Origin of the sequence: Thalassotalea eurytherma, assembly GCF_030161415.1 — a bacterium.
Classification (GTDB): domain Bacteria; phylum Pseudomonadota; class Gammaproteobacteria; order Enterobacterales; family Alteromonadaceae; genus Thalassotalea_G; species Thalassotalea_G eurytherma.
In genome coordinates, this window is the sequence record NZ_BSSU01000001.1 from 1 (window position 1) to 57,671 (window position 57,671).

Here is a 57,671-nt window from a genome sequence, read left to right on the forward strand (position 1 = left end):
CGTTTAGTTTCACTATCGTTAACTAAACTTATCAAAACCGACCTTATGTCTCCTTGATGCGGTCTAACAAGTATTTCCTACACTTACTCTCTTTAGGTTACCCCGAAGAAGTGGAGCGCATTTTAGAGTTTTTACGGCTTGCGTCAACACTTATTTGTAAATAAATGACTGTTCGGCTATTTATCCGACAAAATGTTCCTTATTCCACCGGTTTGACGATATTTTCTCTTGTTTAGTGCCAAGAACATATCATGCGCTCTACCCTATAAGCTTTTTAAGGTAGTATTAATGAAAGTAAAGTTTGAATAATCAGAGGAAATATGGAAAGTAACATTCGTTCTTATAAAGGTATCGCTCCCAAAATCGGTAATTCTACTTATATTGATAGTAGTGCTGTCGTTATTGGTGACATCACTATTGGCGATGACGTTGGTGTTTGGCCCTTGGTGGCTATGCGTGGTGATGTTAACCATATTGTGATTGGCAATAGAACCAATGTTCAAGACGGTACGGTGTTACACGTTACCCATAAAAACAAAGCAAACCCAGACGGTTACCCATTGATTATTGGTAATGATGTGACCATTGGCCATAAATGTATGCTGCATGGTTGTACATTAGGAGACCGAATATTAGTTGGTATGGGTGCGATTATTATGGACGGTGCCATTGTACAAGACGATGTGCTTATTGGTGCCGGAACGCTAGTGCCACCGAATAAACTACTTGAAAGTGGTTTTCTATATGTTGGCAACCCAATGAAAAAAGCTCGCCCACTCAAGCCAGAAGAACAAGCCTTTTTATTAAAATCTGCCGATAATTACGTGAATATGAAAAACGATTATTTAGGACTGTAGGTTTTGGATTAAAGCGTAAGTTCTATAATACTATTATTATCTGGCTCGTTATCTTCGAGCCAGTCTTCTACCGCCATTTCAATATCAAACTTCAAAGCATCACTATACGCAGACTGTTTGGTTGTCACGACAATATCAATACGCTGCCCGCTCAATAACCCCGATAAACGCCAATATTTGCCATCGTACGACAAGTCATCATTTAACAGTATTGCTTGGTTCATAATGACATTTGCTCTCTTAATTGGCTAATAACGCCATCAGTGCTTGGTTTTACACCTCGCCAAATATAAAAGCTTTGAGCCGCTTGCTCAACTAACATGCCTAACCCATCGATTAACTGTTTACTCCCTGAGTTTTTCGCAAAAGTTAGAAATGGCGTTAACGCTTTACCATAAGTCATGTCATAACAAATCGTCTGTTCATGGAAAATATTAGATGGGATATTTAGGCTTTGCCCGTTTAAGCCAGCAGAAGTAGCATTTATGACAATATCGGCTTGGATGTCAGCCAGTTCTTCAAGTCGACATGCGCTAACTTGATCAGGATAGAGTTCAGCAATACTTTGCGCTTTCTCAACGGATCTATTTGCGATGGTAAGTTTAGCTGGTTGCTCTGCTAGCATAGCACTTACAACACCTTTAGAAGCGCCGCCAGCACCAAGTAGCACGATTGATTTACCCGACAACTCAACATTATGGTTGATGAGGTCATTGACCAAACCGACGCCGTCAGTATTATCACCGTATATAGCGCCATCTTTGAATATAAGCGTATTTACTGCGCCTGCTTTTGCTGCAAACTCGCTAAGCTCATCACACAATTCAAAAGCTTGCTCTTTAAAAGGCGCTGTAACATTAATGCCTTTTACACCTGATGAGATAAAGTTTTCGATTGCTCCCTTAAAGTCATCAACAGCAATGAGTTCTTTACTATACATCATATTCTGCTGCGTTTCTTGTGCGAACAGCCCATGAATAACAGGTGATTTTGATTGTGCAATGGGGTTACCAACGACTAAGTACTTATCCATATATTTAAGTGAGCATAAAGACTAAAGCACCAAGCTTAATGAATATCGCAGACAAAAAAAAGCAGCAATAACAAATGCTGCTTTTCTTCATTATATTTTTAAGGTCTTACTTAAAACTTATAACCAACTTGTAATGAATAAACCATAGGGTCAATGTCTACATCAACATAACCTGGTACCGTGCCACCTAATGCTTGAAATTTTGCCGTCGTATCGATGTCGATGTAACGAGCTGAAGCATTAATAGACCAGTTTTCATTGAAGTAGTAATCAACACCAATCTGTGCACTTAAACCCCATGAATTGGTTAAGTTTAAATCACTTAAGTTTAGTGGAGAATCTGGACCTTCCATCGCCGGGTTAAAGTCGTCTTCAAAGAAGAAGGTATAGTTAATACCTGCACCAACATAAGGCTTAAAGTTTGAATTTGTATCGAAGTAATACAATGCACTTACTGTTGGTGGTAAATGTTTTGTTTCACCTAAGTTTGTTTTTGTACCATCACCTAAATTTACGGTAATGTCATGTGAAAATGGCGTAGCTGCTAATACTTCAACCGCCCAGTTTGAATCTAGGAAGTAAACAAAGTTTAAACTTACTTGTGTATCATCTTCTACAGACGCCATTAAGTTACCTAAACCGATATCAACTGGCGCGCCACCTGCTAAGATTGTGAATTCAGCGCTGTCAGGTTGAACGTTAACTAAACCACCACGTAAAACCATATCGCCAGCTTGGTAACCACCAGCAAAAGCTGATAAAGAAAGTGAAGATAAAACTGCTACTGCTAATAGATTCTTTTTCATGAGAGTGCTTCCTAATAAGTAATTGCGTGTATTGTAATGACTAATTCAGGTACAAAACTTGATTTACCTCAAAAAAGAAAATGTTAAAAACATGTCAAAGTGTAAACAGCGCTAAAGCATGATCTACATCAACAAAAACCAGTGAACTTTTTTAAGAATCGCTTGAAAGCACGCTAATAGCTTGAATTAACGGTGAACTTTTCACCAAGCTTTTCGTTTCAAACACCTCAAAATTAAAAAACGCCCACATCTTCTCAGATATGAGCGTTACACTTAGCAATATTACTTACAAAGCTATTTTAAAGTGTTATTCGCTTAACCATGCTTGTGGTACGAGATAGCTTTGTAATTTAGCTTCTTCACTGTCTGCCTGCGCTTGGTAGTTATATTCCCATCGAGCAAGTGGCGGCATAGACATGAGAATAGACTCTGTTCTGCCACCTGATTGCAAGCCAAATAAGGTGCCTCTATCAAAAACTAAATTAAACTCTACATACCTACCACGACGATATAGTTGAAATTGTCGTTGCTGCTCGCTATATGGCGTTGATTTACGCTTATTAATAATTGGTACATAAGCATCGATAAAACCTTCACCTACCGCTTTTATATAATCAAAGCTACGGTCAAATCCCCACTCATTTAGATCGTCAAAGAATAGCCCTCCAACACCACGTGTTTCGTTTCGGTGTTTTAAGAAAAAGTATTCATCACACCATTTTTTATGTTCGTTATAAACATTTTCACCAAAAGGCATTGCTAAGTCTTTTGCTGTTTGATGCCAGTGCTTCACGTCATCGTCAAAAGGATAAAAAGGTGTGAGATCAAATCCACCGCCAAACCACCAAACGGGTGCTTCGCCCTCTTTTTCAGCAATGAAGAAACGTACATTGGCATGCGATGTTGGAATGTATGGGTTTTTAGGGTGAATAACTAACGAAACACCGCATGCTTGCCATGTTCTACCTGCAAGTTCAGGTCGGTGTGCCGTCGCTGATGGTGGTAATTTATCACCAGAAACATATGAAAAATTAACGCCACCTTGTTCTATAACATCCCCATCGGTTAGCACGCGAGTTCGGCCACCACCGCCAGCTTCACGTTGCCAGTTGTCTTCGGCAAACCTACCACTACCATCTGCAACTTCAAGCGCCTGACAAATTTTATCTTGCAGTGACTTTAAATAATCAATCACTATGTTTATGTCTACTTGGCTCATGTTCTAAAAACGTCTCCCGTTAAACCATCGATAATTTTAGATGGCTGTGTAAATCCTAAAGTATCGCCTTTAATGATAAAATCAATATGCTCGCCTAATGTCTGCTCAACGTGTTGCCAAGTTCTCGCGGGCTCTTGCCCTGTTAAATTAGCACTGGTAGAAACTATTGGTCCATCAACCGCTTTACATAGAGCGACAACGTCAGGCTGGCTAGTCACGCGAACAGCGATAGATGTAAATTGCCCAGTAAGCATATTCGACACTCCTGGTCGAGCGGGTAAGACTTGTGTAATACCATCAGGCCAACGTGACAATACGCTAAAGCGTTTATCTTGAGGGATTTTGTTGTCATCGACAAAAGGTAGCAACTGAGAATAGTTAGCCGCTAATAGGATGAGTCCTTTTTCTACTGGGCGCTGCTTCAATGCTAATAACTTCTCAACAGCGGCAGGGTTCGTAGGATCACAACCTAAGCCAAAAACAGCTTCCGTTGGATAGGCAATAATACCGCCTTCTAGATATGCTTGGACTGCACTTTCCATCATTAAGGTTTACATCATCTTTTTGCTGAAAAGTGCTAATTATATCCCTTTGTGATCCTATCTCCAGAAAATTAACAATTTTTATTCTTGGTTAACTCGCTTGCGCAGGTAAATTCCTGACCTTTTCTCTTAAAATAAACTTTTGTACTTTACCGGTAGAAGTTTTTGGTAACGCTGAAAAAATAATTGTTTTAGGACACTTAAAATGCGCTATATGTTGACGACAAAACGCAATGATCTCTTCTGACGTCGCCTGCTCTCCAGGCTTCAAGGTCACAAAAGCACAAGGTGTCTCACCCCACTTTTCATCCTCTTTTGCAACCACTGCAGCTTCAAGTATTTTAGGATGATTAAATAATAAGCCCTCAACCTCAACCGACGATATATTCTCGCCACCCGAAATAATAATGTCTTTAGAGCGATCACGTATTTCAATATAACCATCGGGGTGTTTAACCGCTAAATCACCCGAATGAAACCACCCATGTTTAAACGCTTCTTCTGTTGCCGTTGGGTTTTTCAAATAACCTTTCATCGTCGTATTACCGCGAAACATAATTTCACCGATGGTTTGCGCATCGTTTGGAACCGGCTTCATGGTTTCTGGGGCAAGCACATCGACATGTTCTTGTGTCGGATATTTAACGCCTTGTCTTGCCTTTAATGCGGCACGTTCATCTTCATCTTTATCTGCCCATTCAGGCTTCCACTGACTAACGACACAAGGACCATAAACCTCTGTTAGCCCATAAGATTGCGTAATATCAAATCCTAAAGATTCCATGCCTTTAATTACTGCTGCTGGTGGTGGCGCACCGGCTGTCATTGCTTTAATATTTTTAGGAATATTGAGTTTCAATTCCGCAGGAGCATTTAGAATCATATTCAACACAATGGGCGCACCACAAAAATGTGTAACACCATTATTGATGAAAGACTCAACAATCGCTTGTGGCTCGACATGACGCAAACAAACATGTGTTCCTCCAGCTGCGGTAATTGTCCATGGAAAACACCAACCATTGCAGTGAAACATTGGCAATGTCCACAAATACACAGCGTGCTCACCTAGAGGCCAAATTAATGTGTTTCCAATGGCATTTAGATAAGCACCTCGATGACTATAAACTACCCCCTTCGGGTTACCTGTTGTGCCTGATGTATAGTTCAATGACAGCGCCTGCCATTCATCAGTAATAAATGTATCGGTATAGTGTGGATTACCCTCGGCGAGTAGTAGTTCATAGCTAACACTGCCAATCGTTTGACCACAACCAAGATCATCAATATCGATAACCAGCGGGTTACGACTCGATAATGACAAAGCTTGCTGCATAACCTCTGAATATTCTGTATCAACAAACAAAACATCACATTCACCATGATCGAGAATAAACGCTAACGCAGGTGCATCAAGTCGCGTATTTAATGCATTTAATACAGCACCTGTCATTGGCACAGCAAAATGTGCTTCTAAAAACGCAGGAATATTGGCAGCCATAACCGACACGGTATTGCCTTCTTTTACGCCTCGAGCAATAAGCGCAGATGCTAGACGGTTCACATTTTCAACGTATGTTTGATAACTGATGTGATTGTTACCATGAATGATTGCGGTACGCTCAGGAAAAACTTGCGCTGTTCGTTGTAAAAAATTAACGGGTGATAATGGCGTATGGTTGGCGTAAACCTGATCCAAACCTTGTTGATAGATATTATTCATCACTTCCACCTTGACTAAAAAATCGACACCCTTTGATTCTATTGTCACGCGAATAAATAGCTATAGTGCTTTGGTCTAATATGGATACTGTTATCTCAAGGTCAATGAGCTGTTGAAGTTTCGTTCAGAAAGAAAGATAGGTATAATAACCGCCAATTCATTCTGCCCTCTTGCAGTTTATTTAAAATTAATAAAAAGGCATCTATATCATGACAGTTGGTATCATCATGGGGTCTAAGTCGGATTGGCCGACAATGACACACGCAGCGCAAATGTTAGATTCACTTGGTGTGAAATACGAAACAAAAGTTGTATCAGCACACAGAACGCCACACTTACTTGCTGATTATGCAGAATCAGCGAAAGATCGTGGTATTAAAGTGATTATCGCGGGTGCCGGTGGTGCAGCCCACCTACCAGGCATGGCAGCTGCTTTTACTAGCTTACCTGTTTTAGGTGTACCAGTGCAGTCTAAAGCATTAAGTGGTCAAGATTCATTACTTTCTATCGTGCAAATGCCAAAAGGTATTGCCGTAGGTACATTAGCGATAGGGAATGCCGGCGCAGCAAATGCTGGTTTGTTAGCGGCACAAATTTTAGCAACGCATGATGAAACCATTATGGCTAATGTTGAGAAGTTCCGCGCTGAACAAACACAAACTATTTTAGATAATCCTGATCCTGCTGAATAACACTATGAAAAAAGTTCTTGTATTAGGTGCTGGCCAACTGGCTCGCATGATGGCACTAGCAAGTAAGCCTTTAAATATCGACGTTAGAGCCTATGATGTTGGTTCTGATAAAGTCGTCGATCCATTAGTCAACAGTTTAGTTTACGGTGACTTGAACGACGGCATTGAATTTTCTGACGTGATTACCGCAGAATTCGAACATATCAGCCACGATGTGTTAGCCACTTGTGAAGCATCAGGAAAACTATTCCCATCTAGTCAGGCGATAAAAACCGGTGGCGATCGTCGCCTAGAAAAGGCATTGCTAGAAGCTGCTGACGTAGCCAATGCTCCTCATAAAATAATCCATACTAAAGCTGATTTTGATGAAGCTTTAGCGTCATTATCTTTACCGCTTATTTTAAAAAGTGCTCTTGCTGGATATGACGGTAAAGGCCAATGGCGTTTAAAAGACCTTAACGACAGCGATGCTATCTGGGCAGATATTCAGTCATTCTTTGACGGTGCACAGGGTGCTGAACGACAAGGCGTTATTGCAGAGCAAATGATTCCATTTGATCGTGAGGTTTCACTGGTTGGTGTGCGCAATAAGCAAGGTGATACTTTCGCTTACCCGCTGACTGAAAATCATCACAGTAATGGGGTGTTAAGCGTTTCATTAGCTGTTAATGAAAAACAAGAATTGCAAGCACAAGCATCAGAAGCATTTGATAGAATCGCAGGTGCGCTTAATTACGTTGGCGTATTAGCAATTGAGTTTTTCCAAGTGGGTGACAAATTGCTTGTTAACGAAATTGCGCCGCGTGTCCACAACTCAGGTCATTGGACTCAGCAAGGAAGTGATACTTGTCAGTTTGAGAACCACATTAGAGCAGTGGCCGATTTACCATTGGGCTCAACACATCTCATTCGTCCTTCGGCGATGATTAATATATTAGGTCCAGATCACGTAGACGATGCCGTCTTTAACGTGCCATCAGTTGCTATGCATTGGTATGGCAAAACAAAACGCCCTGGTCGAAAAATGGGACACATCAATGTTTGTGGTGATACTAAACCACAACTGTTAGAGCGACTAAATGAGTTAGCTAACCTATTACCTGAAAACGATTTTCCTGAAGTAGCCCAATACATTAGGCAACTTAAGTAAAAATCACATCACATAAAAAGGGCCAGAGTAAAAACCTTACTCTGGCCCTTTTTATTTTTGTTCAATTTATTGTATTTGAAAATGACCGCATTTTTTATTGGCACATTGGAGCTTTTCACCACTTGCCATGTTTCGCTTCACAAGCAAACTAAATCCACACTCTTCACAAACGCCAGCAACAGGCTGAAAATTAACGACAAACTTGCATTTGGGATAGCCATCACACGCATAGAATGTTTTACCGTAACGACTTTGCTTTTCATGTAACTGCCCTTTTTTACAACTCGGACAGTCGACTAACTGACTTTTGTCTTCTTCTGCGCCAGCATTGGGGTCTTCAATATGGTGACAAACAGGAAAATTACTACAGCCGATAAACATGCCATATCGGCCTTGTTTAACCGCTAGTTCATGCCCGCATTCAGGGCAACTAGAACCCGATAAGATCTTATCTTCAACTTTTTGGTGTTCAACAATTGGGCGCGTATATTGACAGGTAGGATAAGAAACGCAGCCCCAAAAAGCACCGCTTTTTGAATGTTTAATCGCAAGCTCAGAACCACATTCTGGACACACTTCATATGCCTTTTCTAAGGCATGCTCATGACGTTCAAATAATGAATCATCGTGTTCAGACATAATTAACCAAATCTTGTTTGCATAAAGTTAGATAGGCTAATTATGTCATAAATCACCAGTAAATGAATATGTCTTAATGTAATGGCCCTTCAGGCACTTCATCAAAAATCAAATCTTCTAATTGAGAATATGCTGATTCTTGACCCGGCACATTAAACAGCACCATTAAGATAACCCATTTTAAATCATCTAAGGCGAACTCTTTTGTATCAAGCTCCATGACACGATCAACAACCAATTCTCGCGTCGTAAAATCAAGTACATTGATTTGTTCGAGAAATAGTAGAAAACCACGACACTCAGTATCTAATCGCTGCATTTCTTCAGCGGTATAAACACGAACAGAATGATTACTAATTTTAGTTAGGCAAGGATAGGCTTCGGTATCTTGCAGAGCCGCAAGCTTCTCAAGCCATTTTAACGCTTTGTAGATCTCATCTTGGTGAAAACCAGCGCCCGTTAACTCATCTGTTAACGTGTCATTATCAACCATCACTTCCGATTCGGAATGAATATAGTTTTCAAAAAGGTACATTAGAATGTCAAACATCACTACCCCCTAGTTAACTTCAAGTAGCCTCCTGGTACAGCTGCTACCAGACCTCTAAGCTCAAGAACTGTAAGTCGACTTGTCACTTCCTCTATGGGAAGTTGCGTTCGAGAAACAACAACATCAATTGGTGTTATTTCATCTCCCACACTAGCTAACAATGAATCGATTAACAAGCCTCGATCGTTGGTTTTTTCACATTCATTTTTACCACTGTCATTTTCCGGCATTTTTAGTGCTGAAAAACTAAGTGCCACTTCATTAGTAATATCGGCAACCTCACTAACAAGTTTAGCACCTTGTTTAATTAGCGTATGACAACCTTCACTCATCTCATTGCGAATACTACCTGGAATCGCAAATACATCACGATTTTGTTCAAGTGCCATGCGCGCGGTAATCAATGAACCGCTCTTGTTTTTGGCTTCAATAACCAAAACGCCAAGCGACATACCACTTATAATACGGTTGCGACGAGGAAAATGGCCTTGTTTCGCTACAGTTTTTGGTAAAAACTCACTGATAATAAGACCGCCTTTTTCAAGAATCTTATTCACTAATTGACGATGTCTTGCAGGGTAGACTAGATCAATCCCTGTCGCCACTACCGCAATCGTTCTGCCAGTGCTAGATAAAGCACCTTGGTGAGCAGCAGCATCAATACCTAACGCTAAGCCACTAGTTACCGTTATGTTATTCGCCGCCAATGACCGAGCAAAGCTATTTGCAATCTCTTTTCCTGTCATTGAGCAAGATCTACTGCCAACAATTGCAATCTGTTCGCTCGTCAACAGGCGAGTGTTTCCTTTGGCAAACAATACAAACGGTGGATCATGAATCTCTTTAAGCAACGGGGGATAGCGATCATCGTCAAAATGAATAATATCGGCTTGTGCAGCATGCGCATTGGCAAGCACCTGTTCGATAAACAACCAGTTTGGATGATGTATTGCAGCTTTTTGTTTATCGGTAAGTGGCAACGCTGAGAGCGCCATTGGCTTTTCAAATAATGAGAAAAGCCCAAACTCTTCAACAAGGGCTAGTTTCTTTCGATGGCTAAGTCGCGGTATTAACTTTACCGCGAGCCAATAATGGGTTGGTGATTTTGGCATCTCTCCTCCATAAGAGCACGCCTTTAGTACATCCTAATCTAAGGTGCTGTCACTATATCCTTTAGTTTAATCGGCTTTGTCGAATTTAGTATCAACGCCATTGCCGTTTTTTCGTAGGTTTTAAATACCATCATGTTACCGAAGGTTTCCATCGGCATATCATAATCAGATTGAGATTTATTAGCCATACGATGCCAACGTGATGCATCATTCTTGTAAACAGGCCCTTGTTTTGTCTCTACAACACCAGGGCTTACACGGCCAATGGTAAAGACATCCCCTAATTTAACACCTTGGCTCTCGCCCAAATCGATCATGACAACTTCAAGTTTACCGAACTCACGGATACCAGAAGCAGAGTGAACGATATTGCCGATAAGATCTTTATTGGCAGCTTGCATCGTGTAATAAGAAGGTAACTGCTGATCTTCGTATACCGGCATCACCACATCGCCTGAGCGAACTTCTCGTTTAACACTGTCTAAATACAAGGTAGCTGGCATATTATTTTCGATATCACCTTCGCGAAGGGTTTTTCCTGTACCAACAAGTACAGCGTGATTACCTAAGACTTCCTGTGTATCAGGATCAATAATCTCTTCACCTTTTTGATATATCGCGTAGGCCTGTCCTAATGTAAGGTTGCCTTTAATATATAAATAAAAACCATCAACACTTGATTTATACCCTTCATCACTCCCTAAAACATACGGTAAATCTGCTAATGCTTCGTCTTCAAATACACTGGCATACTGGATATAGGGTTCGATGACATTTAACGGGAGTGTTTCTACTGGATTGAGATCTTTGAGTTGGGTACGAACTTTAGGTGACCATTTTAATTCAGGTTTACCTTTTACCAACATTGGTTGGCCTTGTTCATCAAAGACAAGTCGAAGTTCGTCACCTGGATAAATAAGGTGCGGGTTATTAATTTCAGGGTTCAAACGCCATAGTTTTGGCCATAACCAAGGCTGATTTAGGAAAATACCTGAGATATCCCACAGCGTATCACCTTTTTTAACGACGTAAGTTTTTGGTGCATTTTCTTTTAGCGTCAGCTGATCTGCCATAGACAACATAGGTAAAAGAAAGCTAATTGTTGTTAATATTATTTTTTTTAACATGCTACCCTGCCTGTTATTCAATAACCACTATGATTAATTTCATTTAATGGCTAAAATTGAAACATAACATTCTATATAGAATATCGCTAATTATTTTGAACAATTATGGCTATTTTAAACGTACTTAGATTCCCAGACGAAAGATTAAGAACCAAAGCAGCAGATGTTGCTGAGGTAAATGAAGAAATCCAAAAAATTGTCGACGACATGATCGAAACCATGTACGACGAAAAAGGGGTTGGCTTAGCCGCCACGCAAGTTAACATTCATCAGCGCATTGTTGTAATGGATGTCTCTGACGATGCAGACAATCCTATCGTATTAATCAACCCAGAAATCATTAAGAAAAGTGAAGAAACATTTATTAATGAAGAAGGTTGTTTATCGGTACCAGGTTGCTACGCAAAGGTTACTCGACATGAACTCGTTACAGTAAAAGCCCTCGACCGCAATGGCAAAGAATTTACGCTCGATGGTGACGAACTGCTAAGTATCTGCATTCAACATGAATTAGACCATTTAGCTGGTGTGTTGTTCGTTGATTACTTATCACCTTTAAAGCGCAAGCGCATTCAAACCAAGCTTGAAAAAGAAGCTCGACTTGCAAAAGCTTAAGCATACAAAGCCTAGGATACTCTCTTGTCAAAACCGTTAAATATTATATTTGCTGGCACACCTGATTTTGCTGCCCAGCATTTACAAGCGCTTATTAATTCACATCACAATATTGTTGCTGTTTACTGTCCGCCAGATAAACCAGCAGGTAGAGGTAAAAAACTAACAGCCTGTGCGACCAAGCAACTAGCACTGGCAAATAACTTAGTTGTTGAACAGCCTGTTAATTTCAAAGCAACTGAAGATCAAGAAACACTTGCTAACTACAATGCAGACGTAATGGTTGTGGTTGCTTATGGTTTGCTATTACCTGAAGTTATTCTTAATGCACCAAAACTTGGTTGCATTAATGTTCATGGCTCACTATTACCTAAATGGCGCGGTGCTGCGCCCATTCAACGATCTTTAGAAGCTGGTGATGGACAAACAGGCGTCACAATTATGCAAATGGATAAAGGCCTAGATACAGGCGACATGATATTAAAAGCAACGTGTGACATCACGCCTTCCGATACCAGCGCCAGCCTTTATGAAAAACTAGCTGCATTAGGACCTGAAGCGTTAATTGACACGTTATCACTAATGGCAACGGGTGAGCATACTGCAGAAAAACAAGATGACAGCCTAGCCAACTATGCTGCAAAGCTTGATAAAGCAGAAGCTGAGTTAGACTGGTCTTTGTCTGCTAACGTATTAGATAGAAAAGTAAGGGCCTACATTCCTTGGCCTGTCGCTCAATTTACCTTTATCGATGAAAAGCAAAACCCACAACGCATTCGTATTTGGCAAGCTACCCCGCTGCAGCTCGCTCACGGTAAAGCGCCCGGGACAATTTTAACGGCTGATAAGAAAGGCATTGTTGTCGCAACTGGCGATGGCGCACTTTCATTAACATCATTACAAATACCTGGCAAAAAGCCACTCAGTGTCGCTGATATATTAAATGCTCGTGGTCATTGGTTTACTCCAAACACACCAATAACAGGTCAAATTAATGAGTAAAAATGTTCGCGCGTTAGCCGCTAAATGCATTTTTAACGTGGTAGATAAGGGCAGAAGTTTATCTGATGAACTTCCCCATGCTCAAGCACAAGCAGATGACAAAGACAGCGCCCTACTCCAAGAAATTTGCTTTGGTGTCGTTAGGTTTCTACCTGAATTAGAATATTGTGTTCGCGATTTAGTCGATAAGCCACTTAAAGGTAAGCAACGTGTTGCTCACTTTCTCTTATTAGTCGGCGTTTATCAATTAAAATACATGCGCATACCAGATCATGCCGCATTAAATGAAACAGTTTCTGCTGCTAAGCCTCTTAAACAATTTCATTTAAAAGGCATGATTAACGCCGTATTGCGAAATTACTTAAGGCAAAAGCCAGAACAAAGTACTCAACTGCCTGAGCCAGTTGAATATAACCATCCAAGCTGGTTCATTAAAAAATTGAAACTTGCCTACCCTGACAAGTGGCAAACCGTGCTTAATGCCAACCAGCAAAAACCCCCAATGTGGTTGCGAGTAAATCATCAACATTATAGCGTTGAGCAATATAGTCATTTACTCAACGAAGCAAACATAGCTCATCAGGTTATCACAGTCGCAGAGCCTACTATTTTATTAGACAGTGCAGTCGATGTAGCAAAATTGCCCGCGTTTGATAACGGCGCTGTGTCAGTGCAAGATGGTGCGGCCCAGCAAGCCGCTTGGCTGTTGGATGCAAAAGCTGGCGACCATGTACTTGATTGTTGTGCTGCCCCCGGCGGAAAAACCTGTCATGTGCTAGAGCTAGAGCCTTCAATTACGATGACTGCTATTGATATTGAAGACAAACGCTTATCACGCGTAGAAGAAAACTTATCTCGCTTAAACCTCTCTGCAACATTGGTCAGCGCTGATGCAACAGCAGCTGACTGGTGGGATAAAAAGCTGTTCGATCGAATTTTACTTGATGCACCTTGTTCAGCCACCGGTGTTATTAGACGACATCCAGATATAAAATGGCTGAGAAAAGCAGAAGATATTGATGCCCTTGCACAAATTCAGCAACAAATTTTACAAAACATATGGCAGATGCTAAAACCAGGTGGTACCTTGCTATATGCAACATGTAGTGTATTACCCGATGAAAACAAAGCACAAATTGAACAGTTTTTATCAAAAACACCTGATGCAAGTTTGCAGGCCATCACCTTAAATGCGGATGATATTGGCTGGCAAATATTGCCTGACGAACAAAGTATGGATGGCTTTTACTACGCCAAACTAACAAAAAACAACTGATATTAAGCTAATTATAGATATAGCAATAGTATCTATCGGTGCAGTAGCGGAACACTGAATGAAAATAATAATTATAGGTGCAGGTCAAGTGGGCGGTACACTCGCTGAAAAGCTAGTGGGTGAACAAAACGACATCACGCTAATTGATATAAACCAAGAAAAGCTGAGAGAGCTCCAAGATAAGCTCGACCTGCAAGTCATAGCAGGCGCTGGTAGTCACCCCGAAGTGCTGATGCAAGCCGGTGCAGAAGATGCCGATATGCTGATAGCGGTAACAAGTGATGACGCAACGAACATGATTGCCTGCCAAATTAGTTACTCTTTATATGGCACTACGAAGAAAATTGCTCGTATCCGCTCTGAGCAAATTCTAAAATATCGTGATGAGCTATTCCATAATCAACATATTCCTATCGACCATATTATTGCACCGGAGCAGCTCGTAACGAGAGATATTGCGCGGCTCATCGATTACCCTGGCGCATTACAAGTGTTAGAGTTTGCTGGCGGTAAGGTAAGCTTAGTAGCCGTTAAAGCGTATTATGGTGGTTTGTTAGTTGGTCATGCCCTATCAACGTTACGCGAACATATTCCTAATGTAGATACACGTGTTGCCGCTATTTACCGACGCGGTAAACCCATTCGACCGCTTGGTACCACTGTTATTGAAGCTGATGATGAAGTGTTTTTCATCGCTGCCACTAAACACATTCGCGCAGTTATGAATGAACTACAGAAGCTAGAAGCCGCTTATAAACGTGTGATGATAGCTGGTGGCGGTAATATTGGTGCAGGTTTAGCGAGCATTCTAGAAAAGAATCATCAAGTAAAGCTTATTGAGCGCAATATTGATAGAGCAAACCAATTAGCGTCTGAACTTAAAAATACGGTAGTATTTACCGGTGACTCTTCTGATCAAGAATTACTTGTTGAAGAGCATATCGATCAGTTTGATGTATTTATCGCCGTTACCAATGATGACGAAGCAAACATAATGTCGTCGTTATTAGCAAAACATTTAGGCGTGCGTAAAACCATGGTGCTTATTCAACGAGATGCTTACGTCGATCTTGTTCACGGTAGTAATATCGATATTGCCATATCACCACAACATGCCACTATTTCTGCGTTACTAACGCGTATTCGTAAAGGCTCTATCGACAACGTTTACTCATTACGCGGAGGTGCTGCTGAAGCGATTGAGATCGTAGCAAAAGGTGATGAAAGCGCCTCTAAGGTTGTAGGCCGAACAATTAAGTCTTTGAAACTGCCACCGGGTACATCTATTGGTGCCATTGTGCGTGGAGATGAAGTATTAATTGCCCATTCAAATACGGTTATTCAAGAGGAAGACCACGTAATTATCTTCTTAGTGAACAAACGCTACATTACAGAAGTTGAAAAACTCTTCCAAGTTGGTGCTATTTACTTCTAACGAAAATGATTAAAAAAGGGGCGACGTATGTCTATACCTCGCCCCTTTTTATTACCTAATGATTTATGAACGCCAAAACGCCGGCGTGAATAATACCAGTAAGGTAAAGATTTCTAATCGGCCAAATAACATCGCTACAATCAGTACCCACTTACTAAAATCGTTCAAACTAGCGAAATTAGAGGCAACCTCACCTAAACCTGGGCCAAGGTTATTTAAACAAGCAGCAACGGCTGTAAATGCCGTTATATCATCAACACCGCTTGCTATAAGTAACAGCATACATAAAACAAATACTGCGGCATACGCTGAGAAGAATCCCCAAACAGCTTCTATAACCCTTGGTGGTAACGCCTTTCTACCCAATTTGATTGAAAAAATAGCTTTTGGATGCACTAGTTTGTTGAGCTCCCTTACCCCTTGTAAATAAAGTAAGAAGACCCGAATAACTTTCATACCTCCACCAGTACTACCGGCACAACCACCGATAAAACTAGAGAATATTAGTAGGATTGGCAATAAGGTGGGCCAGTCAGCAAACGAGGTAGTTGCAAACCCTGCAGTCGTGCTAATTGAAACCGATTGAAATAGCGCCTGATCTAGTGCTCTATCAGCATTGGTGTAAGTACCTTCAGCCATTAAAACGGCAAAACAAACAAGAGTTAGTATCACTTGAATAGAGATAAATACTTTAAATTCAGGATCGTGAATATAGCTTCTAAAGGAGCGATTTTGCACGGCTGCATAATGCAGCGCAAAGTTAACGCCAGCAATAATTAAGAAGACAACGCAAACTAAATTTATTACAGGGCTATTAAAGTACCCCATACTTGCGTCGTGAGTTGAGAAGCCACCTATCGCTATGGTTGAGAAAGCATGACATATTGCATCAAAAGCAGACATACCGGCTAACCAATAGGCAAGCCCACAAAGAATGGTTAACGATAAATAGATATACCACAAATGTTTCGCCGTATCGGCTATACGCGGCGTCATTTTAGAGTCTTTTACCGGACCAGGTGTTTCTGCGCGATATAACTGCATCCCACCAATACCAAGCATTGGTAATACAGCTACGGCGAGTACGATAATCCCCATACCACCAAGCCACTGTAATTGTTGGCGATAAAACAAGATCGCATGTGACATGCTATCTAAGCCCGTTAGTACCGTAGCGCCGGTCGTAGTTAAACCAGAAAAAGACTCAAAGAACGCATCAGAAACAGATAGATTAGGCTCTTCTAAAAGTAAAAGTGGTATTGCTGAGAAGCTAGCTAATACCGTCCAGAATAGAACAACAATTAAAAAACCTTCGCGCGCTCTTAAATCGTCTTTTTGATTACGATTGGGATACCAAGCTAAAAAACCTGCCGCTAAACAAAATAGAAATGACAATAAAAATGGTACACCACCACCGTCTCGATAAATGGCAGATACCAACGCGGGTGGCAACATGGTGCCACTAAGTAACGTAACCAATAAACCTAAAATTCGTATGATATTTCTATATTGCACAGTGAATCATGGTATCCGTTCAGTAATTATTCTTGTTTTGATGTTAGTACTAACTTACCTGAAGACATAGTTTCTAATTGCATAGCAAAACCATCGACGTTAGACTCTGGAATATTGAGTATTAAACTAACTTGTTCACCAAAGCCTTGTTCAGCCAGTTTCCCTTGATGTTGCTCTAACAAATAAAATACGTCATTAACTTGAGTATATTGACACGTCAAGTGGCGTTGTACCATAGGTATTTTAGTACGACTTTGCAATTTTTCGACGGCATTTCTGACACTTAGGCTATAAGCTCTCGATAAGCCGCCAGTACCTAATTTTGTGCCACCAAAATATCTGACAACAATTGCAGCAACCTCTCCAACCTCACTACCTTGCAAACTAGCTAACATCGGCCGACCAGCTGTGCCAGATGGCTCACCATCGTCAGAGAATCCGTATTTTTGGCTGTCATTAGGATCGCCCAATAAAAAGGCATAGCAGTGATGAGATGCATTGGGGTGTTCTTGTTGGCATGCATGAAGCTTGACTTTAAAGGTATCAGCTGTCGTGCACGGAAAAAGAAAACAAATAAATCGGCTACGATTAACGATAGTCTCTTCTACTACGTCGTTAATCGCAACCTGGTATGGTTTGTTAGCCATAAAATATTAGTCGAGTTCTAGGTCTCGCGTCATATTTTCATTCGACGATTGGTGAACAATAATATTGTCTTCAATACGAATGCCACCAAATGGTTTAAACTTCTCTACTTGCTGCCAGTTAACCATATCTTTATTGGCACTTGCTTTTAAATCACTTAATAATGAATCAATAAAATAAAGGCCAGGCTCAATGGTGAATACTTGATTGGCTTCTATCACACGAGAGGTGCGAAGAAATGGATGCTCTTCTGGTGAATTGATATGAGTACCACGCTCATCAGCCATAAAGCCACCGACATCATGGGTTTGTAAACCAAGATGATGACCTAGACCATGAGGGAAGAAAGTAGAAATAATCCCCGATTGCGCTGCAGTATCGGCGTCGACATTAATGATATTAAACTCATTAAGTACTTGTCCGATATTACGATACGTTTCTATATGCAAATCGACATAGCTTTTACCTGGTCTTAAACCGTCACACGAGTTGAGCATTAACTGATCCATACGTGCGATCATATCGGCAAATTCATTTTGCTCTGAAGCATAGGTTCTGGTGATATCTGAAGCATAACCATGAAAGTTAGCGCCGGCATCAATCAAGAATGATTGTGATTTTTTTGGTGCTACACGATCAAGTGCGGTGTAATGCAAAATTGCAGTGTTTTCATTCAACGCAACAATATTGCCGTAAGGAGTATCGTTCGCTGTATGGTTCGTTGCCTTAAGATACGCCTGTTGAATATCAAACTCAGATAAACCAGCTAAGAAAGCGTCTTTAGCTGCCTTATGGCCCGTTACCGCAATTTTATTTGAATTACGCATACATTCTTGTTCATACATTGTTTTGTAGGCGCGATGATAATGTAAGTAATTCAACACAGGCTCAGGGTTAATATTATCAAAGCCTAACGCTTGAGCCACTTCTATATGACCACCAATATAGGCATAGCCAGCTTTATCATATGGTAATAACTTATCGACTTCAGCAGGCTTAGTAAGTACTTTAATATCAAAAAACTCATTCCAGTAACTCTCTGATAAAGGAATTACTTTATGCCAAAAATCTACTGGCTGATAATAGATAAGTGTTGGCTTATCATTACCATTAACAATTAACCAAGAGTTTGGAATATCAACTAAAGGCAACCAAACCTTAAAATGAGGGTTAACTTTGAATGGGTAACCATAGTCATCTAAAAAGACTTTAATTTCTTGTCCAGAATGAATCACTAAACCATCAAGGTTTTCACGCTTTAGGACGCTTGCCGTACGCTCCTGCATTTGCTTTACATGAGCAGGATATAAAGTTTGTAGTTTAGACATAAGTCTTACCATTTTTAATATTTTAAAATTAGCGCAATAGTATCAGTATGCAGGCTTGTGGGCTAGTCTGATGTCCTATATCTCCATTGCAATTAACATCGCAAATAGCGACGACTCTTCATTCGTTTTTACCCGATAAATTTGCTGATAAGCCATCACGCTTTTTACGTATTCTCGCGTTTCTTTAAATGGGATTGTTTCGATCCAAATATCGGCAGACAGTTTAGGTGTTGTTTTTAACCATTGCGTAATACGAGAACTCCCGGCGTTATAAGCCGCCGTTGCTAGAATTTGATTATTATCATGCTTGATCAGTAGTTGACTTAAGTACTTAGTACCTAACGCGATATTTTGTTCAGGATCATTTAACTTGCGCGTAGAGACCGGTCGCTTGGCAACTTGACGGGCCGTCGCTGGCATGATTTGCATAACACCTCTAGCACCTGCGCCCGAATGCGCATCAGGCATAAATGAGCTTTCTCTGCGAGCGATAGCGAAAGCCCATGGCGGGGAAATATTATTCTTTTGTGCTTGTTCAGTGATGGTTTCTTGATATGCCAGCGGGAAACGCAAGTTTACATCATTCAAATAACCTTCATAAGCGAGCGTAAAAATAGCACGGTCATACCAACCTGCTTCATTAGCAACTTTTGCCGCTGTTAAACGCTCCCTTGTTGAAAGAGATTTTCGCCAATGATTCCACTCTTTTCTCGCCATCGTTGGCCTACCCAAGTGAAACCATTCAAATGCCCGTTTAGCCGATTTACTTTGTAAGATATTTTGCTTTTCTTCAGGTGTAATAACTAAAGGCTCATCGTTTAAAGCGATATTTTGTGACAACCGACTGGCTGCTAAAAAGCCATAATAATGTCGTTGTTTTGCGATCTCAGCGAGTAATGTTTCACCCGCTAACTTTTGTTCCGTTTCAATTAAGCTTCTCGCATACCAGTATTGCCACTGTAAACCTTCTTTAATTGCTTCTGGGAAAGCACTAAGTTGTTGGTGAATACTCAACCAATCATCGTCACGCAGCATTTGAGAGATTCGCCATTGAATAACCTGTCCTGACTGCAATGAGTCGTCAACTTGCACCAACCATTGTTTAGCATCTTTATGACCTTTGGTTGCTAACGCGAGTGCAAACTTTTGCTCTATGGTTTGGTGTTGCTGTCGGTTTAACGGTAAAACTGTTTTTGCTTTTTCAAAAATATTAAGGGCAAGTGTTTGATCTCGCCAAATTAACCGCTTTAAGCCATAAGTCATTATTTGCGCTTCTTTTTGAGACTTATTAGGAAACCGACTTAATTTAGCAACATAGGCAGGGTTTTTTCTCACTTTATGCCAAAGACGACCTAGATACTGCTCATCAACATGTAATAAGCTGGTTATGTATGGGATTAACGTATGGTCACCACCATCAGCTGCTTTTGCTAATCGTTGCCAAATGACCTCTTGTGTTCGGTAGCCCGCATGTTCCCACTGAGTAAATAACTTGTCACATTGCTTAGGTTGCGATTTACCTACCACCCAAAGTTTTGTCACTTCAGGCATAACAACCGCTTCTGATTGACCTTCAGCAAGTTGTGATTTACGCATATAACACATTAATTTAGCATCACTGTTTGGCTTAAATGCATCAATGAACAAGGTACGATAATTTTTACGTGCTAAATATTGCAGCCATTTTTTTCGTAGTGGCCAATCTAGCGGCGAACCTTCATACTCCTCAAGGAATTCTGTAATTTCTTTTGCTTTGTTAATATGAAGTGTTTTTATCAATCGTTGTTGATCTAAGTACGGTTGCAAGGGATAGTAGTGTAACTGTTGATACAACGACTTATATTCTTCACCATTTGATCGACTCGTCAGCTTTTCTGCCTTTTTAAATAACGTACGAAAATGAACACTGTCTGAACTAGTTGAGGAAGAGGAAATACTGGTAAATGACGCAGTAACAAGCGCCAGTGGAAAAATGTACTTTGTTAGAAAATTAGAATATGGCATGAATCTACTCGGCAAAAATATTAGCCCAGCGTAAATAGGAATACGCTTTATCGTCATCTACCTTACTGGTAATATGAAAAAAAACAATAAAAACCTAGTGAATTAACCGACTAAATGAAGAATTTTCGAGTATTAGTTTTATCCGCTTTGATTACCCTTTCAGCCAGTGCTAAAGCTGAAGAGCACCAGGTTACTGTGTTATCGAACTATAATTACCAATCAGGTGAAAGCGTTGGCTTTTCCGCTGGCTATCAATATTTTTTCCAACCAAATTTCGCTGTTCAGTTTGGGATTGATCAGTCAGGAGAATTAACAAAGCGAACAAACTCTGAAGAGTTAGTTGGTGAATTGGATTCACTTTATTTTGGTGCAAGTGTAAAAAAGCCATTTAACAATTCGATATCGTCGTTTGCATCTGCGGGTTTGATGTACGTTAATGAAAGTAGCAATGAAAATTTGATAACGAGTGCGAGTACCATGCCCTATTTAGGGCTTGGTTTTGATCTAGCAATTACCGACAACCTTGCCTTTACTTTTAAACATCAAAGTCAGTTTAGTGATCAAGCCTATCAAGACATGCATCATTTAAGTTTCGGCCTATCCTATAGTTTTGGCACAAAACACAATGACAAAATAGTAAGAAGTAAATCTATTGATAGGCCTAATGAGCGTTCGAAGACTAACCCTGTAGTCGCAGTTGAAACTCCGGTAGTTACCCCCCCTTCAGATAGTAAGTCAGTAAGTGCTAATTCATTACCGCCTATAACAGCTAGTGATGATTTCAAACGTTGGGCTATACAAGTGGGTGCATTTAAGAATGAAAATAATGCTCATGCATTCTTATTGGCATTTAATAAGAGAACTGCACAACAATATAAAGATAGCGCTGATATTAGTTTTTTTGATGATATGTATCGGATAATTGTTCGTCGTTTTGAAAGCAAAGAACTCGCTAAATCATGGCAGGCATCGGTATTAGTAACACAACAAATTGAAAGCTATGTGTTACAAGTTGCTAACGAGGATTGATCTTATGCTCAATTTTCGTAAACTAGCGACCTTTTTATAAAGAGTATGCGATATGGAACCCTTGAGTTTTAAAAATGCAGATCACACCCTTGATGCACTGGGCCTTCGTTGTCCAGAGCCGGTAATGATGATTCGTTTAAATATCCGAAAAATTGCTGAAGGTGAAACCTTGCTCGTTATCGCAGATGATCCATCAACTACACGTGACGTGCCTAGCTTTTGTCGTTTTATGGATCATGACCTAGTTGCTCAGCAAACCGGAGAAAAACCTTTTAAATACCTGATAAAAAAAGGGAGTGCTTAGCACTCCCTCTTCATTTCTTTTCACATGTCATTCATTATTGTAATAATGAAATATCCGCTACATTTAAGAACTGGCTACGAATTTTAGCAAGTAGCGTTAAACGATTAACTTTAACTGCTTCATCGTCTGCCATCACCATTACACCATCGAAGAAGTTATCAATAGGCGTTTTTAGTTTAGCTAACGCATTAAGTACTGCTTGATATTCTTTATTAGCAATAAGTGGTGCTGTTTCTTTTTCTACAGCTTCAACGTCACTAATTAATGCTTTTTCAGCATCTTCACTTGCCAAATCAGCGTTTACATCATCAAGCAATTGACCATCAAACTTAGCTAAAATATTACCAACACGTTTGTTTGCTGCTGCTAATGTTGTTGCTTCTTCAAGGCCTTTGAAATGAGCTACCGCTTTTACACGTTGATCAAAATCTAACGGTGCCGTTGATGCTTTAGCTAATACAGCTTGGATAATATCGACAGAAATATTTTGCTCTTGGTAGAAGGCTCTATAACGACCTAGTACAAATTCATTAACATCATTAATGACATTGTCATTAGTCAGTTTATCACCGTATAGGGCAATGCTATGCTCGATCAAAGCAGTTACATCGATGCTAAGTGACTTTTCTATGATAATGCGAATTAAGCCAATTGCAGCGCGACGTAAAGCAAACGGGTCTTTGTCACCTTTAGGTGCTTGATTGATGCCGAAGATACCGACTAAAGTATCAATTTTATCAGCGATAGCGACCGCGCAACCGATGTTTGCTTCAGGTAAGTTGTCACCTGCGAAACGCGGGCGGTACTGATCTTCTAGTGCTTGTGCAATTGAAGCATCTTCACCATCGTGAATTGCATAGTACTTACCCATAGTCCCCTGAACTTGTGGAAACTCAAGTACCATTTCCGTCATTAGGTCAGCTTTACTTAGCAAACCAGCACGGTAAGCTTGCTCTGTATTTTCATTGATAAGGCTAGCAATAAATTGGCTAAGAGCGGCAATACGCTCAGATTTATCTTTCAATGTGCCTAGTTGTTTTTGGAATAGTACTGATTCTAAGCTAGATAATCGCGCTTCTAAAGGTTGTTTTTTATCAGTTTTAAAGAAGAATTCAGCATCCGCTAAACGCGGGCGAATGACTTTTTCATTACCAGAAATAACCTGTGCAGGGTCTTTACTTTCGATATTTGAGACGAAGATAAATTTATTTAGCAACTTACCATTATCATCCATTACAGGAAAATACTTTTGATGGTCTTTCATTGAATAGATTAATGGCTCAGCTGGCACAGCTAAAAAGCTTTGATCAAAGTCACCAATTAAGGTTACAGGCCATTCTACTAACGCAGTGACTTCATCTAGTAAAGGTTGGTCAACGAGTGCATTTCCACCTAATTCTTGCGCTGCTTTTTCTATTTGTTGCTTAATAACTTGCTGGCGTTCATTGTAATCAACCATGACATAAGCTGAAGATAACGTTTTCTCGTAATCGTCGGCATGTTCGATAGATACCAGTCCTTCACTGTGGAAGCGATGACCTTGGCTAAGGCGGTCAGATTGCACCTCCAAGACTTCACCATTGATAACTTCACGACCAAATAGCATGGTTAGTGTATGTGCTGGACGAATAAATTGGGTTCTTGTGCTTCCCCATCGCATAGGCTTAGGGATAGGAAGTTTATTGATCGCTTGTTGTACCATTTTAGGTAACAAGGATTGAATTGACTCGCCTTTAACGGTTGCTTTATGAAGTAACCATTCGCCTTTATCCGTTTTTATGCGATCAGCCTGATCAACAGTAATACCATTTGAACGCGCCCAACCTTCCGCAGCTTTACTTGCTGCACCATTCTCATCAAAAGCTACAGTGACAGATGGACCACGCTTTTCTACAACTTTGTCTTCTTGATTCTCTTGAAGTTGTTCAATCTTTACTGCTAAACGGCGCGGAGAAGCAAACCAAACAGCGCTCTCGTAAGATAATGATGCATCATTAATCTGAGATTCAATTTGAGCTAAAAATGTCTGTGCTAGCTCTTTCAATGACTTTGGTGGTAGCTCTTCTGTACCAAGTTCAATTAATAAGGTTTGTGTCGTCATTATTTATCTCCCTTATTAGTTGCGTTGGCACATAATGGAAAACCTAATTTTTCTCTCGCTTCGTAATATGCTTCAGCACATGCTTTAGATAGAGCTCTTACTCTAAGTATGTAACGCTGGCGCTCCGTTACTGAAATAGCATGGCGTGCATCAAGTAAGTTGAATGCATGAGATGCCTTCATTACTTGTTCGTATGCAGGTAATGGTAAGCCATGCTCAATAAGCTTTTGGCTTTCTTTTTCACAATGATCAAATTGAGCAAAAAGTGCAGGAACATCTGCATGTTCAAAGTTATAGGTAGACTGCTCTACTTCATTTTGGTGGAATACATCACGATAAAGTACTTTACCCATAGGGCCGTCAGTCCAAACTAGGTCATAGATGCTATCAACATTTTGAATATACATTGCTAATCGCTCTAAACCATAAGTGATTTCACCAGTAACGGGTGCACACTCTAAACCACCGACTTGTTGGAAATAAGTAAACTGAGTTATTTCCATACCATTTAGCCAGATTTCCCACCCTAGACCCCAGGCTCCTAATGTTGGTGACTCCCAGTTATCTTCAACAAAACGGATGTCGTGAACTAATGGGTCAATGCCAAGCTCTTTTAAAGAGTTTAGGTAAAGTTCTTGAATGTTTTTTGGCGAAGGCTTTAGCATCACTTGAAATTGATAATAGTGCTGCAGGCGGTTTGGATTTTCGCCATAACGACCATCAGTAGGACGACGACATGGTTGGACATAAGCGCTGCTCATTGGCTCAGGACCAATAGCACGCAAAAATGTCATTGGATGAAATGTGCCAGCGCCTACTTCTAGATCAAGTGGCTGAATGATCACGCAGCCTTGACGTGACCAATAATCTTGTAACTGTAAAATTAGACCTTGAAAGGTTTTTATATCAAACGTACTCATGTCGTTCCGAGATTACTTAAATAAAATTGTGTTAATTATACCCACTGACTTTTGATAAGCCAGTAAGGTTTTGTATCAGTTAAAATAAAAAATGCCCGATTTGGTGACCGGGCATGATATTTTGGTTATTGCTAGTTATAAACTAGACGTCTAGGTTAGCCACTTTAAGCGCGTTGTCTTCAATAAAGTTTCTGCGCGGCTCAACATGGTCACCCATTAACGTATTAAACAATTGATCTGCTGCAATCGCATCTTCAATTGTAACTCTTAGCATACGGCGTGTTTCTGGATCCATCGTTGTTTCCCAAAGTTGGTCAGGGTTCATTTCACCCAACCCTTTATAACGCTGAATGTATTGACCACGTTTAGATTCAGCCATTAGCCAGTTAAGTGCTTCTTCGAAGCCTTCTACTGATTTAACTTTCTCACCACGTTTAACGTATGCACCTTCTTCCATTAAACCATTGATCGCTTTATTTAGTTCACGAATTGAATTGAATTCGTTTGAATTAATAAAGTCATATCCACAGGTATACTGCTTATCAATACCATGTTGTCTGATATTAAATTTAGGGTAGAAAATATTACGCTCGTCATCACGCTCAACCGTAACTGAATAGATTGAACCGTTACCATCTTGATCTTCAAGCTGTGCCAATAGGTTAGCAGCCCAAGTTTCAACCACTGCTTTATCTGCAAACTCTTCTGTTTCGATAACATTTGAGTAAACCATTTTCTCAAGTATATCTTCTGGAATCTGACGAGATACGCGCTTGATTGTAGCCATGGTTTTGCGATATTGATTAACAAGCTTCTCTAACGCTACCTCAGAAATAGCTGGTGCAGATTCATTTACATGGATCTCAGCATTTTCTAAAGCTAGTGTCGTTAAATATTCAGTTAATCCTTCATCATCTTTTATGTAACGTTCTTGCTTACCCTTCTTCACTTTATAAAGTGGAGGTTGGGCAATATAAACATAACCACGTTCCATAATTTCTGGCATTTGGCGATAAAAGAAAGTTAATAGTAACGTTCTGATGTGAGAGCCATCGACATCAGCATCGGTCATAATAATAATGCTGTGATATCTTAATTTTTCTGGATCATATTCATCACGGCCAATACCACAACCTAAGGCTGTAATTAACGTACCAACTTCAGCTGATGAAATCATCTTATCAAAACGTGCTTTTTCTACGTTTAAGATTTTACCTTTAAGAGGCAAGATTGCTTGGTTCTTACGGTTACGACCTTGTTTAGCTGACCCACCCGCTGAGTCACCCTCCACAATATATAGTTCAGATAGTGCTGGGTCTTTTTCCTGACAATCGGCTAGCTTACCTGGTAAACCTGCGATATCTAACGCCCCCTTACGACGAGTCATTTCACGAGCTTTTCGAGCAGCTTCACGAGCTCGTGCCGCATCGATTATCTTCATTAAAATTGTTTTAGCTGTCGTAGGGTTTTCTAATAAGTACTCACCTAACTTTTCGCCCATAGCTTGTTCTACAGCCGTTTTAACTTCTGAAGAAACTAGCTTATCTTTAGTTTGTGAAGAAAACTTAGGATCAGGCACTTTTACTGATATAACGGCAGTTAACCCTTCACGTGCATCATCACCTGAAGCACTGGTATCACCCTTCTTAGACTTATTTAAGCCTTCTTTAACCATATAGCTGTTTAGCGTACGAGTTAATGCCGTTCTAAAACCGCTTAAGTGTGTACCGCCGTCACGCTGTGGAATGTTATTGGTGAAACAGAAAATGTTTTCTTGGAAACCATCATTCCATTGCATCGCAACTTCTACAACAATGCCATCTTCTCTTTCTAAATCGAAGTAGAAAATTTCTTGGTTCACTGGCGTTTTATTGGTATTTAGGTAATCAACGAAAGCTTGGATACCACCTTCATAATGAAAGTGTTCTTTCTTATCCTCATCGCGCTCATCTTTTAGTGTTATTGATACACCTGAATTCAAGAATGATAGTTCGCGAATACGCTTAAGTAAGATATCGTAGTGAAATTCTACATCAGTAAAAATAGAATCACTTGGCCAAAAACGAACTTCTGTACCTGTTTGGTCTGTGTCACCGACTACAGCCAATGGCGCTTGTGGTTCACCTAAATGATATTCTTGCTCATGAACTTTGCCAGCACGACGAATTGTTAATGTTAATTTGTCGCTTAATGCGTTTACAACAGAAATACCTACACCGTGTAAACCACCAGAAACTTTATAGCCAGAATCTTCACCACCGAATTTACCACCAGCATGAAGTACAGTCATAATAACCTCGGCAGCAGATACACCCTCTTCAGGATGGATATCTGTAGGAATGCCACGACCATCATCTTTTACTGAAACAGAGCCGTCTAAATGAATGGTAACGTAGATGTCATTACAGTGACCAGCTAACGCTTCATCTATCGAGTTATCTAGAACCTCAAATACCATATGGTGTAGACCTGTACCGTCATCGGTATCACCAATATACATCCCTGGTCTTTTTCTTACTGCATCAAGGCCTTTTAGCACCTTAATACTGTCTGAGCCATATTCGTTTTCTACTGTCATTTTATAGCCTATTTACTTATTTCTAAGATTTCACCATGTTTCACGTGAAACATCTTATATTGTTGTTCTTGTTGTAACATGGGTTGCAACGAAAACTCGTCGATTGCTGTTATAATACTTTGGCAATCAATTTTACCTAATGCATTCATCAATGCAGTTCTTGAATTAATATCTAATTCCGCACCAAAATCATCAATCAATAAAATTGGTTTTACGCGCTCTACTTTTTCAATCAACTTTGTTTGTGCAAAAGTAAGAGCGAGTAAAAACAACTTTTGTTGCCCTCTTGATAATTTCAAATCAAGAGCTTTACCGCCAATTAAAAAACGTACATCAAACTTGTGAGCGCCATATTGGGTAAACCCAAGTTGGCAGTCTTTGTCAAAATTAGCATTAAGTACGTCAACTAATGACTTCTTACTTGGCCAACCTTGATAATATTGAACTTTAATATCTTCTACTAATTCAGGCAGTAGAATACTAATCCAATTTCCAAGTTCTTTAGATAACTGTACAAAATAGTCATTTCTCAATTCTGAGATCAGTTCACTTTGTTCTACAAACTGATGGTTCCAGAATTCAAAGTCAGTTTTCTTAGCGTAGTTTTTTAGCAATGCATTACGTTGCTTCTGTAATTTTACAAAGTCACGCCAAAACTTCCCAAACTGATGTTTCACGTGAAACATCCCTAAATCAAAAAACTTTCGCCTTTCTTTTGGCCCACCAAAAAACAGCTTGAAGCTTTCTGGCGTTATAACTTGAACTGCAATATTAATAGCAAGCTCTGACAGCCTGCTAACTTTATCACCGTTAATTTTTATATCACTTAACCCAAGGGCAACATCACGTCGAATGCCAAAACGATCCGAGTTGTTATTTTCTAAGCTAACAACAAAGCTATCTTTATCGAAGGTAACAAGGTTTTCTAGTTTAGCATTACGAAATGATTTTCCGTGGCCTAAATAAAAAATCGCCTCTAAAATGCTACTTTTGCCACTTCCATTATCACCAAGAATAAAATTTAAATCTGGATGAAAATCAATTGAGGCCGATGCTAAATTTCTATAATTTTGTGTTGTTAACTTTTTAACACTCATTCATTACAAACGCATCGGCATAACAACATAAATTGCTTCACCTGAGTCTTTACCTTCAATAACAACACTGCTATTTGCATCAGACAATGTAAACACAACTTCTTCGTCTTTAATTGCATTTAGTACATCAAGTACATAGCTTACATTAAAGCCAATCTCTAAAGCTTCATATGGAAAATCAATTTCAATCAACTCTTCTGCTTGTTCTTGCTCAGGATTATTAGCAGTTATCTTTAATTCTGCTGGTTCAAAATTTAAACGTACACCTTTGAATTTCTCATTCGACAAAATTGATGCTCGAGATAATACCTGACGTAATGCATCTTTATCCGTTGTTAATACTTTATCACCGTTTCTCGGCAGTACACGACGGTAATCAGGGAACCGACCATCAACTAACTTACTAGTAAAAGAAAATGCCGTATCTAAAATTCGAATATGGTTAGAACCCATAAATATTTGAATTTCTTCATCAACAGGTTCAAGCAAACGAATAATTTCCAAAATCCCTTTACGAGGAACGATAACTTGGCGTGATGGCAATGCTAACGAGTCATTACCAATTTTACAAATCGCTAATCTATGTCCATCAGTGGCTACCGAACGAATTTCATTACCTTCAGTTTCAATGGACATACCATTAAGATAATAACGAACATCTTGGTTTGCCATTGAAAAATGCGTACTTTCAATCAAACGTAATAATTCAGACTTAAGCAGTTTAAATTCTACATCGCCTTGCCATTCCTCAATATTAGGAAAGTCAGTGGCAGCGAGCGTTGATAATGAATATTTACTTCGCCCCGTGCTAATGGTTACCGCTTCATCATGCGCATCGAAAATAAGTTGCGAGTTATCAGGTAAACTTTTACAAATATCAAGTAGCTTTCTTGCAGGTATTGTAACTTTACCGTCTTCACCTTGGTTTTCAACTTCAGCGTAAGAAACCATCTCAAGTTCTAAATCTGTCGCCGTCAAAGTAAATGAGTGACCACTAACCTCAAAAAGTACATTGCCTAATATAGGTAATGTACTTTTACGCTCTACGGCCCCGGATACCAAAAGTAATGGCTTAAGTAAGACTTCCCTATTTACCGAAAACTTCATTTGCTATAACCCTAAATTTTTAAGAGGACAATGTTCTTATTAAGTTTGAATAATCTTCTTTTATATCATGAGAATCTTCACGAAGCTCTTTTACTTTTCGACAAGCATGAAGAACTGTCGTGTGATCTCTACCACCAAATGCATCGCCAATCTCAGGCAAGCTATGGTTGGTTAATTCTTTAGACAACGCCATAGCAATTTGGCGAGGTCTTGCTACCGATCGGCTGCGTCGTTTCGACAACAGATCTGCCACTTTGATTTTATAATATTCAGCTACTGTACGTTGTATATTATCGATAGTAACAAGCTTGTCTTGCAGTGCAAGTAAATCTCGCAAAGCTTCTCGAACAAAATCAATTGTGATCGCACGACCAGTAAAGTTTGCGTTAGCAATTACACGATTTAGCGCGCCTTCAAGATCACGCACATTTGCTCGAATTCGCTTAGCAATAAAGAATGCAACTTCGTCGGCTAAATTAATCTGACGCTCCTGAGCCTTTCTCTTAAGGATCGCGACACGCGTTTCTAACTCTGGTGGTTCAATTGCTAAAGTAAGACCCCACCCAAAACGAGACTTAAGACGATCTTCAACACCATCAATTTCTTTTGGATAACGGTCACTAGTTAAAATAATTTGCTGATTACCTTCTAACAATGCGTTAAAGGTATGAAAAAACTCTTCTTGAGTTCGCTCTTTGTTAGCGAAAAACTGAATATCATCAATCAGTAAAGCGTCAACACCTCGGTAATACTGCTTGAACTGTTCAATGGCATTGTTTTGCAATGCTTTTACCATATCTTGAACAAAGCGCTCAGAGTGCATATAAGCAATTTTTGCTTTAGGATTACTATGTAAAATACCGTTGCCAACAGCATGCAATAAGTGAGTTTTACCTAAACCAGTATCACCGTATATAAATAGAGGGTTATAAGCTGTACCAGGGTTATCAGCAACCTGTGAAGCAGCAGCACGCGCCAATTGGTTTGACTTACCCTCAACAAAGTTATCAAAGGTATATTTTGCAAAAACATTGGTTGTTTTGGGTAAATTCGCTTCTGGTTGAGACGGTGCAGGATTGATCGTTGGCTTAGGCACCTCAGTTACGGGGGAACTATTGCTTTCAGAACTTGTTGGTAAGCTACCAACATCGAATCGAAGTAATGGAGGGTTTGATTGCTCTTCCATCGATACAAGCTCGTTAATACGATCAACATACTTTTCACGAACCCAATCAAGCACAAAGCGATTAGGCGCGTAAATCGTCATGATGTTATTTTCTTCCACACATTGAAGAGGACGGATCCACATACTAAATTGTTGTGCAGGTAATTCTTCTTGTAAAACAGAAAGGCAACGTTGCCAGAGTGATTGTGACACTCTTTAACTCCTAACATTCTAATCTATTGGAGAAATGCCAAGAAAGCGGCAAAAGCAAGGATCAGAAAACAAAATTATATTAATTATTGGTCTATTATCTAACGAGTTATCCACAACATCAACATTGACTTTTGTTATTTACCACTATTTTTAGGTTTTATATTAAAATACCATTAAATAACAACAAGATAACTCTTTATAATAGTTAAAAATTAGCAACTAAGTTTTAATTACAGCCACCAAAATATTGAAGGAAAACAAGAACACAGAAACGAAAATGTGATAAAACTGTGGATAGCAATAAAAACACACAGGATCCTTAAACGATCTTTGCAAACTTTATACAAAGAATAATATTGACAAAAACCAACAGGCGCTTTAAAATTCGCCCTCATTTTTTGAACCAGTGTGCCAACAGGGCTGTTTTGCCAGGGCAACAACAACCGACGGACTAAGTCTCATGAAAAGAACATTTCAACCTAGCGTATTAAAGCGTAAACGTAACCACGGTTTCCGTGCTCGCATGGCAACTAAAAACGGTCGTGCAGTATTAGCGCGTCGTCGTGCTAAAGGTCGTGCTCGTTTAAGCGCTTAATCTCTTACGAGATAGGTAGCCTATAATGACGGTTACTAAAAAGTTTACTCGGGAGTCAAGAATATTGACTCCCAGTCAATTTCAAAACATCTTCTCAAATCCTACTAGATTTTCTACTCAACACTTCACTGTTTTAACGACACCTAATAATGATCAACAAAATCGTTTAGGGCTAGCTATTGCAAAAAAACGTGTCAAACTAGCAGTTCAACGAAACAGAATAAAACGTTTAGTGCGCGAGAGTTTTCGTCTTAACCAACATAAATTACCACATATAGATATGGTAATAATGGTAAAATCTGGGGTTGATACCCTTGAAAACGAAGACATTAGCAAGCAAATATATGGCATATGGCGAAAAATAGACCGTCGATTGGGCAAAAAATAGCAATTTTACTGATAAAAGGTTATCAAAACTTTATCAGCCCTATGTTCGGTGCCAGCAAATGTCGCTTCCATCCAACCTGTTCTTTTTATGCAATAGAAGCAATAAATCGTTTCGGATTGTTAAAAGGTGGTTGGTTAGCAAGCAAACGTATACTAAAATGCCATCCTTTACATGAAGGTGGTGAAGATCCAGTACCACTCAAACCAAAAGAGAAAAAATAGCTTATGGAATCCCAACGCAGTTTGCTTTTTATAGCATTGCTTGTAGTTAGCTTTTTGTTATTTCAACAATGGCAATTAGAACATGCGCCTATTCAAGTACAAGAGCAGAACCAAGTAACACAAGAAACTCAGTCAGCAGAGAACAACACTGGCGATTTCGTACCTGCATCTTCACAAGCACAAGCAAGTGCCGATGTTGTAAAACCTTCAGCTAAGATGATCACAGTAACAACCGATGTTGTTAAAGTAATGATCAATACCCAAGGTGGTGACATTACTGAAGTGGCATTGTTAAGTTATGATACTGAGCAAGGTAGTGGTATTCCTTACACTATGCTTCAAAACGGTGCTCGTAAATATATTGCACAAAGTGGCTTAACGGGGGCTAATGGTCCAGATCGCTTGATACCGGGTCGCCCAATTTATCAAGTTGAAAAAACCGATTATCAACTTAACGATCAAGGTGAGTTAACAGTTAACTTAACGTTAAACCAAGAAAATGGCTTAAACATTGTTAAAACTTATACCTTCGTTCAAGGTAAATACGATATAGGCCTAACTTATACACTAGCTAACACTACGACACAAAGTGCAAGCGTTCAGTTATATGGTCAGTTAAAACAATCTACATTTGTTGATGAATCTTCAGCCTTAATGCCAACATATCGTGGTGCAGCATACTCAACAACGGAAGATCGTTACGAAAAGTATGACTTCTCAGATATTGCAGACGCAAACTTAAACCAAACAACTCGCGGTGGTTGGGTTGCTATGCTTGAACACTATTTTGTTTCGGCTTGGGTGCCACAAGTTGGCGACAACAATCAACTTTATACAAACTACACATCTAATGGTGATGCTGTTATTGGATTCAAAGCACCAGCGATAACAGTTGATGCAAACCAAAATGCTACAGCATCAGCAATTTTATATGTCGGCCCTAAATTACAAGATGAACTAGAAGTTCTTGCTGACGGTTTAGATCTAACAGTAGATTTTGGCTTCTTATTTATGATCAGCCAACCATTGCACTGGTTACTATTAGCAATTCAATCAATTGTTGTTAACTGGGGTATGGCGATTATCGTTATCACATTAATCGTAAAAGGTTTGATGTACCCATTAACGAAAGCGCAATACACGTCAATGGCTAAAATGCGTGATTTACAGCCTAAAATGCAACAGTTAAAAGAGCGCTTTGGTGATGACCGTCAAAAGATGGGTCAAGCAACAATGGAGCTTTACCGTAAAGAAAAAGTAAATCCTGCGGGTGGTTGTTTACCTATGCTCATTCAAATGCCTATTTTCTTAGCGCTATACTGGGTATTCCTAGAAAGTGTTGAATTACGCCATGCGGGCTTTGGTTTATGGTTAACAGATCTATCTTCAAAAGATCCGTACTACATATTACCTATTCTAATGGGTATCAGTATGTTTGTTATGCAAAAAATGCAGCCAATGACCGCTACAGATCCAATGCAACAGAAGATCATGCAATACATGCCAGTAATGTTTACCGTTTTCTTCTTCTGGTTCCCATCAGGTCTAGTACTTTACTGGTTAGTGAGTAACGTTATATCAATAGTACAAATGAAAATTATTTTTAGAGGCATGGAAAAAGCCAAACAAAAATAACATATCGTAATAGATAAAAAGGCGGCCTTAGGGTCGCCTTTTTTTTTCCCCTTTCCGGTTTATACCAACATAGAGTAAAATACCGACATAAGTCACTTTTGAGATTCAACATGACTGCCATGTCATTACAAAGCAACACAGAAACAATTACCGCGCAAGCAACGGCACCTGGGCGCGGTGGTGTTGGTATTATTCGTGTTTCAGGCCCTCTTGCTTCACTGGCCGCTCAAACGATATTAGGCAAACAGCCACAAACTCGTAAAGCTGAATATTTGCCTTTTAAAAACAGCCAAGGCGAAACATTAGACCAAGGTATCGCACTATTTTTTGAAGGGCCGAACTCATTTACCGGTGAAGATGTACTCGAACTGCAAGGTCATGGTGGCCCTGTTATTTTAGATATGCTGCTTAAAGAAATCGTCGCGATAAGCAAAATTCGCATGGCTAAACCTGGTGAGTTCAGTGAACAAGCATTCCTCAATGACAAACTCGATTTAACGCAAGCTGAAGCCATTGCTGATCTTATTAACTCAAGTTCAGAGCAAGCAGCTAAAAGTGCTTTACAATCATTACAAGGAAGCTTCTCCAAGCTTGTACATCAACTCGTAGAAGATGTCATTCATCTGCGTATGTATGTTGAAGCAGCAATTGACTTTCCAGAAGAAGAGATAGACTTTCTTGCAGATGAAAAAGTGCTTAATGATCTTAATGCAATCATTGAAAGTGTTGATGATGTTCAAAAACAAGCTAAACAAGGCAGTATCTTACGTGAAGGTATGCGCGTTGTAATTGCTGGGCGACCAAATGCTGGTAAATCGAGTTTACTAAACGCACTAAGCGGCAAAGATACGGCCATTGTAACCGATATCGAAGGTACTACGCGTGATGTGTTAACCGAACAAATTCACATTGATGGCATGCCGCTTCATATTATTGATACCGCGGGTCTGCGTGAAAGTCCTGATAAAGTGGAGCAAATAGGTATTGAACGCGCATGGCAAGAAATAAAGAAAGCAGATCGTGTTTTACTCATGATTGATTCGTCCAATGATCAAGCGATAGATCTCAAAACATTTTGGCCTGAATTCTACCAAGCATTGCCAGAAAATATTGGCGTGACCATTGTTAAGAACAAAGCAGATATTTCGGGTGCTGCAATTGGTGTCACGGAAGAAAACAGTGATCCAACGATCACCTTGTCTGCAAAAACAAATGAAGGAATTGAGTTACTCACCGATCATTTGAAACAGATTATAGGATATCAAGGTAATACTGAAGGTGGCTTTATGGCGCGCAGAAGGCATCTAGTGGCATTGGATAATGCTTACCAACATTTAATTAATGGTAGAGATCAATTACAAGCTTACGTTGCCGGAGAAATACTTGCAGAAGAACTAAGAATTTGCCAACAAGAACTTAATGAAATTACTGGTGAATTTACCAGTGATGATCTACTTGGCAAAATATTCTCATCATTTTGTATTGGTAAGTAGTTCTCTACTTTATTAATACGATGCACTAAATGCTATAGTTACGCTTATTTATCTTACTGAGCTTAACTATGGCATCTATTCAAATAATTGTAGGCAGTATGTTAGGCGGATCTGAGTATGTTGCAGAAGCATGTCAAGATGCGCTAAACGAATTAGGCCACCAAACTACCCTTCATTTATCACCGAATTTAGACGAAATTCCTACCCAAAATCAAACGTGGCTAATTTGTACGTCAACTCATGGCGCTGGTGAGTACCCTGACAATATTCAACCCTTTGTTGATCAGTTAACAGATCAAACTATTGATCTATCAACAACCCATTGTTTAACGATCGGTTTGGGTGATACAAATTACGATACCTATTGCTATGCAGCTAAAAACATTAATAAACTAATAAAAACAAAAGGTTGTAAAGAGTTAAAAGAGCCTCTTCTACTCGATATGCAGCAGGATATAGATCCAGAAGAAGTCGCTTCTCAGTGGATAACCGATCTAAAAGATCAGTTATCGTGATCTTACCCATAAGTTATTCACATATTACGATCTAAAAATATAGCTATGTGGATATCTCTGTTTGTAACCTCTTAAATAGATCTTATTATTCAGTTTATTAAATTTATATCAATTTCAGCTGTGGATAAACAGCCGTTTTGATCAAAGGATATACCGCATTAGATCAACGCTTGATCACAGGATCTGATCACTCGGATCTACTTGGTACATATAGACTACAGCGACTTATCAACAGAAAAAGACGATCTTAATAGTAAGTAATAATAAGATCTTTATATAAGATCTTTATATTTAATAAGTGATCGTCTTTAAAAATTTAACGATAATTTTCATTTCAACGATCTAAAAAAAACGGTAGAATACGTGCCCTTTTATTCAAACCTAAGGTAAATGATCAATGTGGTATCAAGATTCGTTTGACGTTATTGTTGTTGGTGGTGGTCATGCTGGCACTGAAGCAGCTTTAGCATCAGCTAGAATGGGATGTAAAACCCTTCTTCTAACACATAATATTGATACTTTAGGTCAGATGTCTTGTAACCCTGCCATTGGTGGTATTGGTAAAGGACATTTAGTTAAAGAAATAGATGCCTTAGGTGGCTTGATGGCACAGGCTATCGATCATAGTGCAATTCAATTTAGAACATTGAATGCCAGCAAAGGACCAGCTGTTCGAGCAACTCGTGCTCAAGCTGATCGTGTTTTATATCGATCGTTTGTAAGAAGCTTCCTTGAAAACCAAGAAAACTTAACGATATTCCAGCAACCATGTGATGACTTGATCGTTGAAAACGATCAAGTTACTGGTGTTTCAACTCAAATGGGTTTGAAATTTAAAGGTAAAACCGTGGTGCTTACCGTAGGTACTTTCCTTGCTGGTCAAATTCATATTGGTTTAAATAATTATCAAGGTGGTCGTGCAGGTGATCCTGCGAGTGTTAATTTAGCAAGTCGTTTACGTGATATGCCGTTTAGGATCGATCGTTTAAAAACAGGTACGCCACCTCGTTTAGATGCTAGAACTCTTGATTTTTCTGTTATGCAGGAACAGCCAGGTGATACACCTCGTCCTGTATTTTCGTTTATTGGATCGCAAGAAGATCACCCTGAGCAAATCTCGTGTTATATCACCCATACAAATCAAAACACTCACGATATTATTCGCGAAGGTTTAGATCGTTCACCAATGTATACCGGTGTGATTGAAGGTGTAGGTCCACGTTATTGTCCTTCAATTGAAGACAAAATCATGCGCTTTGCAGATAAAGATACCCATCAAATATTTGTTGAGCCTGAAGGTTTAACTACGCATGAAATTTACCCTAACGGTATTTCAACCAGTTTACCGTTTGACGTTCAAATGAACCTAGTGAGATCAATCAAAGGTTTTGAAAACGCTCATATCACACGCCCAGGCTATGCGATTGAATATGATTACTTTGATCCTCGCGATTTAAAACAAACGCTAGAATCTAAATTTATACAAAATCTTTATTTTGCTGGTCAAATCAATGGTACTACTGGCTATGAAGAAGCCGGTGCTCAAGGTTTAATTGCTGCAACCAATGCCGCATTACGCGTTCAAGAAAAAGATCAATGGATCTTAGGTCGTGACCAAGCGTATATGGGAGTGCTGATTGATGATTTAGCAACACTTGGTACCAAAGAACCTTATCGTATGTTCACATCACGTGCAGAATATCGATTATTGCTACGTGAAGATAATGCTGACAGTCGCTTAACTGAAAAAGGTCGTGAATTAGGTTTAGTTTGTGACAAGCGTTGGGCTCGATACAATGAGAAAATGGAAAATATTGAACTTGAACGTCAACGTTTAAAGTCTACTTGGGTGCATAAAGATCATCCAGCGAAAGAAAAACTAAATACATTATTGAAGACCCCTATTTCACGTGAAGCCAATCTAGAAGATATTTTACGTCGTCCTGAAACTCGTTACGAAGATGTTATGAGTATTGAAGAATTTGGTCCTGTATTAACAGATACGCAGGCTGCTGAACAAGTAGAAATTCAAATTAAATATCAAGGTTATATTGATCGTCAAATGGACGAAATAGAGAAGAAAAAACGACACGAGAATACATTAATTCCTGTAGATTTTGATTTTACTCAAATTTCAGGGTTATCGAATGAAGTGGTTGCTAAGCTTACTGACGCTAAACCTGAAACACTTGGTAAGGCATCTCGTATCTCTGGTATTACACCTGCGGCTATTTCATTGCTTATTGTTTATTTGAAAAAACACGGTTTACTTCGTAAGAGCGCCTAATATCCATGACATATGAATCATCACTTCGTCAGTTAATTGATAAAACTGAACTTGACGTTACTGATCAGCAAATTACTCAATTAAGCCAATATGTTGAATTGCTGCACAAATGGAACAAGGCTTACAATTTAACTTCTGTTCGTGATCCTCAAGACATGTTAATTAAACATATCCTTGATTCATTAGTTGTTGGCCAGCACTTGAATGGTCAACACTTTATCGATGTTGGTACAGGTCCCGGGTTACCTGGAATTCCATTGGCGATCTTGTATCCTGAGCGTAAATTTGTTTTATTAGACTCATTAGGTAAACGAATTACTTTTTTGCGCCAAGTTGTTTATCAGCTAAAGCTAGAAAACGTAACGCCAGTGCAGATGCGAGTAGAGAAATATCCTATAGAGCAGCCATTTGATGGTGTGTTATCTCGAGCATTTGCGTCTTTACAAGACATGGTTACATGGTGCTCTCATCTTATTGATGAAAAAGGTTCTTTTTACGCGCTAAAAGGGCAATTCCCTGCAGAAGAAATTGAATTATTGCCAGAAAACATTAAAGTAGCTAATAGCTATCCGCTTACCGTGCCAAATTTAGACGGTGAACGACACTTAATTGAACTAAAAAAGCACAATAACTAAAACGTTCGAGGACTTCGTGGGAAAAATTATCGCGGTTGCCAACCAAAAAGGTGGTGTTGGCAAAACAACAACATCAGTTAATTTAGCCGCTTCACTAGCTGCAACCAAGCGAAAAGTATTGTTGATCGATCTTGATCCTCAAGGTAACGCGACGATGGGTAGTGGTGTAGATAAATATGAAGTACACGCCACCTGTTACGAACTTTTAGTTGAAGAACAACCTGTAGAACAAGTTATTGTTAAAGATACGGCAGGTGTTTATGATCTTATCGCAGCAAATACTGACGTAACCGCCGCTGAAATTAAGCTGATGGAGTTTTATGCTCGTGAACTTCGCTTAAAGACAGCGTTAGCTGAAGCTAAAAATCACTATGATTTTATTATCATTGACTGCCCGCCATCATTAAACATGTTAACCGTAAACGCGATGGCTGCTGCTGATTCAGTGCTTGTTCCTATGCAGTGCGAATATTATGCTCTCGAAGGTTTAACAGCACTGATGGACACTATTTCTAAGTTGCAGTCAGTGGTGAATAGTAACCTACATATCGAAGGTATTTTGCGCACAATGTACGATCCTCGCAATCGTTTAGCTAACGATGTGTCAGAACAATTGAAACGTCATTTTGGCGATAAAGTATACCGTACAGTTATTCCTCGCAATGTTCGCCTTGCAGAAGCGCCAAGTTTTGGTGCTCCTGCCATGTATTACGACAAGTCTTCAACTGGCGCTAAAGCTTATTTAGCATTAGCAGGTGAAATACTAAAGCGTAATGATGTAAAATCGGCATCTGCAAAAAATACAGTTAGTTAATAAAAACCAAGGAAAACTATGAGTCCGTCAAAAAGAAGAGGCTTAGGCCGAGGTCTTGATGCCCTGCTTACCAATGCACCAACTCAACAACAGACATCAACGGACACAACTAATAATGCTGATACCATTAAAGATGGTGATTTAAAATCCTTACCTATCGATATGCTTCAACCAGGCAAATATCAACCAAGAAAAGATATGTCACCAGAGGCGTTAGAAGAATTATCAGACTCCATTAAAGCGCAAGGTGTTATTCAACCAGTTGTCGTTCGTGCTATTGACGATAATAAATTCGAAATAATTGCTGGTGAACGTCGTTGGCGTGCTGCTCAAATTGCAAAATTGGAAGAAATTCCCTGCTTAATTAAAAACGTTCAAGACGAAGCAGCTGTAGCAATTGCATTAATCGAAAATATTCAACGTGAAGATTTAAATGCAATGGAAGAAGCCATCGCATTAGATAGATTGCTAACTGAATTTGAATTAACGCACCAAGAAGTGGCAGACGCTGTTGGAAAATCGCGCACAACCGTATCCAACTTGTTACGTTTAAATAATCTAAATGAAGAAGTTAAAACACTACTTGAACATGGTGATTTAGAAATGGGGCATGCTAGAGCACTACTTGCTTTGGAAAATGATGTTCAAACTAATACAGCACGAGCTGTTGTCGCAAAAGAGCTTACCGTTCGCGAAACTGAAGCACTCATTAAGAAAGTACTAACCCCTGAAGAACCTAAGGCTGAAAAGGTTAAAGATCCTGATACACAGTCGCTAGAGCAAAATTTAACAGAAAAATTAGGTTCACAAGTTACAATTAATCACAATAAAAAAGGCAAAGGTAAGCTTGTTATCTCATACTCTGATTTAACTGAACTTGATTCAATTGTGTCTCGATTTGGCTCATTTTAACGAATAAATATGCAGCATTGATAACTAATCATATTTATAGTGACTATTTGTTTTAAAAAGGGGCGTTTAGCGCCCTTTTTTGCAAAAATGAAATGCCCTATTTTGTTGCAAAAAAAGCGTAAACCAGTATACTTGCGCTGACTTTTTTTAAGATAAAATTATTCTTAAAGATTAGGTAGTCAATACGAATATGTTACTAGATGATAGTCAGTTATGAACAAGCTAGCTCAAAAAGGGCGAATGATTGCGATTAGGCAATTGAAAATCACCCTGATTATCATTGTATTATCGGTATTGGTTAACCTGGGTATGTTTGGCTTTTCCTTTGCTCAATCAGCCGCATTAGGCGGAATTGTAGCGTTATTACCAAACATGCTTTTTGCCTATAAAGCATTTCAATATGCTGGGGCAAGCGCCTCACGTAAAGTAGTTGATGCTTTTAACAGTGGCGTGAAATTGAAATTAGTGTTGTCAGCAATATTATTTGCTTTGTGTTTTAAGTTTATAGAAAACTTAGTGCTGCCACCTTTTTTCATTACATATTTTTTAGCGATGTTTGCACCTTTTGTGCAGGCTGTCGTAAACAGTTTTACTATTAATCAACAATAATTGGGATAAAAGATGGCAGCAGATACTGGCTCTTATATCAAACACCATTTGACCAATGCGAAAATGTGTACCGTTGACGGTAGCGTAGCTTTTAACAAAGCTTGTGCGGATGCCGGATTCTGGACATTACACATTGACACATTACTCTGGTCACTTGTACTTGGTTTGGTATTCTTACTTACTTTCCGTTCAGTCGCTAAAAAAGCAACGACTGGTGTTCCTGGCAAACTTCAATGTGCTATTGAAATGATTGTCGAATTTGTCGATACGAGTGTTAAAGAAACATTCCATGGCAAAAACCCATTAATTGCTCCACTATCGTTAACGATTTTTATGTGGGTCTTATTAATGAACGCGATGGATTGGGTTCCAGTTGATTTAATTCCAACTATTGCCGGCTGGATTGGTGCTACATTTATGGGCATGGATCCACATGATGTTTACATCAAGTCAGTACCTACCACTGATATGAATATGACGTTCGCGTTATCTATTGGGGTATTCTTCTTAATTATTTACTATTCAATCAAAGTAAAAGGTTTAGGCGGTTTTACTAAAGAGTTAACGCTACAACCGTTTAATCACCCTGCTTTTATTCCAGTAAACTTCATCTTAGAGTCTGTGACGTTAATTGCTCGTCCAGTATCTTTAGCATTACGTTTATTCGGTAACTTATACGCTGGTGAGCTTATCTTTATATTGATTGCTACAATTGGTTTATTCCAATTACCAGTACACTTTTTATGGGCAGCGTTCCATTTATTAGTTATTCCGCTTCAAGCTTTCATATTCATGATGTTAACTATCGTGTATTTAAGTTTGGCGCATGAAGATCACTAACTCTTCGGGATTGAGTTAGGCGGCCATATTCGTTTGTTATTGAATGAATATGGTCAAAAAACCCGAAGGGTTTAGGACAGGATGTCCAAAAGAATTTTTTAATTTTTTAACTTTATAACTTACTTTAAAATAATCGGAGATAAATATGTTATATATCGCTGTTGCATTACTAATCGGTCTAGGTGCTTTAGGTACTGCGATTGGTTTTGGTTTATTAGGTGGCAAATTCTTAGAATCAGCTGCTCGTCAACCTGAACTTGCACCACAACTTCAAGTAAAAATGTTCATCGTAGCAGGTCTTATCGATGCGATCGCTATGATCGGTGTTGGTATCGGCTTATACATGTTATTCGCATTAGCTTAATCAATAGCTATTTTTCATTTCGCGAATAAATTATAGGAGGTACACAAATGAACATTAACGTTACCTTAATCGGTGAATTAATCGCATTTGTCGTATTTGTATTATTCTGCATGAAGTACGTATGGCCACCATTAATGGGTGCCATAGAAGAACGTCAGAAAACTATTGCTGATGGTCTTGCTGCTTCTGATCGTGCAGCTAAAGAGCTTGAATTAGCTCAAAGCAAAGCGACTGCTCAACTAAAAGAAGCGAAAGCTCAAGCGGCTGAAATTATTGAAGCTGCTAAAAAGCGTGAAGCACAATTAGTTGATGAAGCTGCGGAAAAAGCACAAGCAGAGCGCGAGAAAATCGTTGCTTCTGGCTATGCAGAAATTGAGTCTGAACGCAATCGCGCTAAAGAAGAGCTACGTGCACAAGTTGCCGCTCTTGCTGTAGTCGGTGCCGAGAAAATTCTTGAGCGTTCAATTGATGCCGCTGAACATAGCGACATCTTAGATAAACTTGTCGCTGAGCTTTAAGAGGAATAAGCACTATGTCTGAATTGACAACGGTTGCTCGTCCTTATGCTAAAGCAGCGTTCGAATATGCTGTTGAAGCTAATGCCGTAGACAACTGGTTAGAAATGCTAGTGTTTGCTGCTGAAGTTTCTCAAAACGAAACAATGGAAGCCTACCTTGCTGGTGGTGCATCTGTTGAACAATCTCAAGAGTTATTCTTGAAAGTTTGTGATGAACAGCTAAGCAGCAATGGCCAAAACTTTATTAAAGTTTTGGCTGAAAACGAACGTCTGTTGGTGCTACCACAAATTGCTACTCAATTTAGCGAACTTAAAGCTGAATATGAAAAAGTAATTTCTGTGGATGTAACTTCTGCGGTTGAGTTAACTGCAGAACAACAAACTACATTAAGCGCCGCGCTTGAAAAGCGTTTGGCTCGTAAAGTAAAGCTCAATTGTATGGTTGACGCTAACGTAGTGTCTGGTCTTGTAATCAAGGCAGGTGACATGGTTATCGATGGTTCAGTACGAGGTAAACTGAGCCGCTTAGCAACAACAATACAATCTTAACTGGGGAACAGAGCATGCAACTGAATTCCACTGAAATCGCTGAACTGATCAAAAAACGTATTGAACAGTTTGACGTAGTTAGTGAAGCTCGTAATGAAGGTACTATCGTTTCAGTAACTGACGGTATCATTCGCATCCACGGTCTTGCTGATGTAATGCAAGGTGAGATGATCGAACTTCCAGGCAACCGCTACGCAATCGCGTTAAACCTTGACCGTGATTCGGTAGGTGCGGTAGTTATGGGTCCATACGCTGACCTTGCCGAAGGCGTAAAAGTTAAAGGTACAGGTCGTATCTTAGAAGTACCTGTAGGACGCGGTTTATTAGGCCGTGTTGTTAACACTTTAGGTGAACCAATTGACGGCAAAGGCCCAATTGACAACGATGGTTTCGCACCAGTTGAAGTTGTAGCACCAGGTGTTATCGATCGTAAATCAGTTGATGAGCCAGTTCAAACTGGTATCAAATCAATTGACTCAATGATTCCAATTGGTCGTGGTCAACGTGAACTTATCATCGGTGACCGTCAAATTGGTAAATCTGCGATCGCACTAGACGCAATTATCAACCAAAAAGACACTGGCATTAAGTGTGTATATGTAGCAATCGGTCAGAAAGCTTCTACTGTTGCTAACTTAGTACGTAACTTAGAAGAGCACGGCGCGTTAGAAAACACTATCGTTGTTGTTGCATCTGCTTCTGAAGCTGCAGCACTACAATACTTATCTGCTTACTCTGGTTGTACTATGGGTGAATACTTCCGTGACCGCGGTGAAGATGCACTAATCGTATATGATGATTTATCAAAGCAAGCTGTTGCTTACCGTCAAATCTCATTACTTTTACGTCGTCCGCCAGGTCGTGAAGCATACCCAGGTGACGTTTTCTACTTGCACTCACGTTTACTAGAACGTGCTGCTCGTGTAAACGAAGACTACGTAGAGCGTTTCACTAACGGTGAAGTAAAAGGTAAAACAGGTTCTTTAACTGCATTACCTATCATCGAAACGCAAGCAGGTGACGTATCAGCATTCGTACCAACTAACGTAATTTCAATTACCGATGGTCAAATCTTCCTAGAGTCTGATTTATTCAACTCAGGTATTCGTCCAGCGGTTAACGCAGGTATCTCGGTATCTCGTGTTGGTGGTGCAGCGCAAACGAAAATCATCAAGAAACTTGGTGGTGGTATCCGTTTAGCATTAGCACAGTACGCTGAATTAGCGGCATTCGCTCAATTTGCATCTGACTTAGATGACGCAACTCGCGCTCAATTAGAGCACGGTCAACGCGTAACTGAGCTAATGAAGCAAAAGCAATTTAGCCCATTGTCTATCGCTGAAACTGCAGTATCGTTATTTGCCGCTGAAAAAGGCTACTTAAACGATATTGAAATTGACAAAGTTGTTGATTTTGAAGAAGCGTTACGTACTTACGTAAACAATGATCACGCTGAGTTGATGGCTACTATCAACGAAAAGGGTGACTATAACAAAGATATCGAGTCTGGTTTAGCGAAAGCGATTGAAGCTTTCAAAGCTACCCAAACTTGGTAATTAGTTAACCTTTTCGGGAGATTAGTCATGTCCGGCGCTAAAGAGATAAAATCGAAGATTGGAAGTGTACAAAATACACAGAAGATCACCAGCGCGATGGAAATGGTTGCAGCCTCTAAAATGCGCAGAGCGCAAGATGGAATGGCTGCCTCTCGTCCATACGCTGAAAATATGCGAAATGTGATCGGTCACATCGCGCTAGGTAACTTAGAATATCGCCATCCATATTTGGAAGAGCGTGAAGTTAAGCGCGTAGGCTATATCGTCATCTCAACAGACCGTGGTTTGTGTGGTGGCTTAAACATTAACTTGTTTAAGCAAGTACTTGCAGATGCTGCTAAATGGCAGGGTCAAGGTGCAGAAGTTGAATTTGGTGTTGTTGGCTCTAAAGCTACTTCATTCTTTAACAACATGGGCGCTAAAGTAACATCACAAATTTCAGGTTTGGGAGATAGTCCTTCAGTAACTGACCTTATTGGTAGTGTTAGAGTTATGCTGAATGCCTATGATAATGGCGAAATTGATAGGCTGTTCGTGGTTTACAATAAATTTGTTAATACCATGACGCAACAGCCAACAATCGATCAACTTTTACCTTTGCCTAAGTCAGATGATGACGAAATTAAGCACCGTTGGGATTACGTTTACGAACCAGACGCTCAAGTATTACTTGATCAGTTATTAGTTCGTTATACGGAATCACAAGTGTACCAGGGCGTTGTTGAAAACCTCGCATGTGAGCAAGCTGCTCGTATGGTTGCGATGAAAGCCGCAACAGATAATGCAGGTGATTTAATTGACGATTTACAATTGGTATATAACAAAGCGCGTCAAGCAAGTATTACTCAAGAATTGAGTGAGATTTGTGCAGGTGCAGCAGCGGTATAAGCAAAGGTTCTTACTTTAATAAGAGCAAAAGATTAGAGGATTAAACATGAGTACAGGTAAAGTCGTCCAAATCATTGGCGCAGTTGTGGATGTAGAATTCCCACAAGATGCTGTACCTCAGGTATATGACGCATTAAATGTAACTGAAGGTGACCTTAGTGGCTTAGTACTAGAAGTACAACAGCAACTTGGTGGTGGCGTAGTTCGTGCTATCGCTATGGGTTCATCTGACGGTTTGCGTCGTGGTCTGAACGTAGTAAACACAGGTAATAACATCCAAGTTCCAGTAGGTACTGCAACATTGGGTCGTATTATGAACGTATTGGGTGAGCCTATCGATGAAGCTGGCCCAATCGGCGAAGAAGAAAAATGGTCAATTCACCGTGAAGCGCCAGCATATGCTGACCAAGCGATGTCTAATGAACTTTTAGAAACTGGTATCAAAGTAATCGACTTAGTATGTCCATTCGCTAAGGGTGGTAAAGTTGGTTTATTCGGTGGTGCTGGTGTTGGTAAAACCGTTAACATGATGGAACTTATCCGTAACATCGCGATCGAGCATAGCGGCTACTCAGTATTTGCTGGTGTAGGTGAGCGTACTCGTGAAGGTAACGATTTCTACCACGAAATGAACGATTCAAACGTACTTGATAAAGTATCGCTTGTTTACGGTCAGATGAACGAGCCACCGGGTAACCGTTTACGTGTTGCGATGACTGGTTTAACAATGGCTGAGAAGTTCCGTGACGAAGGTCGTGACGTTCTTTTCTTCGTTGATAACATCTACCGTTATACACTAGCTGGTACAGAAGTATCTGCATTGTTAGGTCGTATGCCATCAGCGGTAGGTTACCAGCCTACACTTGCTGAAGAGATGGGTGTTTTACAAGAGCGTATTACATCAACTAAGACTGGTTCAATTACTTCAATCCAAGCGGTATACGTACCAGCGGATGATTTAACGGATCCATCTCCAGCTACTACCTTCGCTCACTTAGATGCAACAGTTGTATTATCTCGTGACATCGCGTCACAAGGTATTTACCCAGCAATCGATCCACTTGACTCAACTTCACGTCAATTAGATCCATTAGTTGTTGGTAATGAGCACTATGAAGTAGCTCGTGGTGTTCAATCAACACTACAACGTTACAAAGAGCTTAAAGATATCATTGCAATCTTAGGTATGGACGAATTATCTGAAGAAGATAAGCGTACAGTAGACCGTGCACGTAAGATTCAACGTTTCTTATCACAGCCGTTCTTCGTTGCTGAAGTTTTCACTGGTTCTCCAGGTAAGTATGTACCACTTAAAGACACAATTTCTGGCTTTAAAGGTATTCTTGCTGGTGAATATGATGACTTACCAGAGCAAGCTTTCTACATGGTTGGTTCTATTGAAGAAGCAGCTGAAAAAGCGAAATCAATGTAATTTAGCTTTAGAAAGCAATTAGGAGGTCACAATGGCAGCAATGACTGTAAATCTGAATGTAGTAAGTGCAGAAGAAGAATTATTTTCTGGTAGCATCGAATCATTACAGATCACTGGTAGCGAAGGTGAGTTAGGTGTAATGCCTGGCCACGCACCTTTGCTGACCTCACTAAAACCTGGTATGGCTCGCATTGTCAAAAAAGGTGGTGAAGAAGAAGTTCTTTACTTATCTGGCGGCATGTTAGAAGTTCAACCAAATAATGTAACCGTGTTAGCTGATGTAGCTACACGTGTTGCAGACTTAGATGAGCAAGAAGCTAACGAAGCTAAACGTCGCGCTGAACAGCATTTAAATGCTCAAGGTGGCGATGTAGATTATGCTGAAGCAGCTTCTGAATTAGCACGCGCAGTTGCACAATTACGTGTAATCCAAGCAGCTAAGAAGAAAATCTAAGAGCTATATCAAACACTAGTTTTAGTGACGATAAAACGAGTTTTCACTTTGTGGAAGCTCGTTTTTTTATGTCTAATGATAAACATTAACCCTTAATGCTATTCCTTTAATTATTGTTTAAAAAACTTAATATTGAGCAAACAATAATTAATACCATCTACACATAAAAGTCGTTAAACTAGGCACAAATAATAAAGGAATAATGGCTTAATTCATGTCTCTTTCAGTTGTCATACTTGCTGCGGGTAAAGGCACCCGTATGCGTTCAAGTTTACCAAAAGTTTTACACCCCGTTGCACATAAACCTATGGTCGGTCATGTTATCGATGCTGCACGTCAGGTTAATGCCGAAAATATATATCTTGTTTATGGTTTTGGTGGTGATGTATTAAAGGCGCAAATTACGGGTGATGATTTAACCTTTGTTGAACAAGCTGAACAGCTAGGTACAGGTCATGCTGTAGATATGGCTTCACCTTTTTTAAAAGACGATGAAGACGTTTTAGTGCTTTATGGTGATGTACCATTAACTAAAGTATCAACCCTAGAGAGCTTAATTGCCGCTAAACCTGAAAATGGTATGGCGTTGCTAACGGTTAAGTTAGCAAACCCGACAGGTTATGGTCGTATTATTCGTGCTGATTTGCCTCAAGGAAATGACACAGTCGTAGGTATTGTTGAGCAAAAAGATGCATCGGTTGAGCAACTTGCGATTAATGAGTGTAATACTGGTATTTTATTAGCCAATGGTGGTGATTTAAAACGTTGGCTAAGCAACCTATCTAATGACAATGCACAAGGTGAATATTATCTAACCGATATTATCGCTGCTTGTCATAATGAAGGTAAAGTCATTGCGACAGCGCACCCTGATAGTGAAATAGAAGTTGAAGGCGCCAATAACCGCGTACAACTGGCACAATTAGAGCGTGCTTATCAATTACGCCAAGCTGAAACATTAATGATTGCTGGCGCGAGTTTACGTGATCCAAACCGTATTGATATTCGCGGTAATGTTAGCGTTGGTCAAGAAGTTGTGATTGATGTAAATTGTATTTTCGAAGGTGACGTTACTATCGCTAATAACGTAACCATTGGTGCAAATTGTATTTTGAAAAACTGTACGATTGGTGAAGGCGCTGTCATTAAACCCAATACCATGATTGAAGATGCTGTTATAGGCGAATTAGCATCAGCCGGTCCATTTGCTCGTATTCGTCCAGGTTCAGAATTAAAGCGTGATGCCCATATCGGTAACTTCGTTGAGATGAAAAAATCGACGTTAGGTGAAGGCGCTAAAGCAGGTCATTTAACTTATTTAGGTGACGCAGAGGTTGGCGCTAAAGCCAATATAGGTGCAGGTACTATTACCTGTAACTATGACGGCGTAAACAAATCAAAAACCGTGATCGGTGAAAATGCATTTATCGGTTCAAACGCGTCACTCGTTGCGCCTGTGGTTATTGGTGATAATGCAACAACGGGTGCTGGCTCTGTTATTGTTAAAGACGTTGAAGCCAGCGCATTAGCGGTAGCTCGTGGCAAACAGCGTAATATCGCTAACTGGAAACGACCAACAAAAAAGTAGTTACTTAATGACGACACAAGGCTAGGTTATCCCCTAGCCTTTTTTATTCCAATACCACTCAATGGTTTAATTAACACTAAACCTTGCTTGGCTAATAGTAAAATGATGATTAATACGACAAGTGAAGCGGCGGTTTGGACAAACATCCATTGGCTTTGAAACAAACACGTTAAGATCACTAAAATACCTGTGTTGAATATGACAAACTTCACTGGCCCTTGTTTTGATAGCGTTAAATTAAATGTTTGGCTGTAACTAGCAACCATAAAATCAATCGAATTGATGACAAACCCGCAACCCAATATTAGCATCACTAATTGACTAGCAGTACTGAGTACATAACCGTTCTCAAAAAATTGAAATAATAGAGAAAACCAAATAAAACTCGGTAGTAAGGGCAATATTGTCATAACAAAAAACAGTGTCACTGGTTTGAGGTTCCTGACAAACTTAGCGACGAATTGTCCCAGCATAATTGACCAAGTCATCCACCAAGCAAGGTAAAACTCGTGGTAATCGTTAAATGGCAAAATAAAACGATGCGCGTGGTTAAAGTAGTCCGAGCCATATGAAATACTTTGAGCAATATCGGTGAAATCAAGTTGAATTAGCCAGGCTAAATAACAACACAGCAGTAAAAAAGCGATAACACTAACTTTACTAACGAGCGTCATCAAGAGAGTGTTAATACTGATCACTAAAGAAGCGACAATGATAATCGTCGTCAGTCCACCTAAAAGCCATGTATTTTGTTTTAATTGGTCGGGTAGGTAATAAGGCATTAAATCGAGGAAAAGCGATAAGGTGAACGCACATGTCGCTGCAACAACACAAGCGCTTAATCTTTTCACCCAAAGAATTTCAAAGAATTTTAATTTAGGCTCTAAGGTTAAAAAATAAAGTGTTGAAACGAAATACATTGCCCAAGCACTGATCCCCCAAAAGCCCATTTCTATCGCTAAAGGGTTAGTAAATTGATAGACCTCATCTGTGGTATATTGGTTATACTCGATCAGTGGTAATAAGATAAAACCACCATCTAAGCCTGAGGTAAATAGAATCGCAATTAAAGCGGTGATAGAGGTCGGTTCAGTGCCAGTAAGCGTATTTTTTCGATACATAAACATTAATACTGCGCCGAGTATTAAAATGCCGACTACCCCTACTCCGATAATGGTGCTCATTGCTATTTGACTAAGTTTTTTGCCAAAGTTTAACGAGCTTAGATGTCAGTTTTTTGATATTGCTTGATTAATTGTAATGCTAGCGCTTTACACTCATCTGCTGCGACGGCAAACATCGCTTCTGAACTATGAGATAGTGCACACCTTAACCACTGACCATCAATTTGAGCCGCCAGTATATTGGTGCAACGTGCAACGTGCTCAGGTGTTACTAGATCTTTGAAAGCGAAGCGCAAGTTACTCGATAGTCTGGCATGATTAACTTTTTGCAATTGGCTTAATTCTTCACTATGCATTGAAAGTACCCAAAAGCTTAACCAAGAGATAGCGGCTTTATTGGAGCTTTGCGCTGTACTGAAATTCGCATTGATAATAAAGTTAATGCGCTCTTGAGCTGACGGTTTTTGATCATGAAACTGCGTGAGAAAGTCTTGTCTTAATTGCTCTAGCAAATAAATGGTTGTACCTTTTATTAACCCGCCTTTGCCACCAAAATAATGGCTGATAATCCCAGTAGACACGCCAGCTAGCTTGCTGATACTTGAAATAGTAGTGCCTTGTAGGCCATGCTTTTCAACCGATTCCAAGGTGGCATCTATCAGTTGCTGTTTCCTAATTTTTTCCATACCTACTTTAGGCATAATGTTTTTAAAACCTCATTACTTAACCCGCACTTCACTTAATCTTTGCCACGGGTTACCTCAATTCAACTTACTAAATAGTTATAAAATAGGGCTATAAACACAAGTTAAATTTTTATTAATTGAACGTTCAATAAAAATAAACATATTTGTAACATTTGCTCTTTAATCTGCTCAGCGTTTTCTAAAAATAATTAACCAAAAAATAAAGCGAGAGAATTATGAGCCTCAAAAAGTACAGTAAAAACTTGTTGGGTTTAGCTATTACAGCGGCAATTTCAACAGTTGCTATTGCTGATGACGATGCTAATAAAGAAGCAACAATTGAAGAAGTTACGGTTATTGCAAAGAAATTGTCTTATGCCAATAACACCGTTGATACGACAATGATCGAACAACAAGCACCAGTATCAAGTGTACTGGGTGTTATGGATAACTTACCTGGTATTAGTATTAATGAAGGTGATGCATTCGGTGGTGATGATTGGTCTACGTCTATTACCATGCGTGGTTTTTCCATTGATGGTAATCAACAGCAACTTGGGATGACAGTTGATGGTATTCCAAATGGTGGTTCTAATTATGGCGGTGGTGCTAAAGCTAATCGCTATTTAGCCACGGAAAACTTAACTACCGTTGAAGTTGCGCAAGGTACGTCAGACATTTCGTCTGCCTCACTTGATGCATTGGGTGGAACGTTTAATTTCGTCAGTAAAGCACCCGATATGGAGCAAAGCACAACTTTTGCTTATACAACCGGCTCACATGATGCCGAGCGCTTTTTCGTACGTTATGAAACCGGTGAAATTTTAGATAATACTTATGCTTACGTTAGCTATTCTGATACGTCGACTAGCCGTTGGTCTGGCGAAGGCTCAAATGGCGGATCTGACAATCAACACGCTGAAATAAAATTTGTATCAACACAAGACCGATTAACATTAACAGGTCGACTTTCATACGATGATGTTGCTGAAGACAATTACAACAGTGTGAGTATCGAACAATTTAATCAAACACCAGACTGGGATCAGTTAACCTGGAATTGGACAGGTATTCCACACTATGATCAGATGTTTGCTGAGGGCTGGTCAACATTACGTGAAAACACGTTGGCTTATTTGAAAGCCGAGTATGACTTTTCTGACGTAACAACATTAGAAGTAACACCTTACTACCATAAAAACAAAGGTCGTGGTGATTGGATCCCGCCTTATTTAGTGATGGCGGTTGATGAGAATGGCAACCCAACAGATAAAGGCGGTTCTATTGCTGGCAGCTATGGGTTCACTGATCAAAACGGTAATCCTTTAGCGCCGGCCGATGGTTGTACTGCTAACTTTACTTGGCCATGGAATTCAGGTCCTGGCTTGCACCCAGCTTGTTATGCAGCAGACGCTGTTCCTGTGATGTCTTATCGTCATACTCATTACGCAAAAGAACGCGCAGGATTTACTGCTAAAGCAATGACGACGTTTGGCAGCCATGATGTAGTTGCGGGTGTTTGGTATGAAACGTCTCAACGCGATGAACACCGTGATTGGCATAAAGTGATTAATGCTAGTGTTTATCACCACTTTGACGCTACACCGTATTGGACACAGTACGATAACACTTTTGACCAAGATACGTTTAAGTGGTACTTGCAAGATACAATGACCGCAGGCGACTTCACACTTAATTTAGGTGTACAACAATACTTAGTAGATTTAGAAAAAACAGACAACTACCAAGCGGCAAACAATGCCAAAGTTAATAGCGATTCAGACGTATTATTTAGTGCGGGAGCGTTATATGAAATTAACCCATCAACTGAAGTGTTTGCTGGTTATAGTGAAAACTTTGCTGCGATTAAAGACGGTGTGTTAGAACGTGATTCATCGACACTTACAGACATAGAGCCAGAAACAGCGGAAAACATTGATTTTGGTATTCGTTATTATGGTGAGCGCTTAAATATTCAAGCGACAGCCTACATGATTGAATTTGATAATCGCATTACATTCATTGCACCTGGAAGTGATACAGACGGTATTGATTATACGATTGGCACCAATGGTACTTACATTAATGTCGGTGGTATTGAGTCTGACGGTATAGAGTTAAGTGCGACATATCAATTAACGGATAGCTGGCAATTATATGGCTCATTTACTAAAAATGATTCTACCTATGTTGGCGATGCGCCAGGCTTTGAAGAAGGCGAAAAGGTTATCGACTCTGTAGACGATATGTGGGTACTATCTGCTAACTACTATGACGGCAATTTACGTTTTGGCGCTTCAACTAAATACACAGGCGATCGTGGTGATGCTGAAGATTACTTAGTGACGGATATGAATGTTGGTTACAGCGTTGAATTTTCTGGCTCTGGTATCAAGCAAGTTGATTTAGCTTTAGTGGTTAATAACTTATTTGATGAAGACTACTTATCAACAGGAACGGGTAACGGCACGACATTTTTTATCGGTGCGCCTCTTACGACAAGTTTAACGGTTAGCGCTAACTTTTAAGCTTATTGTGGCTGAGTAGCAACGATACCTGCTCAGCCACTTTTACTGTGAATACCTTAAAGTATATAAGAAGAATTAAAATGAAAACATTTATCACGCTTGCTTTAGCATTACTTGTTTCTCATAGTGCCTTGGCCATCGACAAAATATATTTTGGCTCTTGCGCAAAAGAATATAAAGAAATGCCCATTTTTGATGCTATTGCTAAAGATAATCCTGATGTTTTTATTTTTTTAGGTGATAACATCTACGGTGATACTGAAGACATGTCTGTGTTAAAACAGAAATATGACATGCTAGGTAAACACCAAGGGTTTAACAAACTAAAGCAAACTTCAGAGTTGATCGCCATCTGGGATGATCATGATTATGGTGAAAATGACGCAGGTAAAGCATACCCTCAAAAGCATGCATCTAGAAAAGTCATGCTTGATTTTTGGCAAGAACCAAAAGATTCACCGCGTTATCAGCTCGAAGGTATATATACCAGCTATATGTATGGTAAAGCTAACCAAAAAGTTCAGGTTATATTGCCTGATTTACGTTGGAACCGAGATAAATTACATCAAGTATCAAAAACTGATTACTTATTTAAGCGTATTCCTAATAATATGGGGCCATACAAAGTCTCGCCTGATAAAGGTGCTTCGATGCTTGGTGAAGAGCAATGGCAATGGTTAGAAGCTGAACTTCTTAAACCAGCAACCATAAAAATTATTGGTTCAAGCCTACAGCTTTTGCCAGAGTTTACTGGTTGGGAGTCGTGGGCCAACTTTCCTGAAGATCGCAATCGCTTGCTTAACTTTATCGAACGACACAATATCTCTGGCGTAATATTTGTCAGTGGTGATACCCATTGGGGCGAGGTATCTAAAGTGAATTCTGATAAAGGTTATGGTTTATGGGAAGTGACAAGCTCAGGCCTTAGCGAAAAATGGAAAGATGTTAGCCCTAATCAGCATCGTGTTGGGAAATACACGAATCAAGTGAACTATGGTTTTATTGAGTTCGACTGGCAGCAAAGTGATCCAACGATTCACTTTGGACTCAAAAATGAGATCGGTGATATTACTCATCAACATCGACTATCTTTATCACAACTGCAGTTTTGATTGACGTTATTGATAGCCCTTCTCGGCTCTCGTTACCTTTTCTAAATACCTGCGAGATTCAGCTCGCGGGTGCTTTTTCGTCAATACATAATATACATTGTTGGGCTGATGCTCATTAATCACTTTTACTGCCGTTTTTCGATCGCGATGAAAACTTTTTAATACATTACCTGTACCACCGTTATAAGCTGAAATTATTGCATAGTGTTGGCTAACACGATTGTTAACACCACTAAGATAATTGTTTTGCAGTAAGTGTAAATACGCCGTGCCCACATCAATATTGAACGCTGGGTTAAATAACTGCTGTTTACTGGGTTGACCTTGTTTGTTTTTCACTTTTTGATAAACGTCTGCGCCGGCTGTACTAGGGACGACTTGCATTAAACCGTAAGCATTAGCCTGACTAACAGCATAAGGGTTAAAGCTACTTTCTGTTTCAATAATACCGTAAATTAATTCAGGCTTGATTTGGTACTTTTGTGATGAAGCTAGTACATATTGGCTATATTTTTGCTGGCGCAGGTGCTGATGGGCATCTATCAATGAAAACTGTACGCGCAATAGTTGACGGTTATGTATTTGTCTATTTTCAAGCTTTGTTTTGGTTAAATGCTTTGCGAAGCGCCCTGCTCGCCACTGGTATTGAATAGGCTTATTGTCTTGATCAAGTACTTGTCCGTACAAAAAAGGAGTACCGTTTAATGTCGGTCTATCACTACTAAATATATCATTTTTTCGCGGATCTTCTGGTGTAAGCAACGTAATAACAATCGCTTGGTTTAAGTTTTCTAATGCAGCGTTTTTATTATTTTCAAGTAAGGTTTCAACGGTTACTAAACCATTTGGAAAGTCGACAATTGCGCGAGCTTTATAGTTATTGGTGTATTTTACATAACGTTTGTTAGTTGGAAGCTCAGTGTTCTTTTTACCCCATACCTTTTCTATGTGCTCAGTTAGTGCTTTTATCAGTGCTTCAATATCGGCTAAGTCTTGTTGTGCCAATTGGCCTGTTTTAATTGCTTGATCAGCGATGGCTATTACGTTTTTATCATCGGCCTCTATTTGCTTAACAAGTTCTTGAGCACTTTTAATTGAAGATAAGTTTGGCGTGGTTTTACAACTGATTAATAGACAACAAAAAAAGAATAGAATAATGAATTTCATAAAACCGTTTATCTATCAAATATAGCTATGAAGTAAGGTATTACAAAGTATAACCTTTATTGGCTTAGTATGAGCAGCGCTATATTTCAATTAGCTTAACAACCTGAGGTTACTGCACCTGTTACAGGCTCGTCACCATTGTTGGGGTTTCCATAATAGGCAAAGCATGCATCTAGCACATAACCTTCAGGCCAAATAAATAGTTTTGTACCGGTAGATAAGCCCGGAAAAGTAGGTGTTTCGCCTGATGGCCGATTGCCAAGTACACAAAATTCAGAGCCCGTGCACGGCACCGTATACCAATCAGGTGTCCAGGTTGTAACTGGGAAGTTGGTGTCAATCCAAAGCCTAACTTGAGGTGCGCTTGCTTGTGGATATCCACCTAACAATACAATGTCATCACCATCTAACTCAACCGTTGTCGTTGCATTTTGAATTTCTTTTTTCATTAACACTAGATTAAGGCCTGACGATAAATTGCCAGCCATATTCTCAACTTTAGCTGCAGTAGCATCTGATGTTAAGTCAATAAATTTAGGTGCTGCAGTTGCGGCTAAAATACCTAAAATAACGATGACAATAACAAGCTCTATTAAAGTAAAACCGTTTCGCATAATACTCAATCCATTAAGGGTAAAAGAAGTTGAATGTGTTAGTAGTCGTTAAATTACTATTGTTGATAGTAAAGTCATGGTAGACAACAAATTATCGATAAACAAGTGGTTATAGGTCTGTTGATTGGGGTGAAACTAAAATCGCCTAAAAGTTGACCTTATTTGTTTTATCACTATAATAAGTTTCGATTTGAAACTAAACGAAAGATAAAATGTCGAAACGTAACACGCAACAACGCCGTCATATTATTATCACTGAGGTAAATTCGGTGGGTGAAGTCAGTGTAGAAGCACTAGCGAAACGATTTGATATTTCAGAAGTTACTATTCGAAAAGATTTGGCCGCGCTAGAAAAAAGTGGTTT

General features: G+C 39.6%; 56 protein-coding genes (1 of these 56 running past the window's edge). 32 read left to right on the plus strand and 24 right to left on the minus strand.

Translation table 11 applies throughout. The annotated features are described in order from the left end of the window. Positions 1-320: 320 nt before the first annotated feature. Positions 321-857, plus strand: a complete 537-nt coding sequence (locus QQK02_RS00005; protein ID WP_284205868.1) for a gamma carbonic anhydrase family protein — start codon at positions 321-323, stop codon at positions 855-857. An 8-nt stretch (positions 858-865) separates the two neighbouring features. Here QQK02_RS00005 and QQK02_RS00010 read toward each other — a convergent pair whose 3' ends face one another. The 6 genes from QQK02_RS00010 to QQK02_RS00035 all read right to left on the minus strand — a co-directional run bounded on the left by QQK02_RS00010 (position 866) and on the right by QQK02_RS00035 (position 6,180). Next, on the minus strand, positions 866-1,081 hold the full coding sequence (locus tag QQK02_RS00010; RefSeq protein WP_284205869.1) for a hypothetical protein: 216 nt from the start codon (positions 1,079-1,081) through the stop codon (positions 866-868). After that, on the minus strand, positions 1,078-1,890 hold the full coding sequence (gene aroE / locus QQK02_RS00015) for a shikimate dehydrogenase (protein WP_284205870.1): 813 nt from the start codon (positions 1,888-1,890) through the stop codon (positions 1,078-1,080). Before aroE ends, QQK02_RS00010 begins: the two co-directional genes overlap by 4 nt. A 110-nt stretch (positions 1,891-2,000) precedes the next feature. Then, positions 2,001-2,696, minus strand: coding sequence for an OmpW/AlkL family protein (locus QQK02_RS00020; RefSeq protein WP_284205871.1), 696 nt, complete (start codon positions 2,694-2,696; stop codon positions 2,001-2,003). Positions 2,697-3,003: 307 nt separating this feature from the next. Beyond that, positions 3,004-3,915, minus strand: a complete 912-nt coding sequence (hemF, locus tag QQK02_RS00025) for an oxygen-dependent coproporphyrinogen oxidase (RefSeq protein WP_284205872.1) — start codon at positions 3,913-3,915, stop codon at positions 3,004-3,006. Further along, the gene (locus QQK02_RS00030) at positions 3,912-4,460 is read right to left on the minus strand and encodes a Sua5/YciO/YrdC/YwlC family protein (RefSeq protein ID WP_284205873.1); all 549 of its coding nucleotides are present in this window, start codon (positions 4,458-4,460) and stop codon (positions 3,912-3,914) included. The genes hemF and QQK02_RS00030 overlap by 4 nt, the downstream gene beginning before the upstream one ends. 88 nt (positions 4,461-4,548) lie before the next feature. Further along, positions 4,549-6,180: an acyl-CoA synthetase gene (locus QQK02_RS00035; protein WP_284205874.1), complete on the minus strand. Its 1,632-nt coding sequence runs from the start codon at positions 6,178-6,180 to the stop codon at positions 4,549-4,551. A 209-nt stretch (positions 6,181-6,389) separates the two neighbouring features. Here QQK02_RS00035 and purE point away from each other — a divergent pair, with 209 nt between their 5' ends. Beyond that, positions 6,390-6,872, plus strand: coding sequence for a 5-(carboxyamino)imidazole ribonucleotide mutase (gene purE / locus QQK02_RS00040; RefSeq protein WP_284205875.1), 483 nt, complete (start codon positions 6,390-6,392; stop codon positions 6,870-6,872). Between the two features lie 4 nt (positions 6,873-6,876). Further along, a complete protein-coding gene (locus QQK02_RS00045; protein WP_284205876.1) occupies positions 6,877-8,022 on the plus strand; it encodes a 5-(carboxyamino)imidazole ribonucleotide synthase in 1,146 nt (381 codons plus the stop codon). Positions 8,023-8,088: 66 nt separating this feature from the next. Here QQK02_RS00045 and QQK02_RS00050 read toward each other — a convergent pair whose 3' ends face one another. The 4 genes from QQK02_RS00050 to QQK02_RS00065 form a co-directional block, all read right to left on the minus strand. Beyond that, positions 8,089-8,661 (minus strand): DNA topoisomerase family protein, encoded by a 573-nt coding sequence (locus tag QQK02_RS00050; protein WP_284205877.1) that lies wholly within the window; start codon positions 8,659-8,661, stop codon positions 8,089-8,091. Positions 8,662-8,734: 73 nt separating this feature from the next. Next, positions 8,735-9,211 carry a DUF494 family protein gene (locus QQK02_RS00055; protein WP_284205878.1) on the minus strand — a complete coding sequence of 159 codons (477 nt, stop codon included), beginning with the start codon at positions 9,209-9,211 and terminating at the stop codon, positions 8,735-8,737. 2 nt (positions 9,212-9,213) lie between these two features. After that, positions 9,214-10,323, minus strand: a complete 1,110-nt coding sequence (gene dprA / locus QQK02_RS00060) for a DNA-processing protein DprA (protein WP_284205879.1) — start codon at positions 10,321-10,323, stop codon at positions 9,214-9,216. A gap of 38 nt (positions 10,324-10,361) precedes the next feature. Continuing rightward, positions 10,362-11,450: a LysM peptidoglycan-binding domain-containing protein gene (locus tag QQK02_RS00065; RefSeq protein ID WP_284205880.1), complete on the minus strand. Its 1,089-nt coding sequence runs from the start codon at positions 11,448-11,450 to the stop codon at positions 10,362-10,364. 105 nt (positions 11,451-11,555) lie between these two features. On the opposite strand from QQK02_RS00065, the gene def reads away from it, so the two are divergent. Genes def through trkA form a run of 4 tightly spaced genes read left to right on the plus strand, consistent with a single transcriptional unit; the run spans position 11,556 to position 15,778 of the window. Next, positions 11,556-12,065 carry a peptide deformylase gene (gene def / locus QQK02_RS00070; RefSeq protein ID WP_284205881.1) on the plus strand — a complete coding sequence of 170 codons (510 nt, stop codon included), beginning with the start codon at positions 11,556-11,558 and terminating at the stop codon, positions 12,063-12,065. Positions 12,066-12,089: 24 nt separating this feature from the next. Further along, positions 12,090-13,067 carry a methionyl-tRNA formyltransferase gene (gene fmt, locus QQK02_RS00075; protein WP_284205882.1) on the plus strand — a complete coding sequence of 326 codons (978 nt, stop codon included), beginning with the start codon at positions 12,090-12,092 and terminating at the stop codon, positions 13,065-13,067. Beyond that, positions 13,060-14,343: a 16S rRNA (cytosine(967)-C(5))-methyltransferase RsmB gene (gene rsmB / locus QQK02_RS00080; RefSeq protein WP_284205883.1), complete on the plus strand. Its 1,284-nt coding sequence runs from the start codon at positions 13,060-13,062 to the stop codon at positions 14,341-14,343. Before fmt ends, rsmB begins: the two co-directional genes overlap by 8 nt. A gap of 58 nt (positions 14,344-14,401) precedes the next feature. After that, positions 14,402-15,778, plus strand: a complete 1,377-nt coding sequence (gene trkA / locus QQK02_RS00085; protein WP_284205884.1) for a Trk system potassium transporter TrkA — start codon at positions 14,402-14,404, stop codon at positions 15,776-15,778. 63 nt (positions 15,779-15,841) lie between these two features. On the opposite strand, the gene QQK02_RS00090 is transcribed toward trkA, so the two are convergent. The 4 genes from QQK02_RS00090 to QQK02_RS00105 form a co-directional block, all read right to left on the minus strand. Further along, positions 15,842-17,293 (minus strand): TrkH family potassium uptake protein, encoded by a 1,452-nt coding sequence (locus QQK02_RS00090; RefSeq protein ID WP_284205885.1) that lies wholly within the window; start codon positions 17,291-17,293, stop codon positions 15,842-15,844. A 26-nt stretch (positions 17,294-17,319) separates the two neighbouring features. Then, complete coding sequence (locus QQK02_RS00095) at positions 17,320-17,940, minus strand: YigZ family protein (protein WP_284205886.1); 621 nt, start codon at positions 17,938-17,940, stop codon at positions 17,320-17,322. 6 nt (positions 17,941-17,946) lie between these two features. Further along, positions 17,947-19,266 carry a Xaa-Pro dipeptidase gene (gene pepQ / locus QQK02_RS00100; protein WP_284205887.1) on the minus strand — a complete coding sequence of 440 codons (1,320 nt, stop codon included), beginning with the start codon at positions 19,264-19,266 and terminating at the stop codon, positions 17,947-17,949. A gap of 75 nt (positions 19,267-19,341) precedes the next feature. Next, on the minus strand, positions 19,342-21,270 hold the full coding sequence (locus QQK02_RS00105) for a transglycosylase SLT domain-containing protein (protein ID WP_284205888.1): 1,929 nt from the start codon (positions 21,268-21,270) through the stop codon (positions 19,342-19,344). 114 nt (positions 21,271-21,384) lie between these two features. Between QQK02_RS00105 and QQK02_RS00110 the strand changes: the two genes are divergently transcribed. After that, complete coding sequence (locus QQK02_RS00110; RefSeq protein ID WP_284205889.1) at positions 21,385-22,299, plus strand: SPOR domain-containing protein; 915 nt, start codon at positions 21,385-21,387, stop codon at positions 22,297-22,299. A gap of 52 nt (positions 22,300-22,351) precedes the next feature. Continuing rightward, the gene (gene tusA, locus QQK02_RS00115; protein ID WP_284205890.1) at positions 22,352-22,603 is read left to right on the plus strand and encodes a sulfurtransferase TusA; all 252 of its coding nucleotides are present in this window, start codon (positions 22,352-22,354) and stop codon (positions 22,601-22,603) included. Between the two features lie 34 nt (positions 22,604-22,637). On the opposite strand, the gene glyS is transcribed toward tusA, so the two are convergent. From glyS to dnaA, 6 genes are all read right to left on the minus strand, one after another. After that, positions 22,638-24,704 (minus strand): glycine--tRNA ligase subunit beta, encoded by a 2,067-nt coding sequence (gene glyS / locus QQK02_RS00120; protein ID WP_284205891.1) that lies wholly within the window; start codon positions 24,702-24,704, stop codon positions 22,638-22,640. Beyond that, positions 24,704-25,624 (minus strand): glycine--tRNA ligase subunit alpha, encoded by a 921-nt coding sequence (glyQ, locus tag QQK02_RS00125; protein WP_284205892.1) that lies wholly within the window; start codon positions 25,622-25,624, stop codon positions 24,704-24,706. Before glyQ ends, glyS begins: the two co-directional genes overlap by 1 nt. 142 nt (positions 25,625-25,766) lie before the next feature. Continuing rightward, on the minus strand, positions 25,767-28,202 hold the full coding sequence (gene gyrB / locus QQK02_RS00130; protein WP_284205893.1) for a DNA topoisomerase (ATP-hydrolyzing) subunit B: 2,436 nt from the start codon (positions 28,200-28,202) through the stop codon (positions 25,767-25,769). Between the two features lie 8 nt (positions 28,203-28,210). Further along, positions 28,211-29,299 (minus strand): DNA replication/repair protein RecF, encoded by a 1,089-nt coding sequence (recF, locus tag QQK02_RS00135; protein ID WP_284205894.1) that lies wholly within the window; start codon positions 29,297-29,299, stop codon positions 28,211-28,213. Between the two features lie 3 nt (positions 29,300-29,302). Then, positions 29,303-30,406, minus strand: a complete 1,104-nt coding sequence (gene dnaN / locus QQK02_RS00140) for a DNA polymerase III subunit beta (protein WP_284205895.1) — start codon at positions 30,404-30,406, stop codon at positions 29,303-29,305. 19 nt (positions 30,407-30,425) lie between these two features. Then, positions 30,426-31,784 (minus strand): chromosomal replication initiator protein DnaA, encoded by a 1,359-nt coding sequence (dnaA, locus tag QQK02_RS00145; RefSeq protein WP_284205896.1) that lies wholly within the window; start codon positions 31,782-31,784, stop codon positions 30,426-30,428. 460 nt (positions 31,785-32,244) lie between these two features. Between dnaA and rpmH the strand changes: the two genes are divergently transcribed. From rpmH to glmU, 20 genes are all read left to right on the plus strand, one after another. Further along, on the plus strand, positions 32,245-32,379 hold the full coding sequence (rpmH, locus tag QQK02_RS00150) for a 50S ribosomal protein L34 (RefSeq protein ID WP_074496262.1): 135 nt from the start codon (positions 32,245-32,247) through the stop codon (positions 32,377-32,379). 25 nt (positions 32,380-32,404) lie between these two features. Continuing rightward, positions 32,405-32,767: a ribonuclease P protein component gene (gene rnpA / locus QQK02_RS00155; protein ID WP_284205897.1), complete on the plus strand. Its 363-nt coding sequence runs from the start codon at positions 32,405-32,407 to the stop codon at positions 32,765-32,767. Next, positions 32,731-32,988, plus strand: a complete 258-nt coding sequence (gene yidD, locus QQK02_RS00160; protein WP_284205898.1) for a membrane protein insertion efficiency factor YidD — start codon at positions 32,731-32,733, stop codon at positions 32,986-32,988. Before rnpA ends, yidD begins: the two co-directional genes overlap by 37 nt. 3 nt (positions 32,989-32,991) lie before the next feature. Beyond that, positions 32,992-34,623 carry a membrane protein insertase YidC gene (yidC, locus tag QQK02_RS00165; RefSeq protein ID WP_284205899.1) on the plus strand — a complete coding sequence of 544 codons (1,632 nt, stop codon included), beginning with the start codon at positions 32,992-32,994 and terminating at the stop codon, positions 34,621-34,623. 119 nt (positions 34,624-34,742) lie between these two features. Continuing rightward, on the plus strand, positions 34,743-36,116 hold the full coding sequence (mnmE, locus tag QQK02_RS00170; RefSeq protein WP_284206132.1) for a tRNA uridine-5-carboxymethylaminomethyl(34) synthesis GTPase MnmE: 1,374 nt from the start codon (positions 34,743-34,745) through the stop codon (positions 36,114-36,116). 68 nt (positions 36,117-36,184) lie between these two features. Then, entirely contained in the window at positions 36,185-36,631 is a 447-nt protein-coding gene (gene mioC, locus QQK02_RS00175; RefSeq protein WP_284205900.1) for an FMN-binding protein MioC, read from the plus strand. Positions 36,632-37,028: 397 nt separating this feature from the next. Continuing rightward, on the plus strand, positions 37,029-38,918 hold the full coding sequence (mnmG, locus tag QQK02_RS00180) for a tRNA uridine-5-carboxymethylaminomethyl(34) synthesis enzyme MnmG (protein ID WP_284205901.1): 1,890 nt from the start codon (positions 37,029-37,031) through the stop codon (positions 38,916-38,918). 5 nt (positions 38,919-38,923) lie between these two features. Then, a complete protein-coding gene (rsmG, locus tag QQK02_RS00185) occupies positions 38,924-39,553 on the plus strand; it encodes a 16S rRNA (guanine(527)-N(7))-methyltransferase RsmG (protein ID WP_284205902.1) in 630 nt (209 codons plus the stop codon). Between the two features lie 16 nt (positions 39,554-39,569). Next, positions 39,570-40,367, plus strand: coding sequence for a ParA family protein (locus QQK02_RS00190; RefSeq protein ID WP_284205903.1), 798 nt, complete (start codon positions 39,570-39,572; stop codon positions 40,365-40,367). Positions 40,368-40,385: 18 nt separating this feature from the next. Continuing rightward, positions 40,386-41,279 carry a ParB/RepB/Spo0J family partition protein gene (locus QQK02_RS00195; protein WP_284205904.1) on the plus strand — a complete coding sequence of 298 codons (894 nt, stop codon included), beginning with the start codon at positions 40,386-40,388 and terminating at the stop codon, positions 41,277-41,279. Between the two features lie 213 nt (positions 41,280-41,492). Beyond that, a complete protein-coding gene (locus QQK02_RS00200) occupies positions 41,493-41,888 on the plus strand; it encodes an ATP synthase subunit I (protein ID WP_284205905.1) in 396 nt (131 codons plus the stop codon). Positions 41,889-41,900: 12 nt separating this feature from the next. Continuing rightward, the gene (atpB, locus tag QQK02_RS00205) at positions 41,901-42,728 is read left to right on the plus strand and encodes a F0F1 ATP synthase subunit A (RefSeq protein WP_284205906.1); all 828 of its coding nucleotides are present in this window, start codon (positions 41,901-41,903) and stop codon (positions 42,726-42,728) included. A gap of 145 nt (positions 42,729-42,873) precedes the next feature. Next, the gene (gene atpE / locus QQK02_RS00210) at positions 42,874-43,092 is read left to right on the plus strand and encodes a F0F1 ATP synthase subunit C (protein WP_116002224.1); all 219 of its coding nucleotides are present in this window, start codon (positions 42,874-42,876) and stop codon (positions 43,090-43,092) included. A 47-nt stretch (positions 43,093-43,139) separates the two neighbouring features. Further along, entirely contained in the window at positions 43,140-43,610 is a 471-nt protein-coding gene (gene atpF, locus QQK02_RS00215; protein ID WP_284205907.1) for a F0F1 ATP synthase subunit B, read from the plus strand. A 14-nt stretch (positions 43,611-43,624) separates the two neighbouring features. Beyond that, on the plus strand, positions 43,625-44,158 hold the full coding sequence (gene atpH / locus QQK02_RS00220) for a F0F1 ATP synthase subunit delta (RefSeq protein ID WP_284205908.1): 534 nt from the start codon (positions 43,625-43,627) through the stop codon (positions 44,156-44,158). A 14-nt stretch (positions 44,159-44,172) separates the two neighbouring features. Next, entirely contained in the window at positions 44,173-45,714 is a 1,542-nt protein-coding gene (gene atpA / locus QQK02_RS00225) for a F0F1 ATP synthase subunit alpha (protein ID WP_284205909.1), read from the plus strand. A gap of 27 nt (positions 45,715-45,741) precedes the next feature. After that, complete coding sequence (atpG, locus tag QQK02_RS00230) at positions 45,742-46,602, plus strand: F0F1 ATP synthase subunit gamma (RefSeq protein ID WP_284205910.1); 861 nt, start codon at positions 45,742-45,744, stop codon at positions 46,600-46,602. Positions 46,603-46,648: 46 nt separating this feature from the next. Then, positions 46,649-48,034, plus strand: a complete 1,386-nt coding sequence (gene atpD, locus QQK02_RS00235) for a F0F1 ATP synthase subunit beta (protein WP_284205911.1) — start codon at positions 46,649-46,651, stop codon at positions 48,032-48,034. Between the two features lie 31 nt (positions 48,035-48,065). Further along, entirely contained in the window at positions 48,066-48,488 is a 423-nt protein-coding gene (locus QQK02_RS00240; RefSeq protein WP_284205913.1) for a F0F1 ATP synthase subunit epsilon, read from the plus strand. Between the two features lie 214 nt (positions 48,489-48,702). After that, positions 48,703-50,076, plus strand: coding sequence for a bifunctional UDP-N-acetylglucosamine diphosphorylase/glucosamine-1-phosphate N-acetyltransferase GlmU (glmU, locus tag QQK02_RS00245; RefSeq protein WP_284205914.1), 1,374 nt, complete (start codon positions 48,703-48,705; stop codon positions 50,074-50,076). Positions 50,077-50,102: 26 nt separating this feature from the next. Here glmU and QQK02_RS00250 read toward each other — a convergent pair whose 3' ends face one another. Continuing rightward, positions 50,103-51,260, minus strand: a complete 1,158-nt coding sequence (locus tag QQK02_RS00250; protein ID WP_284205915.1) for a BCCT family transporter — start codon at positions 51,258-51,260, stop codon at positions 50,103-50,105. A 38-nt stretch (positions 51,261-51,298) separates the two neighbouring features. After that, the gene (betI, locus tag QQK02_RS00255; protein WP_284205916.1) at positions 51,299-51,901 is read right to left on the minus strand and encodes a transcriptional regulator BetI; all 603 of its coding nucleotides are present in this window, start codon (positions 51,899-51,901) and stop codon (positions 51,299-51,301) included. Between the two features lie 221 nt (positions 51,902-52,122). On the opposite strand from betI, the gene QQK02_RS00260 reads away from it, so the two are divergent. Further along, positions 52,123-54,414, plus strand: coding sequence for a TonB-dependent receptor domain-containing protein (locus QQK02_RS00260; RefSeq protein ID WP_407704987.1), 2,292 nt, complete (start codon positions 52,123-52,125; stop codon positions 54,412-54,414). Between the two features lie 80 nt (positions 54,415-54,494). Beyond that, complete coding sequence (locus QQK02_RS00265) at positions 54,495-55,526, plus strand: alkaline phosphatase D family protein (protein ID WP_284205917.1); 1,032 nt, start codon at positions 54,495-54,497, stop codon at positions 55,524-55,526. A gap of 6 nt (positions 55,527-55,532) precedes the next feature. Here QQK02_RS00265 and QQK02_RS00270 read toward each other — a convergent pair whose 3' ends face one another. Continuing rightward, complete coding sequence (locus QQK02_RS00270; RefSeq protein ID WP_284205918.1) at positions 55,533-56,693, minus strand: murein transglycosylase domain-containing protein; 1,161 nt, start codon at positions 56,691-56,693, stop codon at positions 55,533-55,535. Between the two features lie 95 nt (positions 56,694-56,788). Then, on the minus strand, positions 56,789-57,307 hold the full coding sequence (locus QQK02_RS00275; protein ID WP_284205919.1) for a type II secretion system protein: 519 nt from the start codon (positions 57,305-57,307) through the stop codon (positions 56,789-56,791). Positions 57,308-57,519: 212 nt separating this feature from the next. Between QQK02_RS00275 and QQK02_RS00280 the strand changes: the two genes are divergently transcribed. Next, positions 57,520-57,671 carry the 5' end (the start) of a DeoR/GlpR family DNA-binding transcription regulator gene (locus tag QQK02_RS00280; protein ID WP_284205920.1) on the plus strand. 625 nt of this gene lie beyond the right edge of the window, so the window shows 152 of its 777 coding nt (coding positions 1-152); it begins with the start codon at positions 57,520-57,522; its stop codon lies beyond the right edge, outside the window.

Excerpts from the sequence above, each read along its gene's own strand:
- QQK02_RS00200 (WP_284205905.1), top strand. The coding sequence starts at position 41,493 with ATGAACAAGCTAGCTCAAAAAGGGCGAATGATTGCGATTAGGCAATTG.
- QQK02_RS00020 (WP_284205871.1), bottom strand. The coding sequence starts at position 2,696 with ATGAAAAAGAATCTATTAGCAGTAGCAGTTTTATCTTCACTTTCTTTA.
- glyQ (WP_284205892.1), bottom strand. The coding sequence starts at position 25,624 with ATGAGTACGTTTGATATAAAAACCTTTCAAGGTCTAATTTTACAGTTA.
- hemF (WP_284205872.1), bottom strand. The coding sequence starts at position 3,915 with ATGAGCCAAGTAGACATAAACATAGTGATTGATTATTTAAAGTCACTG.
- gyrB (WP_284205893.1), bottom strand. The coding sequence starts at position 28,202 with ATGACAGTAGAAAACGAATATGGCTCAGACAGTATTAAGGTGCTAAAA.
- QQK02_RS00275 (WP_284205919.1), bottom strand. The coding sequence starts at position 57,307 with ATGCGAAACGGTTTTACTTTAATAGAGCTTGTTATTGTCATCGTTATT.
- QQK02_RS00010 (WP_284205869.1), bottom strand. The coding sequence starts at position 1,081 with ATGAACCAAGCAATACTGTTAAATGATGACTTGTCGTACGATGGCAAA.
- QQK02_RS00005 (WP_284205868.1), top strand. The coding sequence starts at position 321 with ATGGAAAGTAACATTCGTTCTTATAAAGGTATCGCTCCCAAAATCGGT.
- glyS (WP_284205891.1), bottom strand. The coding sequence starts at position 24,704 with ATGACGACACAAACCTTATTAATTGAACTTGGTACAGAAGAGCTACCA.
- trkA (WP_284205884.1), top strand. The coding sequence starts at position 14,402 with ATGAAAATAATAATTATAGGTGCAGGTCAAGTGGGCGGTACACTCGCT.
- atpF (WP_284205907.1), top strand. The coding sequence starts at position 43,140 with ATGAACATTAACGTTACCTTAATCGGTGAATTAATCGCATTTGTCGTA.
- QQK02_RS00065 (WP_284205880.1), bottom strand. The coding sequence starts at position 11,450 with ATGTTAAAAAAAATAATATTAACAACAATTAGCTTTCTTTTACCTATG.
- pepQ (WP_284205887.1), bottom strand. The coding sequence starts at position 19,266 with ATGTCTAAACTACAAACTTTATATCCTGCTCATGTAAAGCAAATGCAG.
- QQK02_RS00050 (WP_284205877.1), bottom strand. The coding sequence starts at position 8,661 with ATGTCTGAACACGATGATTCATTATTTGAACGTCATGAGCATGCCTTA.
- QQK02_RS00240 (WP_284205913.1), top strand. The coding sequence starts at position 48,066 with ATGGCAGCAATGACTGTAAATCTGAATGTAGTAAGTGCAGAAGAAGAA.
- aroE (WP_284205870.1), bottom strand. The coding sequence starts at position 1,890 with ATGGATAAGTACTTAGTCGTTGGTAACCCCATTGCACAATCAAAATCA.
- mnmG (WP_284205901.1), top strand. The coding sequence starts at position 37,029 with ATGTGGTATCAAGATTCGTTTGACGTTATTGTTGTTGGTGGTGGTCAT.
- atpG (WP_284205910.1), top strand. The coding sequence starts at position 45,742 with ATGTCCGGCGCTAAAGAGATAAAATCGAAGATTGGAAGTGTACAAAAT.
- glmU (WP_284205914.1), top strand. The coding sequence starts at position 48,703 with ATGTCTCTTTCAGTTGTCATACTTGCTGCGGGTAAAGGCACCCGTATG.
- rsmB (WP_284205883.1), top strand. The coding sequence starts at position 13,060 with ATGAGTAAAAATGTTCGCGCGTTAGCCGCTAAATGCATTTTTAACGTG.
- tusA (WP_284205890.1), top strand. The coding sequence starts at position 22,352 with ATGGAACCCTTGAGTTTTAAAAATGCAGATCACACCCTTGATGCACTG.
- QQK02_RS00055 (WP_284205878.1), bottom strand. The coding sequence starts at position 9,211 with ATGTTTGACATTCTAATGTACCTTTTTGAAAACTATATTCATTCCGAA.
- recF (WP_284205894.1), bottom strand. The coding sequence starts at position 29,299 with ATGAGTGTTAAAAAGTTAACAACACAAAATTATAGAAATTTAGCATCG.
- QQK02_RS00250 (WP_284205915.1), bottom strand. The coding sequence starts at position 51,260 with ATGAGCACCATTATCGGAGTAGGGGTAGTCGGCATTTTAATACTCGGC.
- yidC (WP_284205899.1), top strand. The coding sequence starts at position 32,992 with ATGGAATCCCAACGCAGTTTGCTTTTTATAGCATTGCTTGTAGTTAGC.
- QQK02_RS00035 (WP_284205874.1), bottom strand. The coding sequence starts at position 6,180 with ATGAATAATATCTATCAACAAGGTTTGGATCAGGTTTACGCCAACCAT.
- QQK02_RS00270 (WP_284205918.1), bottom strand. The coding sequence starts at position 56,693 with ATGAAATTCATTATTCTATTCTTTTTTTGTTGTCTATTAATCAGTTGT.
- purE (WP_284205875.1), top strand. The coding sequence starts at position 6,390 with ATGACAGTTGGTATCATCATGGGGTCTAAGTCGGATTGGCCGACAATG.
- QQK02_RS00110 (WP_284205889.1), top strand. The coding sequence starts at position 21,385 with ATGAAGAATTTTCGAGTATTAGTTTTATCCGCTTTGATTACCCTTTCA.
- mioC (WP_284205900.1), top strand. The coding sequence starts at position 36,185 with ATGGCATCTATTCAAATAATTGTAGGCAGTATGTTAGGCGGATCTGAG.
- QQK02_RS00045 (WP_284205876.1), top strand. The coding sequence starts at position 6,877 with ATGAAAAAAGTTCTTGTATTAGGTGCTGGCCAACTGGCTCGCATGATG.
- QQK02_RS00265 (WP_284205917.1), top strand. The coding sequence starts at position 54,495 with ATGAAAACATTTATCACGCTTGCTTTAGCATTACTTGTTTCTCATAGT.
- atpE (WP_116002224.1), top strand. The coding sequence starts at position 42,874 with ATGTTATATATCGCTGTTGCATTACTAATCGGTCTAGGTGCTTTAGGT.
- rnpA (WP_284205897.1), top strand. The coding sequence starts at position 32,405 with ATGACGGTTACTAAAAAGTTTACTCGGGAGTCAAGAATATTGACTCCC.
- mnmE (WP_284206132.1), top strand. The coding sequence starts at position 34,743 with ATGTCATTACAAAGCAACACAGAAACAATTACCGCGCAAGCAACGGCA.
- QQK02_RS00105 (WP_284205888.1), bottom strand. The coding sequence starts at position 21,270 with ATGCCATATTCTAATTTTCTAACAAAGTACATTTTTCCACTGGCGCTT.
- atpA (WP_284205909.1), top strand. The coding sequence starts at position 44,173 with ATGCAACTGAATTCCACTGAAATCGCTGAACTGATCAAAAAACGTATT.
- QQK02_RS00095 (WP_284205886.1), bottom strand. The coding sequence starts at position 17,940 with ATGGCTAACAAACCATACCAGGTTGCGATTAACGACGTAGTAGAAGAG.
- def (WP_284205881.1), top strand. The coding sequence starts at position 11,556 with ATGGCTATTTTAAACGTACTTAGATTCCCAGACGAAAGATTAAGAACC.
- atpB (WP_284205906.1), top strand. The coding sequence starts at position 41,901 with ATGGCAGCAGATACTGGCTCTTATATCAAACACCATTTGACCAATGCG.
- yidD (WP_284205898.1), top strand. The coding sequence starts at position 32,731 with ATGGCGAAAAATAGACCGTCGATTGGGCAAAAAATAGCAATTTTACTG.
- QQK02_RS00030 (WP_284205873.1), bottom strand. The coding sequence starts at position 4,460 with ATGATGGAAAGTGCAGTCCAAGCATATCTAGAAGGCGGTATTATTGCC.
- atpD (WP_284205911.1), top strand. The coding sequence starts at position 46,649 with ATGAGTACAGGTAAAGTCGTCCAAATCATTGGCGCAGTTGTGGATGTA.
- QQK02_RS00260 (WP_407704987.1), top strand. The coding sequence starts at position 52,123 with ATGAGCCTCAAAAAGTACAGTAAAAACTTGTTGGGTTTAGCTATTACA.
- dprA (WP_284205879.1), bottom strand. The coding sequence starts at position 10,323 with ATGCCAAAATCACCAACCCATTATTGGCTCGCGGTAAAGTTAATACCG.
- rsmG (WP_284205902.1), top strand. The coding sequence starts at position 38,924 with ATGACATATGAATCATCACTTCGTCAGTTAATTGATAAAACTGAACTT.
- betI (WP_284205916.1), bottom strand. The coding sequence starts at position 51,901 with ATGCCTAAAGTAGGTATGGAAAAAATTAGGAAACAGCAACTGATAGAT.
- rpmH (WP_074496262.1), top strand. The coding sequence starts at position 32,245 with ATGAAAAGAACATTTCAACCTAGCGTATTAAAGCGTAAACGTAACCAC.
- dnaN (WP_284205895.1), bottom strand. The coding sequence starts at position 30,406 with ATGAAGTTTTCGGTAAATAGGGAAGTCTTACTTAAGCCATTACTTTTG.
- atpH (WP_284205908.1), top strand. The coding sequence starts at position 43,625 with ATGTCTGAATTGACAACGGTTGCTCGTCCTTATGCTAAAGCAGCGTTC.
- QQK02_RS00195 (WP_284205904.1), top strand. The coding sequence starts at position 40,386 with ATGAGTCCGTCAAAAAGAAGAGGCTTAGGCCGAGGTCTTGATGCCCTG.